The sequence below is a fragment of the Microbacterium sp. bgisy189 genome (assembly GCF_965345345.1).
Lineage (GTDB): Bacteria > Actinomycetota > Actinomycetes > Actinomycetales > Microbacteriaceae > Microbacterium.
On sequence record NZ_CBDRMZ010000001.1, the window covers coordinates 222,447 to 279,759 of the forward strand.

Annotated in this window: 49 protein-coding genes, 3 tRNA genes, 1 other RNA gene and 1 riboswitch (1 of these 54 running past the window's edge); of the genes, 35 read left to right on the plus strand and 18 right to left on the minus strand. The window is 69.4% G+C overall.

Features of this window, described 5'->3' with window-relative positions:
• The 3 genes in view from ACSF8R_RS01140 to ACSF8R_RS01150 are tightly spaced (at most 45 nt apart) and all read right to left on the minus strand, a layout consistent with a single transcriptional unit that may run on beyond the window.
• Positions 1-1,632 carry the 5' portion of a transglutaminaseTgpA domain-containing protein gene (locus ACSF8R_RS01140; RefSeq protein ID WP_434810008.1) on the minus strand. It extends 639 nt beyond the left edge of the window, so only the first 1,632 of its 2,271 coding nucleotides appear in the window; its start codon is at positions 1,630-1,632; its stop codon lies beyond the left edge, outside the window.
• A complete protein-coding gene (locus ACSF8R_RS01145; protein WP_434810009.1) occupies positions 1,622-2,869 on the minus strand; it encodes a DUF58 domain-containing protein in 1,248 nt (415 codons plus the stop codon). Before ACSF8R_RS01145 ends, ACSF8R_RS01140 begins: the two co-directional genes overlap by 11 nt.
• Before the next feature lie 45 nt (positions 2,870-2,914).
• A complete protein-coding gene (locus ACSF8R_RS01150; RefSeq protein ID WP_434810010.1) occupies positions 2,915-3,904 on the minus strand; it encodes an AAA family ATPase in 990 nt (329 codons plus the stop codon).
• 146 nt (positions 3,905-4,050) lie between these two features.
• On the opposite strand from ACSF8R_RS01150, the gene ffs reads away from it, so the two are divergent.
• From ffs to ACSF8R_RS01195, 9 genes are all read left to right on the plus strand, one after another.
• Positions 4,051-4,147: signal recognition particle sRNA small type (ffs, locus tag ACSF8R_RS01155), an RNA gene on the plus strand.
• Positions 4,148-4,235: 88 nt separating this feature from the next.
• Positions 4,236-4,988, plus strand: coding sequence for a DUF2520 domain-containing protein (locus ACSF8R_RS01160; RefSeq protein WP_434810011.1), 753 nt, complete (start codon positions 4,236-4,238; stop codon positions 4,986-4,988).
• A complete protein-coding gene (gene panC, locus ACSF8R_RS01165) occupies positions 4,985-5,833 on the plus strand; it encodes a pantoate--beta-alanine ligase (RefSeq protein WP_434810012.1) in 849 nt (282 codons plus the stop codon). Before ACSF8R_RS01160 ends, panC begins: the two co-directional genes overlap by 4 nt.
• Before the next feature lie 33 nt (positions 5,834-5,866).
• Positions 5,867-6,259 (plus strand): aspartate 1-decarboxylase, encoded by a 393-nt coding sequence (panD, locus tag ACSF8R_RS01170; protein ID WP_434810013.1) that lies wholly within the window; start codon positions 5,867-5,869, stop codon positions 6,257-6,259.
• Positions 6,256-7,119 carry a 3-methyl-2-oxobutanoate hydroxymethyltransferase gene (gene panB, locus ACSF8R_RS01175; RefSeq protein WP_434810014.1) on the plus strand — a complete coding sequence of 288 codons (864 nt, stop codon included), beginning with the start codon at positions 6,256-6,258 and terminating at the stop codon, positions 7,117-7,119. The genes panD and panB overlap by 4 nt, the downstream gene beginning before the upstream one ends.
• Before the next feature lie 40 nt (positions 7,120-7,159).
• Positions 7,160-9,274 (plus strand): phosphate acetyltransferase, encoded by a 2,115-nt coding sequence (pta, locus tag ACSF8R_RS01180; RefSeq protein WP_434810015.1) that lies wholly within the window; start codon positions 7,160-7,162, stop codon positions 9,272-9,274.
• Positions 9,271-10,515 carry an acetate/propionate family kinase gene (locus ACSF8R_RS01185; protein WP_434810016.1) on the plus strand — a complete coding sequence of 415 codons (1,245 nt, stop codon included), beginning with the start codon at positions 9,271-9,273 and terminating at the stop codon, positions 10,513-10,515. The genes pta and ACSF8R_RS01185 overlap by 4 nt, the downstream gene beginning before the upstream one ends.
• Positions 10,516-10,581: 66 nt before the next feature.
• Positions 10,582-11,319 carry an HAD family hydrolase gene (locus ACSF8R_RS01190; protein WP_434810017.1) on the plus strand — a complete coding sequence of 246 codons (738 nt, stop codon included), beginning with the start codon at positions 10,582-10,584 and terminating at the stop codon, positions 11,317-11,319.
• Between the two features lie 31 nt (positions 11,320-11,350).
• Positions 11,351-13,906 carry a glycoside hydrolase family 65 protein gene (locus ACSF8R_RS01195; RefSeq protein WP_434810018.1) on the plus strand — a complete coding sequence of 852 codons (2,556 nt, stop codon included), beginning with the start codon at positions 11,351-11,353 and terminating at the stop codon, positions 13,904-13,906.
• 12 nt (positions 13,907-13,918) lie between these two features.
• Here ACSF8R_RS01195 and thiD read toward each other — a convergent pair whose 3' ends face one another.
• The 3 genes from thiD to thiM form a co-directional block, all read right to left on the minus strand.
• Positions 13,919-15,364: a bifunctional hydroxymethylpyrimidine kinase/phosphomethylpyrimidine kinase gene (gene thiD / locus ACSF8R_RS01200; RefSeq protein ID WP_434810019.1), complete on the minus strand. Its 1,446-nt coding sequence runs from the start codon at positions 15,362-15,364 to the stop codon at positions 13,919-13,921.
• On the minus strand, positions 15,361-16,026 hold the full coding sequence (thiE, locus tag ACSF8R_RS01205; protein WP_434810020.1) for a thiamine phosphate synthase: 666 nt from the start codon (positions 16,024-16,026) through the stop codon (positions 15,361-15,363). Before thiE ends, thiD begins: the two co-directional genes overlap by 4 nt.
• Positions 16,023-16,838 carry a hydroxyethylthiazole kinase gene (gene thiM, locus ACSF8R_RS01210; protein WP_434810021.1) on the minus strand — a complete coding sequence of 272 codons (816 nt, stop codon included), beginning with the start codon at positions 16,836-16,838 and terminating at the stop codon, positions 16,023-16,025. The genes thiE and thiM overlap by 4 nt, the downstream gene beginning before the upstream one ends.
• Positions 16,830-16,924: riboswitch (TPP riboswitch) on the minus strand. It overlaps the preceding gene by 9 nt.
• An 87-nt stretch (positions 16,925-17,011) precedes the next feature.
• Between thiM and ACSF8R_RS01215 the strand changes: the two genes are divergently transcribed.
• From ACSF8R_RS01215 to ACSF8R_RS01225, 3 genes are read left to right on the plus strand one after another with little or no spacing between them, the layout of a single operon-like run.
• The gene (locus ACSF8R_RS01215) at positions 17,012-19,189 is read left to right on the plus strand and encodes a DNA polymerase III subunit gamma and tau (RefSeq protein WP_434810022.1); all 2,178 of its coding nucleotides are present in this window, start codon (positions 17,012-17,014) and stop codon (positions 19,187-19,189) included.
• Positions 19,190-19,192: 3 nt separating this feature from the next.
• Positions 19,193-19,786: a recombination mediator RecR gene (gene recR, locus ACSF8R_RS01220; RefSeq protein WP_434810023.1), complete on the plus strand. Its 594-nt coding sequence runs from the start codon at positions 19,193-19,195 to the stop codon at positions 19,784-19,786.
• 28 nt (positions 19,787-19,814) lie between these two features.
• A complete protein-coding gene (locus tag ACSF8R_RS01225) occupies positions 19,815-20,732 on the plus strand; it encodes a DMT family transporter (RefSeq protein ID WP_434810024.1) in 918 nt (305 codons plus the stop codon).
• 11 nt (positions 20,733-20,743) lie between these two features.
• On the opposite strand, the gene ACSF8R_RS01230 is transcribed toward ACSF8R_RS01225, so the two are convergent.
• Both ACSF8R_RS01230 and ACSF8R_RS01235 read right to left on the minus strand, forming a co-directional pair.
• Positions 20,744-22,138, minus strand: a complete 1,395-nt coding sequence (locus tag ACSF8R_RS01230; RefSeq protein WP_434810025.1) for a threonine/serine ThrE exporter family protein — start codon at positions 22,136-22,138, stop codon at positions 20,744-20,746.
• Positions 22,138-22,539, minus strand: coding sequence for a DMP19 family protein (locus ACSF8R_RS01235; protein ID WP_434810026.1), 402 nt, complete (start codon positions 22,537-22,539; stop codon positions 22,138-22,140). The genes ACSF8R_RS01230 and ACSF8R_RS01235 overlap by 1 nt, the downstream gene beginning before the upstream one ends.
• Positions 22,540-22,670: 131 nt before the next feature.
• Between ACSF8R_RS01235 and ACSF8R_RS01240 the strand changes: the two genes are divergently transcribed.
• The 7 genes from ACSF8R_RS01240 to ACSF8R_RS01270 all read left to right on the plus strand — a co-directional run bounded on the left by ACSF8R_RS01240 (position 22,671) and on the right by ACSF8R_RS01270 (position 31,425).
• The gene (locus tag ACSF8R_RS01240) at positions 22,671-23,957 is read left to right on the plus strand and encodes an aspartate kinase (protein WP_434810027.1); all 1,287 of its coding nucleotides are present in this window, start codon (positions 22,671-22,673) and stop codon (positions 23,955-23,957) included.
• 177 nt (positions 23,958-24,134) lie between these two features.
• Positions 24,135-25,208, plus strand: coding sequence for an aspartate-semialdehyde dehydrogenase (locus ACSF8R_RS01245; RefSeq protein ID WP_434810028.1), 1,074 nt, complete (start codon positions 24,135-24,137; stop codon positions 25,206-25,208).
• Positions 25,209-25,299: 91 nt separating this feature from the next.
• Positions 25,300-26,775, plus strand: a complete 1,476-nt coding sequence (locus tag ACSF8R_RS01250) for a malate:quinone oxidoreductase (protein WP_434810029.1) — start codon at positions 25,300-25,302, stop codon at positions 26,773-26,775.
• A 38-nt stretch (positions 26,776-26,813) separates the two neighbouring features.
• Positions 26,814-28,712 (plus strand): DUF2207 domain-containing protein, encoded by a 1,899-nt coding sequence (locus tag ACSF8R_RS01255; RefSeq protein ID WP_434810030.1) that lies wholly within the window; start codon positions 26,814-26,816, stop codon positions 28,710-28,712.
• A gap of 17 nt (positions 28,713-28,729) precedes the next feature.
• Positions 28,730-29,383 (plus strand): thymidine kinase, encoded by a 654-nt coding sequence (locus ACSF8R_RS01260; protein ID WP_434810031.1) that lies wholly within the window; start codon positions 28,730-28,732, stop codon positions 29,381-29,383.
• Positions 29,384-29,445: 62 nt separating this feature from the next.
• On the plus strand, positions 29,446-30,150 hold the full coding sequence (locus ACSF8R_RS01265) for a FadR/GntR family transcriptional regulator (RefSeq protein WP_434810032.1): 705 nt from the start codon (positions 29,446-29,448) through the stop codon (positions 30,148-30,150).
• A gap of 24 nt (positions 30,151-30,174) precedes the next feature.
• Positions 30,175-31,425, plus strand: coding sequence for an alpha-hydroxy acid oxidase (locus ACSF8R_RS01270; protein ID WP_434810033.1), 1,251 nt, complete (start codon positions 30,175-30,177; stop codon positions 31,423-31,425).
• A 107-nt stretch (positions 31,426-31,532) separates the two neighbouring features.
• Here ACSF8R_RS01270 and ACSF8R_RS01275 read toward each other — a convergent pair whose 3' ends face one another.
• The 4 genes from ACSF8R_RS01275 to ACSF8R_RS01290 all read right to left on the minus strand — a co-directional run bounded on the left by ACSF8R_RS01275 (position 31,533) and on the right by ACSF8R_RS01290 (position 36,018).
• Positions 31,533-32,297 (minus strand): HAD-IIB family hydrolase, encoded by a 765-nt coding sequence (locus tag ACSF8R_RS01275; protein WP_434810034.1) that lies wholly within the window; start codon positions 32,295-32,297, stop codon positions 31,533-31,535.
• A gap of 71 nt (positions 32,298-32,368) precedes the next feature.
• Positions 32,369-32,445, minus strand: a tRNA-Pro gene (locus tag ACSF8R_RS01280).
• 49 nt (positions 32,446-32,494) lie between these two features.
• Positions 32,495-33,421, minus strand: coding sequence for a metallophosphoesterase (locus ACSF8R_RS01285; RefSeq protein ID WP_434810035.1), 927 nt, complete (start codon positions 33,419-33,421; stop codon positions 32,495-32,497).
• A gap of 32 nt (positions 33,422-33,453) precedes the next feature.
• Positions 33,454-36,018, minus strand: coding sequence for a transglycosylase domain-containing protein (locus tag ACSF8R_RS01290; protein WP_434810036.1), 2,565 nt, complete (start codon positions 36,016-36,018; stop codon positions 33,454-33,456).
• Between the two features lie 78 nt (positions 36,019-36,096).
• Here ACSF8R_RS01290 and ACSF8R_RS01295 point away from each other — a divergent pair, with 78 nt between their 5' ends.
• Together ACSF8R_RS01295 and ACSF8R_RS01300 are read left to right on the plus strand one after the other, a co-directional pair.
• On the plus strand, positions 36,097-36,312 hold the full coding sequence (locus ACSF8R_RS01295; RefSeq protein WP_434810037.1) for a DUF4177 domain-containing protein: 216 nt from the start codon (positions 36,097-36,099) through the stop codon (positions 36,310-36,312).
• A complete protein-coding gene (locus ACSF8R_RS01300; protein WP_434810038.1) occupies positions 36,312-36,779 on the plus strand; it encodes a RidA family protein in 468 nt (155 codons plus the stop codon). The genes ACSF8R_RS01295 and ACSF8R_RS01300 overlap by 1 nt, the downstream gene beginning before the upstream one ends.
• Before the next feature lie 4 nt (positions 36,780-36,783).
• Here the strand turns inward: ACSF8R_RS01300 and acs are convergent, their stop codons facing one another.
• Entirely contained in the window at positions 36,784-38,748 is a 1,965-nt protein-coding gene (gene acs / locus ACSF8R_RS01305; RefSeq protein ID WP_434810039.1) for an acetate--CoA ligase, read from the minus strand.
• Positions 38,749-39,162: 414 nt separating this feature from the next.
• Here acs and ACSF8R_RS01310 point away from each other — a divergent pair, with 414 nt between their 5' ends.
• The 11 genes from ACSF8R_RS01310 (at position 39,163) to ACSF8R_RS01360 (ending at position 48,880) form a co-directional block, all read left to right on the plus strand.
• Positions 39,163-40,179 (plus strand): TadA family conjugal transfer-associated ATPase, encoded by a 1,017-nt coding sequence (locus ACSF8R_RS01310; RefSeq protein WP_434810040.1) that lies wholly within the window; start codon positions 39,163-39,165, stop codon positions 40,177-40,179.
• Positions 40,176-41,084: a type II secretion system F family protein gene (locus ACSF8R_RS01315; protein WP_434810041.1), complete on the plus strand. Its 909-nt coding sequence runs from the start codon at positions 40,176-40,178 to the stop codon at positions 41,082-41,084. The genes ACSF8R_RS01310 and ACSF8R_RS01315 overlap by 4 nt, the downstream gene beginning before the upstream one ends.
• 77 nt (positions 41,085-41,161) lie before the next feature.
• Positions 41,162-41,377 (plus strand): DUF4244 domain-containing protein, encoded by a 216-nt coding sequence (locus ACSF8R_RS01320; protein ID WP_434810042.1) that lies wholly within the window; start codon positions 41,162-41,164, stop codon positions 41,375-41,377.
• A 34-nt stretch (positions 41,378-41,411) separates the two neighbouring features.
• A complete protein-coding gene (locus ACSF8R_RS01325; RefSeq protein WP_434810043.1) occupies positions 41,412-41,765 on the plus strand; it encodes a TadE family type IV pilus minor pilin in 354 nt (117 codons plus the stop codon).
• Positions 41,765-42,082 (plus strand): Rv3654c family TadE-like protein, encoded by a 318-nt coding sequence (locus tag ACSF8R_RS01330; protein ID WP_434810044.1) that lies wholly within the window; start codon positions 41,765-41,767, stop codon positions 42,080-42,082. The genes ACSF8R_RS01325 and ACSF8R_RS01330 overlap by 1 nt, the downstream gene beginning before the upstream one ends.
• 75 nt (positions 42,083-42,157) lie before the next feature.
• Positions 42,158-44,848: a type I DNA topoisomerase gene (gene topA / locus ACSF8R_RS01335; RefSeq protein ID WP_434810045.1), complete on the plus strand. Its 2,691-nt coding sequence runs from the start codon at positions 42,158-42,160 to the stop codon at positions 44,846-44,848.
• Positions 44,845-45,465: a dTMP kinase gene (tmk, locus tag ACSF8R_RS01340; protein WP_434810046.1), complete on the plus strand. Its 621-nt coding sequence runs from the start codon at positions 44,845-44,847 to the stop codon at positions 45,463-45,465. The genes topA and tmk overlap by 4 nt, the downstream gene beginning before the upstream one ends.
• Positions 45,466-45,570: 105 nt before the next feature.
• Positions 45,571-46,722, plus strand: a complete 1,152-nt coding sequence (locus ACSF8R_RS01345) for a DNA polymerase III subunit delta' (RefSeq protein ID WP_434810047.1) — start codon at positions 45,571-45,573, stop codon at positions 46,720-46,722.
• A gap of 5 nt (positions 46,723-46,727) precedes the next feature.
• Positions 46,728-48,275 (plus strand): alpha/beta hydrolase, encoded by a 1,548-nt coding sequence (locus ACSF8R_RS01350; protein WP_434810048.1) that lies wholly within the window; start codon positions 46,728-46,730, stop codon positions 48,273-48,275.
• 74 nt (positions 48,276-48,349) lie between these two features.
• Positions 48,350-48,422, plus strand: a tRNA-Thr gene (locus ACSF8R_RS01355).
• Between the two features lie 62 nt (positions 48,423-48,484).
• Complete coding sequence (locus ACSF8R_RS01360) at positions 48,485-48,880, plus strand: hypothetical protein (protein WP_434810049.1); 396 nt, start codon at positions 48,485-48,487, stop codon at positions 48,878-48,880.
• A 4-nt stretch (positions 48,881-48,884) separates the two neighbouring features.
• Here the strand turns inward: ACSF8R_RS01360 and ACSF8R_RS01365 are convergent, their stop codons facing one another.
• On the minus strand, positions 48,885-49,850 hold the full coding sequence (locus ACSF8R_RS01365; protein WP_434810050.1) for an EamA family transporter: 966 nt from the start codon (positions 49,848-49,850) through the stop codon (positions 48,885-48,887).
• Between the two features lie 59 nt (positions 49,851-49,909).
• On the opposite strand from ACSF8R_RS01365, the gene ACSF8R_RS01370 reads away from it, so the two are divergent.
• Positions 49,910-52,159, plus strand: a complete 2,250-nt coding sequence (locus tag ACSF8R_RS01370) for an MMPL family transporter (RefSeq protein ID WP_434810051.1) — start codon at positions 49,910-49,912, stop codon at positions 52,157-52,159.
• Positions 52,156-52,731, plus strand: a complete 576-nt coding sequence (locus tag ACSF8R_RS01375) for an isochorismatase family protein (protein WP_434810052.1) — start codon at positions 52,156-52,158, stop codon at positions 52,729-52,731. The genes ACSF8R_RS01370 and ACSF8R_RS01375 overlap by 4 nt, the downstream gene beginning before the upstream one ends.
• On the opposite strand, the gene ACSF8R_RS01380 is transcribed toward ACSF8R_RS01375, so the two are convergent.
• Both ACSF8R_RS01380 and ACSF8R_RS01385 read right to left on the minus strand, forming a co-directional pair.
• Positions 52,640-54,160 (minus strand): protein kinase domain-containing protein, encoded by a 1,521-nt coding sequence (locus ACSF8R_RS01380; protein WP_434810053.1) that lies wholly within the window; start codon positions 54,158-54,160, stop codon positions 52,640-52,642. The genes ACSF8R_RS01375 and ACSF8R_RS01380 overlap by 92 nt on opposite strands.
• A 98-nt stretch (positions 54,161-54,258) precedes the next feature.
• Positions 54,259-55,542: a S1C family serine protease gene (locus ACSF8R_RS01385; RefSeq protein WP_434810054.1), complete on the minus strand. Its 1,284-nt coding sequence runs from the start codon at positions 55,540-55,542 to the stop codon at positions 54,259-54,261.
• Positions 55,543-55,655: 113 nt separating this feature from the next.
• Here ACSF8R_RS01385 and ACSF8R_RS01390 point away from each other — a divergent pair, with 113 nt between their 5' ends.
• Positions 55,656-56,405, plus strand: a complete 750-nt coding sequence (locus ACSF8R_RS01390) for an EI24 domain-containing protein (RefSeq protein WP_434810055.1) — start codon at positions 55,656-55,658, stop codon at positions 56,403-56,405.
• Positions 56,406-56,413: 8 nt separating this feature from the next.
• Here the strand turns inward: ACSF8R_RS01390 and ACSF8R_RS01395 are convergent.
• Together ACSF8R_RS01395 and ACSF8R_RS01400 are read right to left on the minus strand one after the other, a co-directional pair.
• A tRNA-Lys gene (locus ACSF8R_RS01395) sits at positions 56,414-56,486 on the minus strand.
• A gap of 114 nt (positions 56,487-56,600) precedes the next feature.
• Positions 56,601-57,260 (minus strand): fasciclin domain-containing protein, encoded by a 660-nt coding sequence (locus tag ACSF8R_RS01400; RefSeq protein WP_434810056.1) that lies wholly within the window; start codon positions 57,258-57,260, stop codon positions 56,601-56,603.
• Between the last annotated feature and the right edge of the window lie 53 nt (positions 57,261-57,313).

Consider the following 57,313-nt stretch of genomic DNA (forward strand, 5'->3'; position numbering starts at 1 on the left):
GTTGCCGAGGCTCTTCGTCGGCTCGAAGCCGACCCAGCCGATGCCCCGGAAGTGCACCTCGGGCCACGCGTGCAGCTGCGCGGTGGTCGCCTCGGCGACCCGCTGCCCCTCTTCGATCTCGCCGGTGTAGCCGCCGGGCAGGAAGCCGATGACCACGCGCGCCGGCATGTCGAGCGACCGTGCCATCGTCGCGAATGCCGCGGCGAAGTGCACGCAGTAGCCGGCCTTGACCTGCAGGAACGCTTCGAGCGCCTCGGCACCCGTGCCGTCGAATCCCTCCTGCACCGGGGCCGTGAGCGAGTAGGTGAACTCGGGTCCGCGGAACCACGATTGCAGTGCGCGCAGCCGGTCGTAGTCGTTCGTCGCGTCTGCGGTCACCTCGCGCGCGAGCTCTTCGATGATCGCCGGGGTGTCGCCGGGCAACTGGGTGAGGTCGAGGCGGGTCTCGGTGATGCCCGCCTCGCTGTCCTGGATCTGCTCGCGCGTGGGGCGCGGCACATGTGTCGTGACGGTGTAGGCCTGGCCGCGGATGTTGCCTTGCGAGGTCAGCACGGTGCGGTTGTAGGCCATCGTGCGCCAGAATCCCTCGAGGCCGTCGACGCTGACGGCCGGGAACGGCATCGGAGCCCACGCCGACGACAGTTGGGTGACTTCGATCGTCGTCTCGTATTCGGTGACCCGCACGCCTTCGTCGGCCGTCACCTCCTCGAACGCGCTGTCTTCGAGTTGGGCGGTGCGCTGACGATCGGGCTGCCACACCTCGCCGTCGAACGTCGACAGGGTGGCGATGCGCAGATACGGCAGGTCGGTCGCGTTGGTGCGGTAGCGCAGCACCGGCGTCTCGGCCGGCTGGCGCAGATCATCGCCCAGCTCGAGGGTCGGATCGATCGTGGTGAGGGTGCCGGGGCCGGTCGCGCTCAGCACGGGTTCGGGCAGGATCGGGGTCGTGATGAGCGATCCGGTGATGGCGACGACGCCGATGCCCGCCGCGAGCGCCGTGACACCGCCGCGGCCCGTTCCGGGTGCTTCCCTCGTGCGGGTCTCGGCCCGGATCGTGTAGAGCACGGCCGCCGACAACAGCGCGAACGACAGGACGTTCACGCCCGAGGGCACGGCGACGGCGGGAATCACCCACACCGCGATGAGGGCCACGGTCGCCAGCAGCGGCATCCGCGCGGTGATGACGACGTGGTCGAGCGCGATCGTGAGGATGCCGACGGCCGTCACGATGAGGGCCGTCATCGGTGCCGTCGGTTCGAGTGGGGCGGTGCCCATGATGATCTGCGTCGTGGCCACTTCGACCATCGTGGGCACTTCGCGGAGCGTGTCGACGGTGGGAACCAGACCGAACCAGGCGGTGTCGCGGAAGTACATGAACGTGATCGCGACGACCCACAGTGCCAGTTCGATGATCGTCACGGCCGCCGTCGGCACACGCAGGCGGCGCGCGACCCAGCCGGCCGCGAGCAGTCCGCCCGCGACGAAGACGGACTGCCACAGCCAGCCGGCGACCTCGATGACGCCGGTGAGCGGCACGATCGCGGCGGCCAGCGCTGCGAACAGGCCGATCGCGAGTCGCGTCGTGCCGCCACGGGTCGGTGCGCGGCGGTCGGGACTGCCGTCAGCGGACACGGGAGAACCTCCGGTCGAGGGCGGCATCCCAGGCGGCGGCGAGGTCGGCGCCGGCCGGGACGGATGCCGCGTGCCAGCCGCCTTCGTGCTGCCTGGCGATCTGTGCGTCGGCGGCGCCCACGGCCAGCATGATCGGCAGTGTGCTGTGGTGCGCGAGTGCGGGCAGGACGGCGGCGTCGCGGTCGTCGAGCGAGCCGGTGACGAGGACGAGCGGGCCCGTGATGGTGCCGGCGAACAGCCGGAGCAGGTCTTCTGCGGCTGTGTCACCGCGGCTGACGATCGTCGCGGCGGCGACGGCGAGCCCTTCGACTTCGATCGTGTCGCCGCTGTCGATCGCCGGGGCGAACTCGGTCCCGTCGGCGTCGATGACGGTCACGAGGTATCCCTCGTGGACGAGGCGCGAGACGGCCGAGACGAACGCCGAGACCGCCGTTTCGAAGGCGGGGTCCTCACCGGGGGTCTGCGCGGCGACCGGCGCGAATCGCCTGCGGCTGCGGTCGAAGACGACGATCGCCTCGGGTGTGGATTCCTGCTCCTCCTGCCGCACCATCAATTCGTCGCGGTGGGCGCTCGCGCGCCAGTGGATGCGGCGCATCGAGTCGCCCGACATGTACGCGCGGGGGATGAGGTTGTCAGATCCCTGGCCCAGCTCGTTGGTCTCGGAGTGCAGACTGCCCCCGGCTTCACCCGGCAGTTCGGTGAGCGGCCCGAGGTCGACGATGGCGGGCGCGACCGTCAGCGGCGTCGGCTCGCCGATCGTGTGGCGGCGGCGGGCGAATCCGAACGGGTCGGTCGCCGACACCGAAAGCGGGCCGACCATGCGCACGCCTCGGCGGACGGCGCGCATGCGGTAGCGCAGTTCGACGACACGATCCGATCCCATGCCCGACCCGATCGCGGGGAGGACGCCGGTCGCGTCACCGCTGAGTCCGGCATCGATGCGGTCTTCCCAGAGTCCCTGTGTCATGGGCAGCGCGGAGCGGATCTCGACCCGTGCGCGCACATCGACGTCTTCGCCCGTTGTGGCCACGTCGGGGTGGAACGCGCGGATGATCTTCTCGGTGCGCCGGATCAGATACAGCGTCGCGACGCTCGCCGCCGTCACCGCGAGCAGCAGCACCGCGACATAGAGCAGTTCGGTCACGTTGAACTCGTGGGCGAGCACGAACGCGGTGACGGCGAGCGCGACGGCGCCGGTGCCCCGAAGGGTCAGCGGCCACGACTTCAGCCATCTCATGCGTTCGTCCCCAGTCCTCGTCTGTGCTGGCCGCCGATCAGCGTGTCATCGCGTCGCCAGCGGCACCCGCACGCTCGAGGCGATCGATTCGAGCGCTGCGCGGATCGTGTCGGCCCCCGAACGGCCACGGCTGACACCCGCGCCGCGTGCGGCGATCATGCGGTGCGCCAGCACCGGTTCGAGCAGGTCTGCGAGATCGTCGGGAATGACGAACTCGCGTCCGTCGAGGGCCGCCCACACCTTCGCGGCACGCACGAGCTGCAGCGTCGCACGGGGGCTCGCGCCCAGGCGAAGGTCGGGATGCTGGCGCGTGGCGCGGGCGAGCGCGACGGCGTACTCCTCGACCGCGGGGGAGACGTGCACGCTGCGCGCGAAGGCGATCATCTCGCGAACCCGCGGCGACGTCGTGACGGGCGAGAGCTGCGAGAGCGGGTTGACGGTGTCGCGCTGGCGCAGCATGAGCGCTTCGTCGGCGGCATCCGGGTAGCCCATCGAGATGCGCATCATGAAGCGGTCGCGCTGTGCTTCGGGCAGGGCGTAGGTGCCCTCCATCTCGAGCGGGTTCTGCGTCGCGACGACGAGAAACGGCTCGGGCAGCACGTGGCTCGTGCCGTCGACGGTGACCTGCCGCTCTTCCATCGCCTCCAGCAGCGCCGACTGCGTCTTGGGGGAGGAGCGGTTGATCTCGTCGGCGATCACGATGTGCGCGAAGATCGCGCCCGCCTTGAACTCGAACTCGCGGTCGACGGGGTTGTAGACGCTCACGCCGGTGACATCGCCCGGCAGCAGGTCTGGCGTGAACTGGATGCGGCGCACGGTCGCTTCGACCGATGCGGCCAGTGCACGCGCGAGCATCGTCTTGCCGACGCCCGGCACGTCTTCGATGAGCAGGTGGCCCTCCGCGAGCAGACACACGAGCGCGGCCCGCACGGCATCCGGCTTGCCGTCGATCACCCGGGTGACGGATTCGACGATGGCGTCGGTCGCCTCGGCGAACGAGTCCCTCGTGATCGACGTTGCGGACGGGTCTGACATGCGTCCCCCTCGGGTCAGCCGTGCGTTCGGGTTGCGGCGCGTCGATGCCCCGCTGGCTCGATCGTAGCCCGGGGCCCGTGGCAGCGGGGTGTCGCCGGCTGGGTGATCGCCGGGAGGAGGAGGCCTCGAGATCTTGTTAGACTGGTCGCAGCTCTCCGCGAGGCGGCATCCAGGCCAACTCCCCCAGGACGGAAACGTAGCAAGGGTAACCGGGCTCTGCCGGGTTCGCGGAGAGTCTTCTTTTTGCCCCGAGTCCCGGATCGTGTCGTCACGGAGTTGCCTTCGTGGGCCGCAGGATCCAGACTCGGGGAGGCGTCGCCGCCACACCGCCATGAGCACCTCTTCGCCGCAGTCCACGAGCACCTCGACCGGAAGCATCGCCCTGGTCGGACCCGGCCGTCTCGGTCGGGTGCTGGCGCGCGCCCTGACCGCGTCCGGATGCGAGGTGCACGGGCCTGTCGGACGCACCGACGCGGTACCGGCTGCCGACGTCGTGCTCCTCTGTGTGCCGGACGAGCAGATCACGACAGCCGCGGCCAAGGCCCGGCAGGTGCCCGGCGCGCTGGTGGGGCACACCTCGGGCGCGACAGGACTCGACGATGTCGACTTCGGCATCCACCCGTTGCAGACGATCACCGGCGACGAGTCCGGTGACGCGTTCCCAGGTGCCGCGTGCGCCGTCGCCGGAAGAACCGATGCGGCCCTCCAGGCCGCCGTGCTCGTGGCGGGGATGATCGGCGCCCACCCGTTCGAGATCGCCGACGAGCAGCGCGCCGGGTATCACGCGGCCGCCTCGCTCGCGTCGAACGCGCTCGTCGCGCTGCTCGACGCCGCCGAGCGCGCGGCCGACGCGGCGGGTGTTCCGGATTCGCGGACGGCGCTCGCCCCGCTCGTGCGACGAACCGTCGAGAATTGGATCGCGACCGGCGCGGCCGCACTGACCGGCCCGGTCGTTCGTGGCGACGAGAGGACGGTGGCACGCCAGCGGGCCGCGCTGCAGGACTCGACCCCCGACCTCGTGCCGCTCTTCGACGAACTGACGACACGGATGCGAGTCCTTGCGGCTGAGAGGGACACACGATGAGGATCATCCGCACGGTGCACGAGGTGCGCGTCGCGGTCGCCGAGGCGCGCGCAGCGGGGCGCATCGTCGGCCTGGTCCCCACGATGGGTGCGTTCCATGCCGGACACCTGTCCCTCATGCAGGTCGCCCGAACGCAGACCGACCTCGTCGTGGTGTCGTTGTTCGTCAACCCGACGCAATTCGCCGCCGGTGAAGACCTGAGCGCATACCCGCGCGACGAGCAGCGTGACGCCGATATGGCGCGGGGTGAAGGCGTCGACATCCTCTTCGCGCCCGAACCCGCCGAGGTGTACCCCGACGGATTCTCGACGACGATCCACGTCTCGAGCATCACCGACGTGCTGTGCGGTGCGACCCGCGGACCGCAGCACTTCGACGGGGTGGCGACCGTGGTCGCCAAGATGCTGGGCATGGTGGCCCCCGATGTCGCCTTCTTCGGGCAGAAGGACGCACAGCAGGTGCTCGTGGTGCGCAGACTCGTGCGCGACCTCGACATCCCCGTGCGCATCGAGGCGTGCCCGATCGTGCGTGAGCCCGACGGACTCGCGATGAGCTCCCGCAACGTCTACCTCGACCCGGCTGCGCGTGTGCAGGCCACCGCGCTCCAGCGGGCGCTCGCCGCCGCAGACGCCGCAGCGAAGGCGGGGGAGCGGGATGCCGCAGTGCTCGTCGCCGCGGCCGCCGCTGTCCTGGCGGACGCCGGCATCGAGCCCGAATATCTCGAACTGCGTGCGACCGACGACCTGCGACTGCTGGATCGGGTCGAGGAAGAGGGGCTGCTGGCCGTCGCCGCTCGCGTCGGCGGCGCACGCCTCATCGACAACTGCGTGCTGCGGCCGAACTGACCGCCACAGACGACCACCTGAGAGGACCGCCCGATGCGACGCACCATGCTGAAGTCGAAGATCCACCGCGCCACGATCACGGCGAGCGACCTGAACTATGTCGGATCGATCACGATCGACCCCGACCTGCTCGAAGCCGCCGACATCCTGCCCCACGAGCAGGTGCACGTCGTCGACGTCGACAACGGCTCTCGCTTCGAGACGTACACGATCGAGGGCGTGCGGGGCTCGGGCGCCGTACAGGTCAACGGTGCGGCCGCACGCCTCGTGCACCCGGGGGACACCGTCATCGTCATCTCCTACGCCGACTACTCCGCCGAAGACCTCGAGGGCTACGAGCCTGTCGTGGTACACGTCGACCGCAACAACTGCATCGTGGCCGTCGACGATGCGGTCGCCGAGCTCGCCCTGGCGGGAGCGCGATGAGCACGCACGGGGCGCCGCAGCGCCGGTCGCTGGGCGATCTGGCGGCGCTGAAAGCGCGCGGCGAGCCGATCGTCATGGTGACCGCCTACGATCATCCGGGTGCGCGGGTCGCAGAGGCCGCCGGGGTCGATGTCGTCCTGGTGGGCGATTCCGCGGCCATGACTGTGCTCGGGTACGACAGCACCGTCCCGGTCACGGTCGACGAGATGATCATGCTGACCCGCGCAGCGCGGCGCGGTTTGTCCACGCCGCTGCTGGTGGCCGATCTGCCGTTCGGTTCGTACGAAGCCAGCGACGAGCAGGCGGTCGCGACGGCGCTGCGGTTCGCGAAGGAGACCGGCTGCGACGCCGTCAAGGTCGAACGCGGTGGTGCCACCGTCGACCGTGCCCGCGCGATCGTGCGGGCGGGTGTTCCCGTCGTCGGACACGTCGGGCTGACACCGCAGACGGCCGTCGCGCTCGGCGGCTACCGCGCGCAGGGTCGCACCGCCGAAGACGCGCGAGGAGTGCGCGACGATGCGCTCGCGCTGCAGGATGCCGGGTGCGTCGCGATCGTGTTCGAAGCGATCCCCGCAGAAGTCACCGAGGCGATCATGCCCGTCATGCGCGTGCCCGTGATCGGCATCGGCGCGGGCGCGGCGACCGACGGTCAGGTGCTCGTCTTCCACGACCTGCTGGGGCTCGGAGAAGGCCCGCAGGCGCGGTTCGTGCGCCGCTATGCCGACCTGCGCGCCGACATGATCGCCGGCGTCGCAGCGTACGCCGCGGACGTACGCGAGCGTCGCTATCCGGCATCCGAGCACACCTACGCGATGCGCCCGGGCGAAGCCGACCGGCTCGGCGAGGTGCTGGGCGAATAGTCCCGGGCGCGTCCCGATGAGGTCGCCCTAAACTGGAACCGTGGCACAGAGCATCTACCTCACGTCGGCAGAAGGTCACTCGGGAAAATCCACGATCGCGCTCGGCGTGCTCGACTCCCTCAGCCGCGCCACGCCCCGCGTCGGCGTGTTCCGGGCGATCGCCCGCTCGACCGAGGAGCGCGACTACGTGCTCGAGATGCTCCTCGACCACGACGGTGTCGACCTCGCGTACGACGACTGCATCGGTGCCACCTATGACGAAGTGCGGGCAGACCCCGACGCGGCGCTCGCCCGCATCGTCGAGCGCTACAAGGCCGTCGAGGCGCAGTGCGACGCGGTCGTCATCGTCGGCAGCGACTACACCGATGTCGGCAGTCCCGCAGAGCTCGGCTACAACGCGCGCATCGCCGCGAACCTCGGCGCACCGGTATTGCTGGTGCTCAGCGGGCAGCGCTCCGAGGGCGAGGGTGCGCGCACGCCCGCACAGATGGGGCACCTCACGTCGCTCGCACTCGGCGAGATCGCGCATGAGCGGGCCGGCCTGTTCGCCGTCATCGTCAATCGGGCGGCGCCCGACGAAACGGATGCCGTCGTCGCCGCCGTCCGCGCGGTCGTCGATGCCGATGCCGCCGACCGCGGCGTCGGCGTGTGGGCGGTGCCCGAAGACGACTACCTCGTCGCGCCGTCGGTGCGCGACGTCATGCGTTCGCTCGATGCCCGACTGCTGAAGGGTGATGAGGCGCTGCTCTCACGTGAGGTGCTGCACGTCGTCGTCGCAGGCATGGGCATGGACAATGTGCTGCCGCGACTGTCGGAGAGCGCGATCGTGACGATCGCCGCCGACCGCACCGATGTGCTCGTGGCGACCGTGCTCGCGCACGCGTCGGGAACCTTCCCGGCGCTGTCCGGCATCGTGCTCAACGGACCATTCGCCCTCCCCGAACCCGTCGACCGTCTGATCGACGGATTCACTTCGTCGCTGCCCATCCTCGCGTGCGACCTCGACACCTACGAGACGGCCCGACGCATCGTCCACACGCGGGGAAGGCTCGCCGCCGATTCGCAACGCCGGTACGACACCGCGTTGAGCCTGTTCGAGCAGCACGTCGACACCGACGAGCTCGTGCGATCGATCGGCGTCGCGACGAGCGACGTCGTCACGCCGCTCATGTTCCAGTACCAGTTGGTCGAGCGCGCCCGCGGTGACCGCAAGCGCATCGTGCTGCCCGAGGGCGGCGATGACCGTGTGCTGCGCGCCGCGGCGACCGTGCTCGCACGTGGTGTGGCCGACATCACGATCCTCGGCGAAGAGATCGAGGTGCGAAACCGCGCACTCGAACTCGGCCTCGACCTGCGTGCTGCGCAGGTGCTGAGCCCGTTCGACGCGGTCCACGTGCACAAGTTCGCCGAAGAGTATGCCCGGCTCCGGGCACACAAGGGGGTGACGCTCGGCCAGGCCGCCGACACCGTCACCGACGTGTCGTACTTCGGCACGATGATGGTGCACCTGGGCTTGGCTGACGGCATGGTCTCGGGGGCGGCGCACACGACGGCGCACACGATTCGGCCGTCGTTCGAGATCATCAAGACCCGGCCCGGTGTCTCGGTCGTCTCGAGTGTCTTCCTCATGGCGCTCGCCGACCGCGTGCTTGTCTACGGCGACTGTGCTGTGATCCCCGATCCCACCTCGACGCAGCTCGCCGACATCGCGATCTCATCCGCGGCGACCGCGACGCAGTTCGGCATCGATCCGCGCATCGCCATGCTGTCGTACTCGACGGGCGAGTCCGGGTCGGGTGCCGACGTCGACAAGGTTCGCGAGGCGACCGCGTTCGTCCGCGAACGTGCGCCCGAACTGCTCGTGGAGGGCCCCATCCAGTACGACGCCGCGGCGGACGCCGCCGTCGCGAAGGCGAAGATGCCGGGGTCGCAGGTCGCTGGACGGGCGACGGTGTTCGTCTTCCCCGATCTGAACACCGGCAACAACACCTACAAGGCGGTGCAGCGTTCTGCCGGCGCCGTCGCGATGGGACCGGTGCTGCAGGGCCTCAACAAGCCCATCAACGACCTCTCCCGCGGTGCGCTGGTGGAAGACATCGTCAACACGATCGCGATCACCGCGATCCAGGCGCAGACCTCGGCGGGTGCCGCATGAGCATCGTCCTGGTCGTCAACAGCGGTTCGTCGTCGTTCAAGTACCGTCTGCTCGACATGGCGACCGAGCAGGTGCTCGCGTCGGGCCTCGTCGAACGCATCGGGCAGCGACACGGTGCCGCCCATCACACGGTGCACGCCGCAGCCTTCGCCAGTGAGGGCTCGACCGGCGAGGGCCCCGCGCCGACGGTGACCGATGCCGAGTATTCGTGGGACGAGCCGATCGCCGACCATACGGCGGGCTTCGCGCTCATGCTCCGCGCCTTCGACGAGGCAGGGCCGTCGCTCGCAGACCATGCGCCGGTCGCCGTCGGGCACCGTGTCGTCCACGGTGGCGTGCGCTTCTTCGAACCGACGCTCGTCGACGACGGCGTCGAGATCAACATCGAAGACCTCGCCCGTCTTGCGCCGCTGCACAATCCGGGTGCCGTGCAGGGCATGCGCGCCGCGCGCGCCGCGTTCCCCGATGTGCCGCACGTCGCCGTGTTCGACACCGCCTTCCACCAGACCATGCCGCCCGAGGCATACACCTACGCGATCGACCGCGAACTGGCCGCGGCGCACCGCATCCGCAAGTACGGGTTCCACGGCACGAGCCACAAGTTCGTCAGCGAAGCCGCCGCGGCGCATCTCGGTCGCCCGCTCGAGAGCCTCCGGCAGATCGTGCTGCACCTGGGCAACGGTGCGTCGATGACGGCGATCGACGGCGGCCGCTCGATCGACACGTCGATGGGGCTCACGCCCCTCGAGGGCCTCGTCATGGGCACCCGTTCGGGTGACCTCGATCCGGCGGTCGTGATCCAGCTCGCCCGCCGCGCACGGATGTCGATCGACGATCTCGACGCGCTGCTGAACAAGAACAGCGGTCTGCAGGGGCTCGCCGGCGTCTCCGACATGCGCGACATCGTGCAGCGGCGCGGCGACATGGAGCCGTTCGCGACGCTCGCCTTCGACGTCTACATCCACCGCATCCGCGCGTACCTCGGTGCCTACCTCGCCCAGCTCGGCGGCGTCGACGTCGTCTCGTTCACCGCGGGAGTGGGAGAGAACTCCGCTCCCGTGCGCGCAGCGGCGCTCGAGACGTTCGGATTCGCCGGCATCCACCTCGACCGGGCCCGCAACGATGAGCGCGGTCGGGGCATCCGCGTCATCTCGACCGACGACTCGCCCGTCACGGTGCTCGTCGTACCCACCGACGAAGAGCTCGAGATCGCCCGCCAGACCCTCGAGGTGGCCGGCTGAGCCCGCGACGCGCCCGGGGAACAGCACGCTCACACACACGAAACACCACACGGCTACAGTGGCCAGGTGTCTTCAGATCCGACCGACCTGCCTGACCTCCTGACCTTCGACGGCGTGCTGTTCGACCTCGACGGCGTACTCACCCCAACGGCCGACGTGCACATGCACGCGTGGCAGACGATGTTCACCGAACTGTTCACTGCGTGGGACGTCTCGCCGCCCTACACCGAACGCGACTACTTCGAGTACCTCGACGGCAAGAAGCGCTACGACGGGGTCGCGAGCCTGCTGCGCTCCCGCGACATCGAGGTGCCGTGGGGCGACCCGTCCGACGCGCCCGCCGAAGACACGGTGTGCGGCATCGGCAACCGCAAGAACGAGGTCTTCACGCGAGTGCTGCGCAGCGAAGGCATCCAGCCCTACCCGGGGTCGTTGGCGCTCCTCGACATGCTCCAGCGTGCCGGCATGCCGGTCGGTGTCGTCTCCAGCTCGAAGAACGCCGAAGAGGTGCTCCGGGCAGCCGGCATCCGCGAAAGGTTCCCGGTGGTCGTCGACGGTGCGGTCGCCGAGCGCGACGGCCTCGCCTCCAAGCCCGCCGCCGACATGTTCGCCGCGGGCGCCCGCGGACTGGGGCTCGACCCTGCCCGCGTCGCGGCCTTCGAGGACGCCCATTCCGGTGTGCAGTCGGCCGCCGCCGCAGGCTGCGGTCTCGTCGTCGGTGTCGATCGTGGCGCCGGTGCCGATACGCTCATCGCCAGTGGCGCGCATGTCGTGATCGACGACCTGTCCGCCTACGTGGCGTGACCCGCCCCCGTCACCACTCGAGAGGCCTGTGATGATCGATCGCGATCGCTTCCCCGTCGACCCGTGGCGTCTGGTCGAGACCGAGTTCTCGCTCGACGACGTCGGTGTGACCGAAACCATCTTCGCCGTCGGCAACGGCTACCTCGGTCTGCGCGGCAATCACCCCGAAGGTCGCCATGCCCTCGAGCACGGCACCTTCATCAACGGGTTCCACGAGGTGTTCCCGATCCGCCACGCCGAGCAGGCGTTCGGGTTCGCCGAGACCGGCCAGACGATCGTCAATGCGCCGGATGCCAAGGTCATGCGCGTCTACGTCGACGACGAACCGCTCGCCTTCGACGTCGCCGATGTGCGCGAGTACGAGCGCGTGCTCGACTTCCGCACCGGCGTGCTCACCCGGCACGTGCGGTGGATGACCCCCAGCGGCAAGGACGTCGTCATCGACTTCGACCGCATGGTGTCGTTCGAAGAGAAGCACCTCGCCGTCATGCGCGTGACCGTCACGGTGCTCAACGCCGACGCGCCGGTGACCGTCAACTGTCAGCTCATCAACCGTCAGGACGGCGAAGACGTCTACGGCGGCACGCCCAAGCCGCATGCGGCGGCGGGTTTCGACCCCCGCAAGACCGAGAAGTTCCACGAGCGGGTGCTGCAACCGCAGGAGTACTGGCAAGACGGCCTGCGCTCCGCGCTCGCGTACCGCGTCGCCGAGTCGGGCATGACCCTCGCGCTCGTCGCCGACCACGTCATCGAGACCGAGAACGAGTACTCGGCCCGCACCCTCGTCGAACCCGACATCGCCAAGAACGTGTTCCGCGTGCAGGCGAAGGCGGGCGTGCCGGTCACCGTCACGAAGCTCGTGAGCTATCACACGTCGCGCGGCGTGCCCGCACGCGAACTGGTCGACCGGGGGCGCCGCACGCTCGACCGCGTGCTCGGCGAGGGCGTGCACACGCCGTTCGAGCGGCAGGCCGCCTGGTGTGAAGCGTTCTGGCAGCGTTCCGACGTGCAGATCGGTGGTCGCGACGATCTGCAGCAGGCGACCCGCTGGTGCCTGTTCCAGCTTGCGCAGGCTGCCGCGCGCGCCGACAGCCTGGGTGTGTCCGCCAAGGGTGTGTCCGGCTCGGGCTACAGCGGGCACTACTTCTGGGACACCGAGATCTATGTCCTCCCGTTCCTCGCGTACACGACGCCGCAGTGGGCGCGCAACGCGCTGCGCATGCGGTACCTCATGCTGCCTGCCGCCCGCCGCCGCGCGGCGATGCTGAACGAGGCCGGTGCGCTGTTCCCGTGGCGCACGATCAACGGCGAGGAGGCGTCGGCCTATTACGCCGCCGGCACCGCGCAGTACCACATCAACGCCGACGTCAGCTTCGCGCTCGCGAAGTACGTGCGGGCGACGGACGACACCGAGTTCCTGTACCGGGAGGGCGTCGACATCGCCGTCGAGACCGCCCGCCTGTGGGCCACGCTCGGCTTCTGGCGCTTCACCGAGAACGGCGACCCCGAGACGTTCCACATCCACGGCGTCACCGGCCCCGACGAGTACACGACGGTCGTCAACGACAACCTCTTCACGAATGTGATGGCTCGCTTCAACCTGCGGTTCGCAGCGCGCACGGTGCGCGAGATGGCGGCGGACGCGCCCGACGAGTACGTCGCCATGCTCGACCGGCTCTCGCTCGACCCCGCTGAAGCGGATGCGTGGGATGCTGCGGCAGAGGCGATGCACATCCCGTACAGCGAGGCCCTCGGCATCCACCCCCAGGATGCGGTGTTCCTCGAGCGCGAAGTGTGGGATCTCGAGAACACGCCGCGTTCGCAGCGCCCGCTGCTGCTGAACTTCCACCCGCTGGTGATCTATCGCTACCAGGTGCTCAAGCAGGCGGACGTCGTGCTGGCGCTGTTCCTGCAGGGCAACCACTTCACGCCCATCGAGAAGCTCAACGACTTCGAGTACTACGACCCGCTGACCACGGGGGATTCGACGCTGTCGGCGGTCGTGCAGGCGATCCTCGCGGCGGAGGTGGGCTATCAGGAGCTCGCGGAGCACTACTTCGAGCAGTCGATCTTCGTCGACCTCGGCGACCTGCACCACAACGCGTCCGACGGTGTGCACGTCGCGAGTGCGGGCGGGGTGTGGACGGCGCTCGTGAGTGGTTTCGGCGGCATGCGCGACCACTACGGCGAGCTGTCGTTCGACCCGCGTCTGCCTGCCGGATGGGACTCGCTCGCCTACACGCTGCACTGGCGCGGCACCCAGCTGAAGGTATCGCTCACAGCCGACGAGCTGTCGATCGCGGCGGGTGAGGGCGAAGACGTCGAGCTCAGCGTGCGCGGCACCGCCTACACCGCGGTCGCCGGTCAGACCCTGACCGTCCCGCTCGACGGCCAGGGCCCGGTGATCGCGGGGCGTCCGACGCTCGGCATGCTCGCCGAGTCGCGTCGTGATGACGGCTCCCGCCTGTCGGCGTCGGTGCCAACGAGCACCGCGACGACGGCGATCCCGACGATCGACGACGGACTCAGCCCGGTCGAGACGGTCGCCGACGTCCGTGCGCCCGACGACCACGACTCCGGCAGGTGAGACCGCGGAGCATCACCCCGTCAGCACGTCGACGCGGTCCTGCAACGGGGCCGTGAAGAACGCCAGTTCGAGTCGCATCGATCTGGCGAAGGCGGCATCCATCCGTGCCCGACCGGCAGCCGACGACGCGCGGGCGGCGGCGTCGGCGAATTCGATCGCGCGCCGCGTGCTCACGTCGAACGCCGGATCGCCGTAGGCGTCGAGCCAGTCCGCGAAGGCGTGCCCGTCGCGGGGGATCTCGCGCCAACGCCGCCCCAGGTCCTGGTACAGCCAGAAGCAGGGCAGGACGGCGGCGAGCAGTTCGGCGTGGTCGCCGCGGGCGGCGACGGCGAGCAGGTGGTCGGTGTAGGCCGTTGTCGCGGGGGCTGCAGCCGGCAGGTCGCCGTCGATGTGGTGTGCGTGCAGCCGGTCGACCTCGGCGAGTGCGCCGCGCGCCGACTCCGCCCAGAACGCCTGTGAATCGCGGGTCGGTGCGGTCGCGGACAGCTGCGCGAGCACCCGCGAGTACTCGTGCAGGTAGAGCGCGTCTTGCGCGAGGTACCAGTCGAACGCGTCGCGGTCGAGTGTGCCCTCGCGCAAGCCGCGCACGAACCGGCAGCGGTCGGTTGCGGCGCGCACCGGTTCTGCCGCCCGCCACGCGCGGTCTGCCCACCCCGCGGCGGGCACCGCTTCGTGGAAGTGGTCGACGGGGCCGTTGCCGCCGCCGACCTCGAGCGCGTCGGCCGCGAGCAGCGCGCCGGTGAGCCAGGCCTTCGCCCGCGTCAACGCCTCGGGCCAGGCGAGCTCCTGGGCGCGCAGCACCGCCATCGCCGACGACAGCGAGCAGCCCGTGCCGTGCGTGTTGCTGGTCGCGACGCGGGTGCCGGCGACGGTGTGCACGGAGTTTGCGTCGACGACGGCATCCGGGCTCTCACCGCCAGCGAGGTGCCCGCCTTTGAGCAGTACCGTCGCGCCGGTGTCGACGGCCAGCCTGCGTGCCTGCTCCACCGCCTCGTCCCAGGTCGTCGCCCAGGTGCGATCGGTCAGCACGCCGAGCTCGGGCAGGTTCGGCGTGACGAGGTCGGCGCGTCGGCACAGCTCGCGCAGTGCCGTGACGGCTTCTTCGTCGAGCAGCCGGTCACCGCTGGTGGCGACCATGACCGGGTCCAGCACGACGATCGGCGGGTCGACGCGGTCGAGCCACTCGCGCACGGTGTCGATCAGCGGTGCCGAGTGCAGCATGCCGAGCTTGACGGCGTCGATGCGCACGTCGTCGGAGACCGCGTCGAGCTGTGCGCGCAAGAACGAGACCGGTGGCACGTGCACCTCTCGCACGCCCCGGGTGTTCTGTGCGACGAGTGCGGTCGCGACGGCCATGCCGTAGCCGCCGAGTGCGCCGATCGTCTTCAGGTCGGCCTGCAGCCCTGCACCGCCCGTCGGGTCGGTGCCGGCGATGCTGAGCACGCGTGCCCGGCTCATGCCGCCACCTCCGATCGGGCGTCGTCCCATGCCGCACGCAGCGCGGCGGCAGCCCCACGCGGATCGCTCGCGCCACTGACCGCGGTGACGACGGCGACGCCGGCGGCGCCGACCGCGCGCAGCGGTGCGACATCGTCGACCCCGATGCCGCCGATCGCGACGCAGGGCAGCGTCGTCGCGGATGCCAGTCGCGCGAACCCGTCGTGGCCGAGTGGTGTCGGATGATCGGCCTTGGTCAACGTGGGGCGGATGACGCCGACGCCGAGATAGTCGATCGTGCCGGCCGGCATCGCGTCGGCGGCTGTGAGGTGCTCCGGCCGGTTCGCCGTCCAGCCGACGATCGATTCGGCACCGAGCAGTCGACGCGCCGTCAGCGGCGGCACGTCACTCTGTCCCAGGTGCACGCCGTCGACTCGCGCACCGGCGTCGCGGGCTGCGAGCGCGACATCGACGCGATCGTCGATCAGCAACAGCGCCCTGCCTGCGATCGCGAGATCGAGCCGGCGTGCCTGCTCGATCTGTTCGCGGGCCGAAGCGGTCTTCGCGCGCAATTGCACGATGCGCACCCCGCCGTCGACGGCCGCCTCGACGACCTCCACGAGCCGGTCGACCTCGAGGCGGTGATCGGTGACCAGGTGCAGGCTCGGGTCGAACGCGCTCACGAGGCCGCCCCGATCAGGCCGGCGATGCGCACGCGGTCGCCGGCGAGGTCGTCGGGCGTCAGCGCGTCGAGTGCGTCGAGGAACGCGACCGCGAACGAGCCGGGCCGGCGCGAGTGCGACGCTGCACGTTCGGATGCCGCGGCATGCACGGCGCAGGCCGCGACGGCCGCTTCGAACGGCGCAGCAACGGCCAGGAATGCGGCCGTCGTCGCGCCCAGCGTGCAGCCGCCGCCGGTCACGCGGGTCAGCAGCGCATCGCCGCCGTGGATCCACGCGTCGCGCTCGCCGTCGGTCACGAGGTCGACCTCGCCGCTGACCGCGACGGTGCCGCCGGTGCGCCGCGCGAGATCGCGCGCCGCGTTCGCCGCATCCTCGGGGCGGTCGAGCGCGTCGACGCCCCGGCCGCCCGCCGAGCGCCCCGCGAGCGCGAGGATCTCGGATGCGTTCCCCCGGATCACTGCGGGGGAATGCTCGAGCAGTTCGTGCGCGAGCGCCGTGCGCACCGGCAGCGAGCCGACCGCGACGGGGTCGAGCACCCACGGCGTGCCGACGGTGACCGCCTCGCGGGCGCCGTCGCGCTGTTCGGCGCGCGGACTGCCGAGATTGACGAGCAGGCCGTCTGCGACACGGGCGAACATGCCGGCCTCGCCGGGCAGATCGCACATCGCGGGCGATGCGCCGAGGGCGAGCAGCGCGTTCGCGGTGAAGCCGGTGACGACCGCGTTCGTGATGCACTGCACGAGCGGGTGTGCGGCACGCAGCGCATCGAGCGCCGCGCCGGGGGACGGATGGACAGGCGTGCGAACACTCATTCGCGACATCCCTTCGCTAGTACGAACTAGATCAGGTTCGACGGGTGTGGTCTCAGCCCGCCGTGCGGGCACCCCGTGTCACTGTGCTCGACCGTAGCGTCATCGCGGACGTGCGTCCAACCGCGTCGCGCATCGGCACCCCCGATGTCGGGCCCACACCATAGGCTGTTCGGGTGACCACCGCCCTGTACCGCCGCTACCGTCCGGAGACCTTCGGCGAGATGATCGGTCAGTCGCAGGTGACCGAGCCCCTGATGACGGCACTGCGCGGTGATCGGGTCGGTCATGCCTACCTGTTCTCCGGGCCCCGCGGATGCGGCAAGACGACGTCTGCGCGCATCCTGGCGCGCTGCCTCAATTGCGCCCAGGGCCCCACCGACACCCCGTGCGGGCAGTGCGACAGCTGCGTCGAACTCAGCCGCGGCGGCGGCGGATCGCTCGATGTCGTCGAGATCGACGCAGCGAGCCACAACGGCGTCGACGATGCCCGAGACCTGCGCGAGCGCGCGATCTTCGCGCCCGCGCGCGACCGCTTCAAGATCTTCATCCTCGACGAAGCGCACATGGTCACCGCGCAGGGCTTCAACGCCCTGCTCAAGCTCGTCGAAGAACCGCCCGCGCACGTCAAGTTCATCTTCGCGACGACTGAGCCCGAAAAGGTCATCGGCACGATCCGTTCGCGCACCCACCACTACCCGTTCCGGTTGGTGGCGCCGGCCGCCATGCTCGAATACGTCGAGCAGCTCTGCGGTGCCGAGGGTGTGCAGGTCGAGACCGGTGTCCTGCCGCTCGTCGTCCGCGCGGGTGGCGGATCGCCCCGTGACACGCTCTCGCTGCTCGATCAGTTGATCGCCGGGTCCGACGACTCCGCCGAGGGAACGGTCGTCCGCTACGAGCGCGCCGTCGCGTTGCTCGGCTACACGCATGGGGCGCTCCTCGACGAGGTCGTCGATGCGTTCGCGGGCGGCGACGCGGGTGCGGCGTTCGGCGCCGTCGACCGCGTCGTGCAGACCGGTCAGGACCCGCGTCGCTTCGTCGACGACCTGCTCGAGCGTCTGCGCGACCTCATCATCGTCGCGGCGACGGGCGAGGGCGCGACCGCCGTGCTGCGCGGCGTGCCCGCCGACGAACTCGAACGCATGGGCCGGCAGGCCGCCGCCTTCGGCACCGACCGGCTCTCGCGCATCGCCGACCTCGTCGTGACCACGCTCGACGAGATGAACGGCGCCACCTCGCCCCGCCTGCAGCTCGAACTCCTCGTCGCGCGCGTCCTCGCCGGTGGCGCTGCCGTTGCCGTTGCCGCGACCGCGCAGCCGCTGGCACAGGCCCCGGCGCAGGCCCCGGTCGTTGAGCGAGCGCAGCCCCCGGTCGTTGAGCGAGCGCAGCGAGACGAAACGCCCGCACCACCCGCACCGCCGACGCCGACCGGCCCCGTCACGCTCGAGCAGGTGCGTGCGGCCTGGCCCGAAATCCTGAAACAGCTCGAACCGATCAGCCGGTCGTCGTGGATGCTCGCGACCGGTGCGCGGGCGGTCGCGTACTCCGATGACGACGTGCTCACGCTCGCGTTCGGCACGCAGAGCGACGTCGCGGCGTTCAAGAAGCTCGCCGCTGGCAAGGGGCCGAGCGAAGACCTGCGCGGCGCCATCCGATCGGTCCTCGGCGTCCGCGTGAAGTACGTTGCGCGTCACGAGCCGAGCGATGCCGCGTCCACGCGCGAGCCCGGCGGCACCGCAGCACCTTCGGACGACGTGCCGCCCGACCCCGACCCGGCGCCGTACGAGCCGTCTGATTCCGACCCGTACGATCCGGGGCCGTCCGAGCCCGCTCCCGAGCGCCCCGCATCCGGTCCGGCCGGCGGTGCACCGGCGCGGCCCGCGGCTCCCCAGCGCGGCCCGGCACCGACAGCCCAGCCCACCTCCCAACGCGAAAGCGCACCTGCACAGACCGCGCCGGTCACCGAGTGGGCCGTCGCCGCGATTCCCGCCGACGAGCCGGGAGCGTCGGCGCAGTTCGCGGTCGATGACGAACCGGAGGAGGCGGCGACCGTGCCGGTGCGCACGCTCACGGCGCCCCGCGACGGCGATGTCATCACGGGCCCTGCCGCCGTTGCCGATCATCGCCCCGACGATGACGGCGACGAAGAGGAAGACGAGATTCCTCCGGTCGACGGCGACGCCCCGCTGCCGCCCACTGCACCCGTCGCCGTCGAACGTGCCGTCTCAACACCGAGTGGCCGCACAGCACGGCCGGGTGGCATCGAGCGGGTCGGTGAAGCGGTCGTTCGGCAGGTGCTCGACGCGCGATTCGTCCGCGAAGAGCCCCATACCCCGCCCACGAGGTTCAACTAGCCCATGTACGACGGCATCGTCCAAGACCTGATCGACGAGTTCGGGCGTCTCCCCGGCATCGGGCCCAAGTCCGCTCAGCGCATCGCATTCCACATTCTGCAGACGCCCACCTTCGACGTGTCGCGCCTGTCGCACCTCCTCGGCGAGCTGCGCGAGCGCGTGCGGTTCTGCGAGGTGTGCGGCAACGTGTCCGAGCAGGAGCGCTGCGGCATCTGCCGCGACCCGCGCCGCGACCAGACCTTCATCTGCGTCGTCGAAGACGCGAAGGACGTCGCCGCGATCGAGCGCACCCGCGAGTTCCGAGGGCTGTACCACGTGCTCGGCGGCGCGATCAGTCCCATCGCCGGTATCGGCCCCGACGACCTCCGCATCGCGCAGCTCATGCAACGGCTCGCCGACGGCACGGTGCAGGAAGTCATCATCGCGACCAACCCGAATCTCGAGGGCGAGGCGACGGCGACCTACCTCAGCAGACTCCTCCATACGCTCGAGATCTCGGTGACCCGCCTCGCATCCGGCCTGCCCGTCGGCGGTGACCTCGAATACGCCGACGAGGTCACCCTCGGCCGCGCTTTCGAGGGCCGCCGGAGCGTGTGATGTCGGCATCCGCCCGCACGAGTGCGCCATGAGCACCGGCGGGGTGTCTGCCCGCGGGTGGGTGCTGTACGCCGCGATGGCGCTGCTGTGGGGCATGCCCTACCTGTTCATCAAAGAGGCGGTCGACACGATCTCGCCGCCGGCGATCGTGGCCGGGCGCACGCTGCTGGGTGCGCTCATTCTGCTGCCGCTCGCCCTGCGTCGACGCGCCCTGAGGCCGGCGCTTCGCGTGTGGCCGTGGGTGCTCGCGTTCGGCGCGATCGAGATGGCCGGGCCGTTCCTGCTGCTGGGGCACGCCGAGCAGACGCTTCCGTCGGGTACGACCGGGCTGCTGGTGGCGACCGTGCCGCTGTTCGCTGCGGTCATCGCGCTGCTGCGAGGTGATCGTTCGGCGCTGTCGCCGGTGCGCGCCATCGGCCTGCTGATCGGGTTCGCCGGTGTTGCCGTCATCGTCTCGGGTCCCGGGCTCGCAGTCGGATCCGACCCCGCAGCCCTGCTCGCGGTCGGTGAGGTGCTGCTGGTCGCGCTGCTCTACGCCATCGCCCCGTTCATCATCGCGACCAAACTCAAGCACGTACCGTCCCTGGGCACCATCACCCTCTCGCTGCTGGTGGTCGGCATCGTCTACCTGCCGATCGGACTGCTGACTCAGCACGAGGTGCCGAGCCTCCGCAGCGCCGGTTCGCTGGTGGCGCTCGGCATCCTGTGCACCGCCGTCGCCTTCATCGCGTTCTTCGCGCTCATCCGTGAGGTCGGCCCGGTTCGCGCGCCACTGTTCACCTACGTGAACCCGATCGTCGCGATCCTGCTCGGTGTCGTCGTGCTCGGCGAGCACCTCACCGGCGGACTGCTCGCCGGGTTCCCGCTCGTGATCGTGGGATGCTGGCTCGCCGCGACCGGCGGCCGCCTGCGACCGCGACGTCCGGTCGGCATCCCCGCCCCCTGATCCGGTCGGGGTCAGGTGCGAACGCGTGCCCGCGACCGGTCGAACGAGCCGAGCGACGCGCGCAGCGGCTGGCCCACGTAGATGCCGAGCGACGCGCCGACCGCCAGGCTGATGCCGATCGTCGCGGCTCCGGCGAGCGTCGCGAAGCCGGCGAGCATCACGGCGGTGCCGTCACCCGATTCGACGACGCCCAGCAGTCCGCGGAACACCGCTGCCCCCGGCACCATCGGCAGGATCGCGGCGGTGGTGATCGCGACCGACGGCACGTGCAGGCGGTACGCCGCGATGATGCCGACCAGGCTGCCGGCGAAGGCGCCGGCGCCGCTCGCGGCGGCGACTTCGAGGCCCGCCGCCGACGTCGCGACGTAGACGGCCCACGCGACGACGCTCAGCACGATGCTGACGACCACGATGCGCAGACCCGCGCCGTTGAAGACGGCGACGGCCACGGCGATGAGCGCGGCGCCGACGAACTGCAGCGGCACGGGGCCGAAGGGGAGCGCTTCGCTCGGCGGCGTCATGCCGAGCCCCACCAGGCGTGCCGTTTCGAGTCCGGCGAGAATGCCGACCACGGCGCCGACGGTCTGCGTGACGAGCTCGAGGATGCGCCCGCCCGCGGTCAGCGCGAACCCGTCGATGGCATCTTGTGCGGCCCCGACGACCGTGAGGCCGGCGAGCATGATGACGATGCCGGCCGCGACGATCACCGAGGGTTTGATGCCCTCGGCCGCCGGCCAACCGGTCGCCGACAGCAGGGATGCCGCGGCTGCTGCGAGCGTGAGCACGAACGCGCCGGCGATCTGGCTGAAGAAGAACGGCACGTGCGCCCGCCCGAGCAGCAGTTGGGTTGTCGCGGCGAGGGCTGCGGCCACGAACGACAGCGCGAGCACGAGCCAGTTGCCGCCGAACATGATCGCCACGCCGACCGCGAGCATCGCCTGCGCGAGCACGACCACCGGTGGCGCGTAGCGGAACGGTGCGCGACGGATCGCGCGTGCCTGCTCGACGGCGTCGTCGACGGGGAGCCCCGCGCGCACGGCGGTCACGAGCGACTGCAGCCGCTGCAGCCGTGTGTGGTCGGGCACGGCACCGCGCACGACGCGCATGAGGGTAATGGGGCGGTCGGCGCCGCTGCGGTGATGGGCCACAGTGATGGAGTTGTACGTGACGTCGACGTGCACGGGGTCGAGGCCGTACGCGGCGGCGACACGCACGATCGTGAGCGTCACTTCGCTCGCGGGGGCGCCGGCGACGAGCATCGTCTCGCCGATGCGGATGGCGAGGTCGAGCACCCGGACGGTCAGCCGGTCATCGATCACCGGCAGCAGTTCGGTCGCCGGAGCGGCCGTATCGGACGGCTGCACGAGGCCGCGCAGCGACCGCAGCACCTTGTCGCGGCGTCCCATCAGGTCAGCGGAGCGAACGCGCCCGGCGACTCACGCAGCTGCGCGGCCAGCGCCGACTCGATGGTGGCTTCATCGACCGTGTAGGTGGCGTCGATGCGACGTTCGGCGTCGCGTCGTGCCTCGTCGTCGTCATCGTCGATGTCGCGCTCTTCGAGGGCGGCGTTGTCGATCGCGCCCGCGGCGTCTTCCAGGCCGAGCGCGTGGTAGGCCTCGACGACCGCGTCGATGGGATACACATCGTCGTGACCGTGGAGTTCGACGGCATTGAACAGGCCGCCGTTGGTGACGAGACCATGGAACGTCAGCACGATGAGCAGGGCGGCGTCACCGGGATGCGAGGCCGCTGCCGGCGTCGGCAGCTCGAGGGCCCGGTTCCACACGGCTTCGGCGGGGGAGCGCATGGCATCAACGGTACGCGGGGCGCGGTCATATGGCATCCGGGTGTTGAGCGCGTCCCTAAGATGGACGGTGGGCTGCGGCATCCGCCCGCCCGCCGGCCACCGGTCGCCGGCTGTCTCCCGGGAGTTCCACTGTGGCGCTGATCGTCCAGAAGTACGGCGGTTCGTCCGTCGCCGACGCCGAGAGCATCAAGCGCGTCGCGAAGCGCATCGTCGATGCCCGTCGCGCGGGGCACGATGTCGTGGTCGCCGTCAGTGCCATGGGTGACACGACCGACGAGCTGATCGATCTCGCGTCGCAGGTCGCGCCGATTCCGGCCCCTCGCGAGATGGACATGCTGCTCTCCAGCGGTGAGCGCATCTCGATGGCGCTGCTGGCGATGGCGATCCACTCGATGGGCTTCGAGGCCCGTTCGTTCACCGGCAGCCAGGCCGGCATGATCACCGACGCGACCCACGGCGCGGCCCGCATCGTCGACGTCACCCCGATCCGTCTGCGCGAAGCGCTCGACGAGGGTGCGATCGTCATCGTCGCGGGGTTCCAGGGCTTCAACCGCGACACCCGCGACATCACGACGCTTGGCCGCGGCGGCTCCGACACGACCGCGGTGGCGTTGGCCGCCGCGCTCGAGGCCGACGTGTGCGAGATCTACAGCGATGTCGACGGCATCTACACCGCCGACCCGCGGGTCGTGCCCAAGGCCCGCAAGCTCGATGTCATCAGCGCAGAAGAGATGCTCGAGCTTGCCGCCAACGGCGCGAAGGTGCTCTACATCCGCGCCGTCGAGTACGCCCGCCGCCACGGTGTCATGATCAACTCCCGCTCGACGTTCAGCTCGTCGCAGGGCACGTTCGTGCTCGGCCCGGGCATGACGCCGCCGGCGGGGATCGAAGGAGGACAGATGGAAGAGCCGATCGTCGCAGGGGTCGCCACCGATCTCAGCCAGGCCAAGATCACGATGATCGGCGTCCCCGACGTGCCGGGCAAGGCCGCCGAGATCTTCAAGATCGTGGCGAAGTCGGGCGCGAACGTCGACATGATCGTCCAGAACGTCTCGGCCGCCTCGACGGGCCGCACCGACATCTCCTTCACGCTCCCCAAGGGCGACGCCGCCACGGCGCTGCGTGCGCTCACCGCCGAGCAGCAGGAGGTCGGGTTCCACAACCTCGTGCACGACGACCAGATCGGCAAGCTGTCGGTCGTCGGTGCCGGCATGCGCACCCATTCGGGTGTCTCGGCGACCCTGTTCGAGGCGCTGTCGACGACCGGCATCAACATCGAGATGATCTCGACGTCCGAGATCCGCATCTCGGTCGTCGTCCGCGGCGACGACCTGGCCGAGGCTGCTCGCGTCGTGCACACCGCGTACGGCCTCGACGGTGACGCCGACGCCGTTGTGCACGCCGGCACCGGTCGCTGACCGCATCTGGCAGGATTCCTGCGACCACCGGCGGTCGCGCAGCGCAACACGGCGGATGCCGCGGCACGCGCGCGGGTAGAATCGCGGCAACCGCCCGTCCGGGCATCCGCGCACCGTAGCGCTCCACATCACTCGTGCGAGCCTCTGGCCGCGCGTCGAACCACCCGAGGTACCGCCATGACTCGCATCTCCGATTCCGGACTCTCCGTCGCCGTCGTCGGCGCCACCGGCCAGGTCGGCACGGTCATGCGCGAGATTCTCGCCGAGCGCGGGTTCCCGATCCGCGAACTGCGCCTGTTCGCCACCGCACGTTCGGCGGGCACGGCGGTCGAGTTCGCCGGCGAGACGATCGTGATCGAAGACGTCGCGACCGCCGACCCCGCCGGCATCGACATCGCGCTGTTCTCTGCCGGTGCCACCGGCTCGCGCGCACACGCGCCGCGTTTCGCGGAGGCGGGCGCCGTCGTCATCGACAACTCCAGCGCGTGGCGCATGGACCCCGACGTGCCGCTCGTGGTCAGCGAGGTGAACCCCCACGCGACGCTGAATCCGCCCAAGGGCATCATCGCGAACCCGAACTGCACCACGATGGCGGCCATGCCGGTGCTGAAGCCCCTCGACGCAGAGGCGGGCCTGGAGCGGCTCATCGTCAGCACCTACCAGGCCGTCTCCGGCTCGGGCCTCGCCGGGGCACAGGAACTGCTCGGCCAGGTCGAAGGCGTGCTCGCGCAGGGCAACACCCTCGACCTCGTGCACGACGGTTCGGCGGTCGACTTTCCGCAGCCCGAAAAGTACGTCGCGCCGATCGCATTCGACGTCATCCCGCTGGCGGGGTCGATCGTCGATGACGGTCAGAACGAGACCGACGAGGAGAAGAAGCTCCGCAACGAGAGCCGCAAGATCCTCGAACTGCCTGACCTCCGCGTCGCGGGTACCTGCGTGCGCGTGCCGGTCTTCACGGGTCACTCGCTGTCGATCCACGCCGAGTTCGCCCGCGACATCACGCCCGACCGCGCCCGCGAGATCCTCGCGTCGGCACCCGGTGTGAGCCTCGAAGAGGTGCCGACGCCGCTGCAGGCCGCGGGCAACGACCCGAGCTACGTCGGCCGCATCCGTGAAGACCAGTCGGCGCCGGCGGGCAAGGGGCTCGTGCTGTTCATCAGCAACGACAACCTGCGCAAGGGTGCGGCGCTGAACGCGGTGCAGATCGCCGAGGTCGTGGCCGAGCGCCTCGCGACCGCCGCCGTCTGAGTTTCGCGGGCGGCAAGAAGCCCGGTCTTTGCCGGTTGGGCATGGCTCGAGCGGCGGGACTGCCCGGACGGCGGGGATAAACTGGGTGATTGTGACTACCCAGACCTATGACGCCGTGCTGATCGGCGGTGGCATCATGAGTGCCACCCTGGGCACGCTCCTGAAGCAGCTGCAGCCCGACTGGAAGATCCTCGTCGCCGAGCGCCTGTCGGAGGTCGCGCAGGAGTCCTCCAACGCGTGGAACAACGCCGGTACCGGCCACGCCGCGCTGTGCGAACTGAACTACATGCCTGAGGCGGGCGACGGTTCGGTCGATCCGGCCAAGGCCGTCTCGATCAACGAACAGTTCCAGCAGAGCCGCCAGTTGTGGGCGAGCTGGGTGGACGCCGGCATCCTCGACGGTCCGTCGACGTTCATCAATGCAACGCCGCACATGACCTTTGTGCGCGGCGAGAAGGATGTCGCCTACCTCAAGAAGCGCTATGAGGCGCTGCGTGAGCAGCCGCTGTTCGCCGGGATCGAGTACTCCGAGGATTCCCGCGTCATCAACCAGTGGGCGCCGTTGCTCATGCAGCAGCGTCGCAAGGGCGAGCCGTTCGCGGCGACCCGTGTGCCCGCCGGCACCGACGTCGACTTCGGCGCGCTGACGCGACAGCTGTTCGCCCACCTCGAGACCCAGGGCGTGGAGGTGCGCACCAACATGGAGGTGCGCAATCTCACGAAGCAGCGGGACGGCAGCTGGAAGGTCGCCTACCGCAACGCGCTCGGGCGCACCCCCGGTTCGGTCTCGGCGCGCTTCGTGTTCGTCGGTGCCGGCGGATGGGCCATCAAGCTGCTGCAGCGCTCCGGCATCCCCGAGATCAACGGGTACGGGGTGTTCCCGATCGGCGGGCAGTTCCTGAAGACCACGAACCCCGCCGTCGTCGCCCAGCACAAGGCGAAGGTGTACTCGCAGGCCTCGGTCGGCGCGCCGCCGATGTCGGTGCCGCACCTCGACACGCGCGTCGTCGACGGCGAAGCGTCGCTCATGTTCGGTCCGTTCGCGACGTTCAGCCCCAAGTTCCTCAAGCAGGGCAAGATCACCGACATCGTCGCGCAGGTGCGCCCCGGCAACATCCTGCCGATGCTCAAGGTCGCCATCGACAACCCGAGCCTCATCACGTACCTCGTCGGCGAACTCATGAAGAACCACCGGAAGAAGGTCGATTCGCTGCGCGTGTTCATGCCGACTGCGAAGGACGAGGACTGGGAGCTCATCCAGGCCGGTCAGCGCGCGCAGGTCATGAAAAAGGATCCTGAGAAGGGCGGCGTGCTGCAGTTCGGCACCGAAGTCGTCACCTCGGCCGATGGAACGATCGCAGGGCTCCTCGGTGCCTCCCCGGGTGCATCGACCGCCGCATCCATCATGCTCGGCCTGCTGCGCACGTGCTTCCCCGATCGCATCGAGCAGTGGCAGCCGACGCTGAAGAAGCTGATCCCGAGCTACGGTCAGACGCTCAACCCGCGCCCCGACGCGGCGAAGGCGTCGCTGGCGGCGACCGCAGAGGCCCTGCAGATCAACGTCTGAGACGCATCGACGCAGGGGGAGCGATGGGACGACGACGGATGCCGCGGCGTGCAGCCTCGGTCGTCGGTGTCGTCGTCGCCTTTCTGTTCGCGCTCGCACCGTTCGCACCCGCACCGGCGGCACAGGCCGACGTCGACGACTTCGAGTTCTCGTCGTTCACCGGCGATTACTACCTGGCCCGTGACGACGACGGGGTCGCCCAGTTGTACGTGCAGGAGACGTTCGTCGCGCTGTTCCCCGAGTTCGACCAGAACCGCGGCATGGTGCGCGCACTGCCGCAGCATCAGGACGGCATCGACTTCGACACGCTGGTGTACGACGTCCGCGACGCCGACGGCGCCCGCATCCCGTGGTGGACCGAAGAGGACGACGAATACGTCTTCGTGCTGACCGGGAGCGACGACTTCGTGCACGGCGAGCAGACCTACACGATCACGTATCGCATGAGCGATGTCGTCATCTCGTACGACGACACCGATGTCGACGAGTTCTTCTGGGACACGATCGGCACCGACCACGCCCAACCGTTCGGCGCTGTCGACGTCACGGTGCACGTCGCGGGTGATCTCGCCGCCGAGCTGCTCACCGAGGGCGTCAGCTGCTATCAGGGCGTGCAGGGCTCGACCGACACCTGCGACCTGATCGGGCCGCAGCCGGACGGCGCATGGCCGATCGCCGCCGACGAACCGGGGGAGGGTGCTGTCGCACTGTCGGTCTCGGCCGGCGCACAGGGCGCCTACGAGAACGTGACCGTCGCCGTCCCCTTCCGCCGAGGGGCGTTCGTGGCGCCGTCGCTGCCGCCGGGCGGCGTGAGCTGGGGCGGTTGGATCCTCGGCGGCGCCGGCCTGCTCGTCGGACTCGCCGGCATCCCGACGCTCGCGGTGATCGGCAGTCGCCTTCGTCGCAACCCCGATCGCACGCCCGTGATCGCCCACTACACGCCGCTGAAGATCTCGCTCACCCGGTCGGCCGGCGTGCTCGATCGACCGCGGCGCGCGCTCGCCGCGCACATCGTCGACCTCGCAGTGCGCGACCGCATCGAGATCCACGGCAGCGGGGAACGCGCCCAGGCGCGTGACTTCGCGCTCGTGCTGACCGACCGCGAAGGCCTCGACGGCGATGACCTTGCGCTCGTGAACGCGCTGTTCGGCAGCAAGGCGTCTGCCGGTGCGCGACGCGAACTCGCGGTGCTCCGGTACAAGCCGACCAAGAAGCTGCAGCAGTACGTGCGGCGCATCGACCCGGAGACCGTGAAGGCCGGGCTGCGCCGTATCCGGCCCGGATGGGTGGGAGTCGCGCGCCTCGCGGTGGGTGCCGCATCGCTCGTGGTGGCGGGTGCCCTGTGGTTCAACGCCGAGGATCTCTTGGCGCACGCCGAAGGCCCGGCGGGTGGAGTGCTGTTCGGCGCGGGTGTCATCCTCTGTCTGGTCGGTCTCGTCGCCTCGTGGGCGTGGCCGTTGCCGAACACGGTGCTCACCGACCAGGGCGGCGCGCACGCGCGCGAGCTCGAGGGGATCGAGCTGTATCTCCGTGTCGCCGAGCGGGAGCGTCTCGCGGCCGCGCAGGCTCCCGCGACGGCAGAGCTCGTGACCTCGGGTCGTCGCGCGTTCGGCGATGACGCACCGGGCGACGTCGTCAACGTCTACGAGCGACTCCTGCCGTATGCGGTGCTGTGGGGGCTGGAGCGTGAGTGGGCCGAGGTCATCCGATCGGTTGCACCGGCCGGCGCCGACCTCCACGTCGACGTGTATCCGTTGCTGCGCACCCGCGTGCTGGTGGCGGCGTCGAACAGCGTCGGCCGCGCCGCCGCCGCGCCGGTGTCGTCGGGGCGGGGGAGCGGGTCGTCTTCCTCGGGCGGCTGGTCGTCTTCGGGCGGGTCGTTCGGTGGCGGCTTCTCGGGTGGCGGAGGGGGCGGCGGCGGGATCGGTGGGCGCTGAATCGCTAGGATCCTCTGGTGGCCAAACTGTACTTCCGCTTCGGCGCGATGAACTCCGGCAAGTCCACCGCGCTGCTGCAGGCGGCCTACAACTACGAGGAGCGCGGGCAGCACATTCTGCTCGCAAAGCCCGAGATCGACACGAAGGGCGCTGATCAGATCTCCAGCCGCCTCGGCGTGGCGCGGCAGGTCGATTTCCTCATCCGGCCCGGTGACGACCTTCGCGTGCTGTTCGGGCAGCATCGCGCCCGCGTGAAGGAACTCGCCGAGGAGGCGCTCATCCCGGAGTCTGCCGCGACAGGTGCTCGGCCTGACGTCGCGTGCCTCCTCGTCGACGAGGCGCAGTTCCTCACCCCCGAACAGGTCGACGACCTGTTGCGGATCGTCGTGGAGGACGACGTGCCCGTGCTCGCCTACGGCATCCGCACCGACTTCCAGACGCGCGCCTTTCCCGGTTCGGCGCGACTGCTGGAACTGGCGCACAGCCTCGAAGAGCTGAAGACCATCTGCCGGTGCGGACGCAAAGCGCTGTTCAACGCACGCCTGGTCGGCGGCCGGTTCGTCTTCGACGGCGACCAGGTCGCGATCGACGAGTTGAGCGCCGACCGCGTGACATACGAGTCGATGTGCGCCGAGTGCTATCTGCGCGAGTCGGGCGGGCGCCTGCGCTGACCCGGCCGACTTGCATGGTCTGACCACACAGGCGTACTGTGGTCAGACCAAAGGAGGTCCGGATGCCGGAAACCACGCGCGCGTGGCGCGTCGTGCTCGAGAAGATCGAGCGTGACCTGCTGGACGGCACCCTGAAACCCGGCGACCGGCTCGCGCCCGAGCGCGAACTCGCCGCGACGCTCTCGGTCGGCCGCTCCAGCGTCCGCGAAGCCCTGCGCGTGCTCGAGGTCATGGGCCTCATCCGCACCGGAACGGGCTCAGGGCCCACTTCAGGGGCGATCATCATCGCCACGCCTCGCGGGGGCCTTTCGCAACTGTTGCGCCTGCAGGTCGCCGCACACGGCTTTCCGATCGCGGATGTCGTGCAGACCCGACTCATCCTCGAGGACTGGACGGCCGGTCAGCTCGCGCAAGCGGATGGGCTGGACCTCGCCGACGTGCACACGACGCTCGAGGCGATGGCAGACCCCGCCCTGTCGATCGAGGAGTTCCTCGCGCTCGACGCCCGATTCCATCTGGGGCTCAGCGAAGCGACCGGCAACGTCATCGTTGCAGCGACCATGGGTGGGCTGCGGACCGCGATCGAGGGCTACGTCCGTGAGGGATCGCACCGCATCCCCGACTGGCCCGTGACCGCCGCCCACCTCGTGCAGGAGCACACCGACATCCTCGCGGCGATCGAAGCGGGCGACGCCGAACGCGCCCGCGCACTCGTCGCCTCCCACATCACCGGCTACTACGCCGCCGCCGGCTTCGGCGACGCCTGACCGCAACCCAGGAAGAAGTCCACCATGGTCCAGCGACAACTCCCCGATGTGCGCGAGCTGCTCCAGCTCATGCAGTTCAAGAAGCCCGAGCTCGACGGCACCAAGCGGCGCCTCGGCGCGGCACTCACGATCGACGACCTGCGCACGATCGCCAAGCGCCGCACCCCGAAGGCGGCGTTCGACTACACCGACGGCGCAGCCGAGGGTGAACTGTCGCTGGCGCGCGCCCGGCACGCGTTCGAAGACATCGAGTTCCACCCCGACATCCTGCGTCCGGCCGAACGTGTCGACACGTCGTGCGAGATCCTCGGCGGCCGCTCGGCGCTGCCGTTCGGTATCGCACCCACGGGCTTCACACGGCTCATGCAGACTGAGGGCGAGATCGCCGGTGCCGGGGCGGCGGGGGCCGCCGGCATCCCCTTCACTCTTTCCACGCTCGGCACGACCTCGATCGAGAACGTGCGCGCCGCCAACCCGCACGGGCGCAACTGGTTCCAGCTGTACGTCATGCGCGAGCGCGAGATCTCCTACGGCCTCGTCAAGCGTGCCGCGGACGCCGGGTTCGACACGCTCATGTTCACCGTGGACACCCCGGTTGCGGGTGCGCGTTTGCGCGACAAGCGTAACGGGTTCTCGATCCCGCCGCAGCTGACCCTCGGCACGATCATCAACGCGATCCCGCGGCCGTGGTGGTGGATCGACTTCCTCACCACGCCGTCGCTCGAGTTCGCGTCGCTGACGACGACCGGCGGCACCGTCGGAGAGCTGCTGAACTCCGCCATGGACCCGACGATCAGCTATGAGGACTTGCAGGTCATCCGCGACCTGTGGCCCGGCAAGATCGTCGTCAAGGGTGTGCAGAACGTGCCCGACTCGAAGAAGCTCGTCGATCTGGGCGTCGACGGCGTCGTGCTCTCCAACCACGGCGGTCGCCAGCTCGACCGCGCGCCCGTGCCGTTCCACCTGCTGCCGCAGGTCGTGCGTGAAGTGGGTCAGGATGCCACGATCATGGTCGACACTGGCATCATGAACGGCGCCGACATCGTCGCCTCCGTCGCGCTCGGCGCGAAGTTCACCCTTATCGGCCGCGCGTACCTGTATGGCCTGATGGCGGGCGGCCGGCGCGGCGTGGACCGCGCGATCGAGATCCTCCGCACCGAGATCGAGCGCACGATGCAGCTGCTCGGTGTCTCGTCGCTGGCAGAGCTGGAACCGCGCCACGTCACGCAGCTGCAGCGACTCACGCCCGTCGCCGCGGATCGCGCACGGGTCTAGGGATCTCGATACACCGCGGCGTCGCCGCGGCACTCGATCACCGGGTCGACTCCGGTGTATCACTCCGGTGGTCGAGTGCCGGCGCGTAGCGCCGGTGTATCGAGACCTCAGCGCCGCGGGAGCGTCGGGATGAGTTCGTCGAGGAACGCGGCGGTGTCCTCCCAGCCGTCGACGGCGTGACAGGTGACGCCCATCGCGAGCACCGGGTAGTCGTTGCCGTGTTCGTCGAGCCGGTCGCCGACGAAGAGCATGTCGTCGAGGGCGATGCCGGTCTCCTGCTCAAGCTGACGCATCCCGTACGCCTTGTCGATGCCCCGGTGGGTGATGTCGACCGACGTCGATCCGCCCGAGCGAACCTCGAGGTCGGGAATGCGGGCGGCGACGGCGTCACGCAGCGTGTTCTTCTTCTCGCCGGTCGGGTCCCAGGCGGTCTTCGCGTCGAGCGGTGCCCGCTGGCCGAGCGCGGAGAAGGTGATCTGCGAGCCGCGGTCTTCGAGGATGTCGCCCCACGGCTCGGCCTCCCACAGGCCCAGCCGTTCAGCTTCTTCGCGGACGGCGGTGAGCGCACGTTCCTTCTCGTCGTCGGTCAGCTTGTGCGCATAGACGGTGGAGACGCCATCGGGGGAGAGCCGGTAGTACTGCGTGCCGCATGTGGGCATGAGGTGGAACTGCGCGAGGGTCTCGGCATCGGTCTGGGGGAGGCGTTCGACGACCTGGGTCTGGAACTGCTGCAGCTGTCCGCCGGAGATGATCGCGACCTCGACCCGCTCGGCGAGCGCGAGCAGCAGGTCGCCGATGCGGGGATCGATCGCAGTCTTCGACGGGGCCAGCGTGTCGTCGAGGTCGAACGCGACCAGGCGAGGAATGGTCATTCGAAGGTGGTCCTCTCGTGTGTGATACAGAAAGGCTCCGCCCGATTCGTCATCGTGGCGGAGCCTTTCTCTGGTCGGGGTGACAGGATTTGAACCTGCGGCCTCTTCGTCCCGAACGAAGCGCGCTACCAAGCTGCGCCACACCCCGGTGGCAACCCTCCGAGTCTACCCGTTGAGGGGCGCTCCCGCGAATCGGGTCACGGCGCGGCACGCAGGGTGAGTACCGACAGTTCGGGGCGGCACGCGAACCGAACCGGGGTGTAGATGTTGTGGCCGAGTCCGGCGCTCACGTTGAGCGGCACGTGCCGCCCCGCGTGGGTCCAGCGGCTGAGGCCGCGCGCCTGATCGAGCGGGATGTCGCAGTTCGCGACGAGCGCCTTCTTCGAGAACGGGATGCGCACCTGCCCGCCGTGCGTGTGTCCCGCCAGGATCGCGTCGGCGCCGAGTTCGACGAAGCGGTCGAGCACACGCGTGTATGGCGCATGCGTGACGCCGAGCGTCAGATCGGTGTGTCGTCGACGGGGACGGAGTCGCGCGATGGCCGGTGGCAGCGCGTCGAGGTCATCCCAATCGCGGTGGGCGTCGTCAACGCCGAACGCGTCGATGCGCAGGCTATCCACCACGAGACGTGCCGCGGTGTTGTTGAGGTCGGTCCAGCCGATCTCGTCCGTGAACCAGTCGTCCATCGCCTGCGTGTCGAGGCGTTCGGCGCGCATGTGTCCGCTCGAGGGGCCGGAGAAGTACTTCAACGGGTTGCGCATCTTCGGGCCCACGACATCGTTCGATCCGTGCACGAACAGGCCGGGCACACCTCGCAACGGCGCGAAGGCGGCGCGGATGCCGATGAGGCCGTCGGCGTGGCCGAGGTTGTCGCCGGTGTTGATCACGAAGTCGGGCTGCACCTGCTCCGCGGTCTCCGCGATCCAGCGCTGCTTGCGGTGTTGCCACGGAGCCATGTGCGCGTCAGAGATGTGCAACACCGTCAATGACGGGCTGCCGGCGGGCAAGACGCGTATGTCGTGGCGTCGGACGGTGAACAGTTGACGCTCGATGCCGACACCCCACACCGCCCCGGCTGCGCACGCGCCGAGGGTGCCCAGCGCGGCGACGGCCCAGGGGTTCACCTGGGCCGTCGCTCGCCGATCAGCTTCGCAGGTCAATCGTCGTCGCCCCGGCCGTTGCCGTTGCCGTTGCCGTCGCAGTTTTTCGCCTGGTACTGGATGGTGATCTTCTGATCGCGACTCACCGTCTGGCCCGCGGCCGGGTCGGTGCCCGTGACCGCGCCTTGTTGTGGGGCGCCGTCGCTCTCGGAACAGGAGGAGTCGATGTTGGTGAACCCGGCGGACCGCAGTTGGTTCGCCGCGTCCTGCGGTGAACCGCTCACCGCAGGGACGGTCGAGCCCTTGCCGTTCGACGGCCGGATCGTCACGCTCGTGCCGGCCGCGACACGCCCGGCGCCCGGGCTCTGCTCGACGATTGTGCCGGCGCTCTCGGTGGCATCCACTGCCGCGCCGACGTTCACGCTGAATCCGGCGTTCTCGAGCGTGCGCTCGGCATCCTCGGTCGACATGCCAATGACACTCGGCAGCGTGACGTAGGTGCGCTTGGTGAGCGTCGCGTCGGGCTCGGGGAAGCTGTCGCCGCCGTACTTGGCGTTGGCGGCGCGCTGCATGTCGGGCCAGATGGCGTTACGGATGCGAGAGAGCGTCCAGCCAGCCTCGTAGTAGTTGTTGAGCTTCTTGGTGCCGATGACGTTGCCGACCCACACGACCGTCGTGACCTCGGTCGATGATCCGTCCATCCAGGTATGGATGTACTCGTGGATGCCGGTCTTGCCGAAGATCGGGGTGCCGTCGTACGTCTTGGCGCCGACAGCCGTGCCGTTCATGACGTCTTCGAGCACGAAGGCCGCGGTGTTCGCGACGGCTTCGCTCAGCACGCGCTCGCACTTCGTCTCAGGGATCGCCTGCTCTTCGCCCTGCGCGTTGACGACCCGGTCGATCGACTTCGGCTCGCAGTAGATGCCGCCTGAAGCGACCGTCGCATAGGCCTGCGCCATGTCGAGCGGGGCGACCGCCTGGTCACCGAGCACGTTGAACGGATAGTTGTTCTGGTCGAGTGCTCCACCGTTGTCGAGCCTGACTCCGAGCTTCATCGCGAGCTGATTCGTGGTGCAGACGGAGATCTGCTCGGCCATCGCGAAGAAGCCCGAGTTGAGTGAGTCCTTCGTGAAGCGGGCGACCGTGCCGGTGTAGCCGGGGTTCCTCTCGAAGTTGCCGATGCCGCCGTTGTTGTTCGCCTCGACGGTGGCGGTCGCGCCGTCGCAGGTCTCGACGGTCTTCGTGCCGACGCGGCCGTTCACGAACTCGTTGACCGAGTGTCCCTGCTCCATCCAGTTCAGCAGGCTGAAGAGCTTGTACGTCGACCCGGCCGAGTGGCCACCGCCGTTGCTCTGCCGGCGGACGTTGTAATTGACAGCCGTCGTCTTGCCGTCATCCTCCGTTGCCGCAGCCTCGTACGGCCGGTTCTGCACCATCGACAGGATGCGGCCGGTGCCGACCTCGACCTGGATGCCGGAGGCGCCGAGGTTGATGTCGTCGCGGTTGGCGGGGACGATGTCGATCGCCTCGTTCGCGGTCTTCTGCAGGTCGTAATCGAGCGTCGTGTAGATCTTCAGGCCGCCACGACGGAGGGCCGCCTTGCGGTCGTCGTCTGTCTCGCCGAAGGCAGTGTCGCTGGCGATGATCGACGTGACGTAGTCGCAGAAGAACTTCGCGCCGTCGGCCTGGTCACACCCCTGCTCGCGCTCGGTGATCTTCGGGGTGATCTCGCTCGCTCGAGCCTCGTCGTGCTCTTCCTGCGTGATCTTTCCGTCTTCGAGCATGCGCCGCAGCACGTAGTCGCGACGATCCGTGGTCAGCGCATAGCCGTTCTCAGCGCCGTTGGTTTCGCTGTCCTCGATGTCGATGCGGAACTTGTTCGGCTCCTGCACCATGCCCGCGATCGTGGCCGCTTCGGCGATCGTCAGGTTCTTCGCGCTCTTGCTGAAGTAGTACTGGGCCGCCGCGCCGATGCCGTAGACGCTGCCGCCGAACGATGCGATGTTGAGGTACCCGATGAGGATCTCGTCCTTCGAGTACTCCTTCTCGAGTTGGATCGCGTAGCGCATCTCCTGCAGCTTGCGCTTGTAGCCGTCGGCGCCCACCGAGACGGTCGTCTGCGCGAAGCAGGCGTCGACCTCGTCCTGGTTCACCGCCTGGAACTCGCAGTTCTGCTGCAGCACGTTCTTCACGTACTGCTGCGTGATAGACGAACCACCGCGACCTTCGCCCTCGGCAAGCGCGCCGAGGGTGCCGACGAGGTCGACGCCGCCGTGCGAGTAGAAGTTCTTGTCCTCACTGGAGAGGATCGCGTCGTACATGACCGGGTTGACCTGGTCGAACGTGACGGGGATGCGGTTCTGGTCGTAGAACTCGGTGAGCTTGACGTACTCATCGTCTTCGTCCAGCACGTAGATCTCGGTCGGCAGCATGAGCTTGTCGATCTCGAGGTAGCTCGGCATCTTGTCGAACATCGTGATGGCGCTGGATGCCGCGTAGCCCGAGACGGCCAGGGCGGGGGTGACCGTTGCGGTGACGAGGACACCGGCGATCGCGCTGAGCGCGGTCAGACCGAGTAGACCTCCGAGCACACCGCTGGCCGTCCGTTTCTTGTGGGGCATAGGCTTGATGGTAGGGGAGATTGCTGGGCGAAGCCTGGTGCGCTCCCGCATGCCGCGACAGAGAAAACAGGAGCCGCGATGACCACGTGGGAGTACATGACCACGCCTCTGCTGATCCACAACACCGCCGCGATCCTCAACAATTGGGGCAAGCAAGGGTGGGAACTCGTGCAGGTGGTGCCCGGCCCGGAAGGCGGCCTCGTCGGCTACTTCAAGCGCCCGTCCGGCGCCGGTGCCGCCAACGCCGGCCTCGGTGCCGCCGCGCAGGCCGCGCAGCAGTTCGGGGAGGCGTGATGCTCGCCTCGCAGCGCCTGGCCGAACTCGGCATCGAACTTCCGGCGGTGGTTCCCCCGGTCGCGGCCTACATTCCCGCCATCTCCCACGGCGATCTCGTCTACACCTCCGGGCAGCTGCCCATGATCGCCGGCGCCCTGCCCGCGACCGGCAAGGTCGGTGAGGGCGAGGGGCTCGTCACGCCCGCCGATGCGAAGACGTACGCACGCCAGTGCGCGCTGAACGCGATCGCCGCTGCCGCCGACATTGCGGGGAGCGTCGACAACCTCATCGGCGTCGTCAAGGTCACCGGCTTCGTCTCATCCGTTCCCGAGTTCACCGGGCAGCCCGGCGTCATCAACGGTGCCAGCGAAGTGCTCGGCGAGATCTTCGGCGAAGCGGGACGCCACGCCCGCTCCGCCGTCGGTGTGCCGGTGCTGCCGCTGGACAGCCCGGTCGAGGTCGAGGTCGTCTTCGCGACCCGTTGACGCCCTACTTCACCTGGGTGCTGATGATGCTCATGACGGCGGTGTCGGCCAGGGTCGTCGTGTCGCCGACCTCGCGGCCCTCGGCGACGTCGCGCAGCAGACGGCGCATGATCTTGCCCGAGCGGGTCTTGGGCAGCTCTCCCACGATGTAGACGTCGCGGGGGCGCGCGATCGGTCCGATCTGCTCGCCCACCCACGTGCGCAGTGCGTCGGCGAGGCCTTCGGGGGAGTGCGCGTCGAGGAAGCTCTGCTTCAAGATGACGAACGCCACCACGGCCTGACCGGTCGTCTCGTCCGATGCGCCGACGACGGCCGCCTCGGCCGTCGCCTCGTGCGCGACGAGGGCGGACTCGATCTCGGTGGTCGACAGTCGGTGTCCTGAGACGTTCATGACGTCGTCGACGCGACCGAGGAACCAGACGTCGCCGTCGTCGTCGAGGCGGGCACCGTCCCCGGCGAAGTAGTAGCCCTGCTTCTCGAACTTCTCCCAGTACGTCTCCTTGAAGCGCTCCGGGTCGCCCCAGATGCCCCGCAGCATGCTCGGCCACGGCTGGGTGAGCACGAGCAGGCCGCCGTTGCCGTTGCCGACGTGCTCGCCGGATTCGTCCACCACGTCGACGCCGATGCCGGGCAGCGGTACCTGCGCCGATCCGGGCTTGGTCTCGGTGACGCCGGGGAGGGCGGAGACCATGATCGAGCCGGTCTCGGTCTGCCACCACGTGTCCACGATCGGTGCCACACCGGCCCCGATGATCTCGCGGTACCAGATCCAGGCTTCGGGGTTGATGGGTTCGCCGACAGAACCGAGCAGGCGGAGCGACGACAAGTCGAACTTCTTCGGGATGGCGCGACCCTGCTTCATGAACGAACGGATCGCGGTCGGCGCCGTGTACAGGACGGTCACACCGTACTTCTCGACGATCTCCCACCAGCGCCCCGGGTGGGGGGTGTCGGGCGTGCCTTCGTACAGCACCTGCGTCGCACCGTTCGCGAGCGGGCCGTACGTGACATAGGAGTGGCCCGTGATCCAGCCGATGTCGGCGGTGCACCAGAACACGTCGGTTTCGGGGTGGATGTCGTGGACGACCTTGTTCGTGAAGGCCGCCTGTGTGAGGTAGCCGCCCGACGTGTGCAGGATGCCCTTGGGCTTTCCTGTCGTGCCGGAGGTGTACAGGATGAACAGCGGGTTCTCCGCGGGGAACGGCTGCGCTTCGTGGTCGGCCGACGCGGCGGGAACGACGTCGTGCCACCAGTGGTCGCGACCCTCTGTCCAGGCGACCTCGTTCTCTCCCCGGCGCACCACGAGGACGTGCTCGACGCTTTCCTGCGGGCCGTTGCCGCGGTCTGCGAGCGCCTGGTCGACGGCGGTCTTCAGCGGCGAGACCTTGCCCTTGCGGTAGCCGCCGTCGGCAGTGATGACGAGCTTGGCGCCGGCGTCGTCGATGCGCGAGCGCAGGCTGTCTGCGGAGAAGCCGCCGAAGATGACGGAGTGGATGGCGCCGATCCGCGCCACGGCGAGCATCGCGGCGATCGCTTCGGGGATCATCGGCATGTAGATCGCGACGCGGTCTCCCGCCTCGACGCCCAGATCGGTGAGGACGTTGGCGGCGCGCTTGACCTCGTCGGTGAGTTCGGCATACGTGACGCGGCGCTCGTCGCCGGGCTCGCCTTCCCACAGCAGCGCGACGCGATCGCCGTTGCCGGCCTCGACGTGACGATCGAGGCAGTTGTATGCGACGTTGAGCTCGCCGTCGGCGAACCATTCGGCGAACGGCGGGTTGGACCAGTCGAGCACCTTCGTGAACGGCGTGTGCCAGTGCAGCGCCCGAGCCTGCTCGCCCCAGAACGCCTCACGGTCTTCGGTCGCCTGCGCGTAGAGCGAGGCGTCGGCGACGGCATTTGCGGCGAAGTCGGCTGACGGTGCGAATCGGCGGTCTTCGTTCAGCAGGTGGTCGATCTGGCTGCTCATCGTGGCGCTCCCTTGCGTCGGTCGCCGGCTGCGACGGCGCAGACGGCGTGAGGATGCGGGCAAATCTAGCCGTGGGCATCGCCCGGCACCACCGCCGATAGTGGGGAGTCCATTGGTTTCCGTGACTCGATATATCTGTTCGACACAGCCGTATTCGTTTGGATGCGTTCCCACCGGAACGTACACTCGTTCCGGCCGAACATCGATTCTGGCATCGCGGCACCTCCGTCACCCCCAGACACGGAGTGCTGCGTGAGGCGGCATCCCATTCCCCCCCATGGGATGCCGCCCTTCTCTTTCTCCGGCGCAGTCCCACGGTCGCCGCCTCCTCCACGGAACGCTTCCGCGGGCAGTTGTCCACCGATCGCCCTGCGGCGCGGTCCCGACCGGATCCGGCCACCTACCTTCGAGGCCATGTCCGAAGCGTTCGTCGCCCTGCCCCGCATCACCGCCACTGGCCTACGCCGCCGAGCCGGCGTCGCCGGCATTCCGCGCAGCCTGCCCGATCATCCGGCGATCGCGCCGCTGCGTGCGCACTTGATCGACCCAGAGGTGACCGACGTCTTCGTCAACGGCACCGATGGCCTCTATGTCGATCGCGGGCGCGGTGCCGAAGCGGTCGAAGGGTGGCGGTGCGAGCCAGACGAGGTGCGGGCGCTCGCCGTCGCGCTCGTGGGTATCGGCGGCAGACACCTGGACGATGCCACGCCCTGCGTCGACGTGCGTTGGGAACACGGCGCGCGGGTGCATGCGGTGCTTCCACCGGTCGCACGTTCGGGTACCGTCATCTCGATCCGGTTGCCGTCGCCGCAGGTGCTGAGCCTCGACGATCTCGAGCGTCGAGGCAGCATCGACCCCCGGATGCGCGCGCAGCTCGAGCGTCTGATCGCTGATCGGGTGAACGTGCTCGTGTCCGGATCGACCGGCGCCGGAAAGACGACGCTGCTGGGGGCGATGCTCTCGCGCGTACCGGGCGGGGAACGCATCGTCACGATCGAAGACGTCGCCGAGCTGCGACTGGAGCATCCGCATCACGTGTCGCTCGAGGCGCGCCAGGCGAATCTCGAGGGCGCCGGTGAAATCGCGCTGCCGCGACTCGTGCGTGAAGCGCTCCGCATGCGCCCGGATCGACTCGTGGTCGGGGAGTGCCGTGGCGCGGAAGTGCGCGAACTCCTCACCGCGCTCAACACCGGTCACGACGGCGGCGCCGGCACCGTGCATGCCAGCGGTGTCGCCGACGTTCCCGCCCGACTGGAGGCCCTCGGCGCGCTCGCGGGCTGGGACGACCGGGTCGTCGCGCGACAGGTCGCCAGCGCGATCGGCGCGATCGTCCATGTTGCACGGCGATCCGACGGCACGCGTGTCGTGACAGATCTCGCGCGCCCCGTCATCGTGGGCGACCGCCTCGGCATCGAGGAGGTGGCGGTGTGAGCATTGCGCTGCCGAGGCGACACCGCGACCGCGTCGAACCCGACCGGACGCCGCAGGCGGACTCCGTCGCGAGCACCGTCCGCGCACTCGCCGTCCTCCTCGAAGCGGGCGTGGCACCGGTCCAGGCGTGGCGACACCTCGCCGCCGGCGGTGACGAGGCCGCGGCGTCCGTCCTCGCGGCGCCCACGGGGCGGGGTGTGGCTGACGCGCTCGCCGAGGTCGGCGGAGATTGGCGCCCGGTCGCACAGGCATGGCGCATCGCCGAGGTCGTCGGCGCGCCGATGGCCCCGAGCCTCAGGGCGATCGCGGCCGCGCATGGTGACGCCGTCGCCGCGCGCGACGACGTGAGGGTCGCGCTCGCCGAACCGGCAGCCACCGCGCGACTCGTGTCGTGGCTCCCGCTGATCGCCGTGGCCCTCGGGTTTGCGTTCGGGTTCGACATCGTCGCGACGCTCACGCACCCGCTCGGGCTGGCGTGCCTCGTCGGTGGTGGTGCGCTCATGCTCGTCGCGCATCGATGGACGCGGCGCCTCGTCGCGGCCGCGCAACCCGTCGAACAACTTCCGGGGCTGCGCGCCGAACTCCTGGCGATCGCGCTGTCCGGCGGCGCGTCGATCGGCCGCGCGTGCGATGTGCTCGCCGCGAGCGATGCGGGGGAGCCCGACGAAGCGAGCCGGCGCGTCCTCGCGCTCTCGGAGACCGCGGGTGCGCCCGCCGTCGAGCTGTTGCGCGCGTCGGCTGCCGAGGCGCGCGCCGATGCGAGGACGGCAGGCAAGCTGCGGGCGGCGAAACTCTCGAGCACGCTGCTCATCCCGCTCGGGGTGTGCACGTTGCCGGCGTTCCTGCTGCTCGGCGTCGGCCCGATGCTCCTATCGGTGCTTTCCGGTTCCGCCCCCGCGTTCTGATGACGACCCCACCAGCCGTGCCCACCAACACCGCGTCGCCGCCCTCGTGCGGTCGGCGCCGACCAGAAGGAGACGACATGACCACCAACGACCTGCCACGCCTGACCGCGCGTCGCGCCGCCCGGCTCTTCCGCGACGAACTGGCCGACGACACCGGAGCGGCGACCGCGGAATACGCGATCGCCACCATGGCCGCCGTGGCCTTCGCCGGGCTCCTCGTCATCATCATGCGCAGCGATGAGGTGCGCGGCATCCTCACCGACCTCGTCCGACGCGCACTGTCGGTGCCCTAGACCGATGTGCACAGGGCCGATGTACACGTCGCTGATGCGCACGCGACCGACGCGCGAGCACGAGACCGATCGAGGCTCGGTGACCGCGGAGTTCGCGATCGCGCTCCCGGTGGTCGTGCTGCTCATCGCGTTGGCCGCATCGGCCCTCGGGGCGGGCGGGCTGCAGGTGCGGCTCGAGCACGCCGCCGCGCAGGGTGCCCGGGCAGCGGCGCGGGGTGAGTCGGGTGCTCGCGTTGACGAGATCGTCTCGCACGTCGCAGGCGCGGCATCCGTGCACATCGGCGAGCGTGGCGATCTCGTCTGCGTGACCACGAGTGCCGACCCCGGTCTCGCGCTGCCGCTGCCGCCGCTGCGCGCCACATCGTGCGCCCTCGGTGAGGGGCGCTGATGGCCGGGTCGGTCCTCAGCGTCGGGGTCGTCGCCGTGACGGCGGCACTCGCGATCGGCTACGGCGCGGCCGGCGTGGTCGCAGGGCGAGCAGCGCACGCGGCGGGGGTGGCCGATGCCGCTGCCCTCGCCGCAGCCGATGCCGCGTCGGGGTATCTGCCCGGCGTCCCGTGCGAGAGGGCAGCCGACGTCGCTGCGGCAGGAGGAGCCGCGCTCGGGGACTGCGTGCTCGAAGGACACGACGCGATCGTCGAAGTGAGCGTGTCGGCTGGAGCGTTCACCGTCCGCGCCCGGGCACGGGCGGGGCCACCACGCTGATCGCGAACGGTGCGGGTTCCCAGCATCCTCCCCCTCCAGCGGTGTGTATGGTGTGCATCGAAGAAGGGACGCCACGTGGCAGACGGCAAGAAGCTCGTCATCGTCGAGTCGCCGACGAAGATGAAGTCGATCCAGGGGTATCTGGGCGACGGGTACGAAGTACTCAGCTCGGTGGGGCACATCCGTGACCTCGCGAGCAAGCAGGACATTCCCGCCGACCTGAAGAAGACCTCGGTCGGCAAGTACTCGATCGACATCGAGAACGACTTCACTCCTCTGTATGTGGAGAGCGACCGCGGCAAGAAGACCGTCGCCGAACTCAAGCGCGCCCTCAAGAACGCCGACGAGCTCCTGCTCGCCACCGATGAAGACCGCGAAGGCGAAGCCATCGCGTGGCACCTGCTCGAAGCCCTCAAGCCAAAGGTGCCCGTCAAGCGCATGGTGTTCCACGAGATCACCAAGGACGCCATCCGCGCCGCGGTCGACAAGACCCGTGACCTCGACCTTGCGCTCGTCGACGCGCAGGAGACCCGACGCATCCTCGACCGTCTGTACGGGTGGGATGTCTCCGACGTGACCCGTCGCAAGGTCGGTCAGGGCACCTCTGCGGGTCGCGTGCAGTCCGCCGCGACGCGCCTCGTCGTCGACCGTGAGCGCGAGCGCATGGCGTTCGTGTCCGCCTCGTACTGGGACATCGAAGCGCTCGCAGCGAAGGCCGAGTCCTCGTTCGCGACCCGACTCGCCCGGCTCGACGGCGCTCCGCTTGCTCGCGGCACCGACTTCGACGACAAGGGCACGCTGAAAAAGGCCGTCGTCGTCCTCACCGAGCAGCAGGCCGCGGCACTGGCGACCGCGATCGAACAGGCCGGTACCGCCTCGGTCGTCTCGGTCGAAGCGAAGCCCGGAACCCGGAGCCCCAAGCCCCCGTTCACCACCTCCACGATGCAGCAGGAGGCGGGACGCAAGCTCTCGATGAGCGCCAAGCACGCCATGAGCGTCGCGCAGCGACTCTACGAGAAGGGGTACATCACCTATATGCGCACCGACTCGACCGCCCTGTCGACGCAGGCGGTCGCAGCGGCGCGCACGCAGGCGGTCGCCCTCTACGGCGACAAGGCCGTCCCGCCGAACCCGCGCAGCTACCGCAACAACAGCAAGAACGCGCAAGAAGCGCACGAGGCGATCCGTCCCTCGGGTGAGGATTTCCGCACCCCCGCGTCGGTGTCCTCCGATCTCGATCGCGACGAGCAGCGCCTGTACGACCTCATCTGGAAGCGCACCATCGCCAGCCAGATGGCCGACGCGAAGTACGAAACCACGACGGTCATCCTCGACGTGGATGCCGCCGGCCAGACCGCCTCGTTCACGGCATCCGGCACCGTCTACACCTTCAAGGGCTTCCTCGAGGCGTATGAAGAGGGGCGCGACGAGAAGCGCGGCGACGCCGACAAGGCCGAAGACCAGTCACTGCCCGCGCTCGCCGTCGGCGACACGCTCGACCTGCGTGAGATCGAGGCCAAGGGACACGCCACGAGCCCGAAGCCCCGCTACACCGAAGCGTCGCTCGTCAAGGCGCTCGAGGAGAAGGGCATCGGCCGGCCGTCGACGTTCGCGAGCATCATCGACGTCATCCTCGACCGCGGGTACGTCACCAAGCGCGGTCAGGCCCTCGTGCCCAGCTGGCTCGCGTTCAGCATCGTGCGACTGCTCGAGCAGCACTTCTCCGACCTCGTCGACTACGACTTCACCGCAGCCCTCGAGGATGACCTCGACGCAATCGCGCGCGGCGAGCAGCAGCGGGTGGCGTGGCTCAAGGACTTCTACTTCGGCTCCGAGGGGCAGGTCGGCTTGCGCAACATCGTCGACAACCTCGGCGAGATCGACGCCCGCGAACTCAACGCCACGAAGATCGGCGAGGTCGCGACGCTGCGGTTCGGCAAGTACGGTCCCTACCTTGATGTGCCGAACGAAGACGGCACATCACGCATCGTCAACGTTCCCGACGATCTCGCGCCCGACGAGCTGACCCCCGCCAAGGCGCAGGAACTCATCGACGCGCCGATCGCGGGCGACCGCGTGCTCGGCGAGAACCCCGAAAACGGCAAGCTCATCGTCGTCAAGGACGGCCGGTTCGGTCCGTACATCCAAGAGGTCGAGCCGACCTCCGACGAGGACGCCGTCGACGAGTCGACCGGCGAGGTCACCGCCGCGAAGAAGGCGACGAAGAAGAAGGCCGCCGCGCCCAAGCCGCGCACCGCGTCGCTGTTCAAGAGCATGAGCGTCGACACCGTCGACCTCGAGCAGGCGTTGCAGTTGCTGTCGCTTCCGCGCGTCGTCGGCGCCGACCCCGAAACGGGCGTCGAGATCACGGCCCAGAACGGCCGCTACGGGCCCTACTTGAAGAAGGGCACAGACTCGCGCACGCTGCAGAGCGAGCAGCAGCTGCTCGACATCACGCTCGACGAAGCACTCGAGGTGTACAAGCAGCCCAAGTACGGCGCACGCGGCGCCTCCAGCGCCCTGAAGGAGTTCGAGGCCGACCCGGTCAGCGGCAAGGCCATCAAGCTGAAGGACGGCCGATTCGGGCCGTACGTCACCGACGGTGAGACGAACGCGACGATTCCGCGGGGCGAGAGCGTCGACGACGTGGACTTCGAGCGGGCCGTGCAGCTGCTGGCCGACAAGCGTGCCAAGGGGCCCGTCAAGAAGCGCACGACGACCCGCAAGACGACGACGACCCGCAAGCCTGCGGCGAAGAAGAAGTGAGCGGTCTGTGGATCACGTTCGAGGGCGGTGACGGCTCGGGCAAGACCACGCAGGCCTCGCTCCTGGAGGAATGGCTCCGCGCGTCCGGGCGCACCGTCGTGCGCACGCGTGAGCCGGGCGGCACCGAGGTGGGAATGCTCGTGCGCGACATCGTGCTGCACCATCGTGGTGACATCGCGCCGCGGGCCGAGGCGCTGCTCTACGCGGCAGACCGGGCACACCACGTCGCGACGCTCGTCCGCCCGGCGCTCGCGCGTGGCGAGGTCGTGATCCAGGATCGCTACCTCGACTCGTCGGTCGCCTACCAGGGTGAAGGCCGTGTGCTCGATGCCGACGAAATCCGTAACCTTTCGCTGTGGGCGACGGAAGGCGCCTTGCCCGATGTGACGGTGCTGCTCGACCTCGATCCCGCAGCGGCTCGCGCCCGGCTGGATGCCGACGACAAGCCGTTCGACCGCCTCGAGGCCGAGAAGGCGGACTTCCACGGACGGGTGCGCACCGCGTTCCTCGCGCTCGCGGCGGCCGAACCCGATCGATTCCTCGTGCTCGACGCCACGCTGCCCCCGGCGGAGCTCGCCGCGGCCGTGCGCGAACGGGTCGCAGGCCGCCTCGCCTGACGCGCGTTCATCGCACCACCGGTCGTTGAGCGAGCGCAGCGAGACGAAACGCGCCCTGGGGATGCCGAAGACGGCGGTGTCGGCATCCCGCCGTAGGCTGGGGGCATGACCGTCGCCGCACCCGCCCTGCCGTGGGATGAGGTGTGGGGGCAAGACGATGCGGTCGCGCAGTTGCGTCGTGCGGCGACCGACGCCGACCACCTCGCGCACGCGTGGCTCATCACGGGTCCGCCCGGCTCGGGCCGCTCGACGCTCGCCTATGCGTTCGCGGCTGCGCTCATCGCAGAACCGGGCGACGAGGCTGCGATGCGGCAGGTGATCGCCCGGACCCATCCTGACCTCACGGCGCTGCGCACCGAGGGCGTCATCATCTCGATCAAAGATGCCCGTGCACTGGTCGAGCGTTCGTACTTCAGTCCCTCGCTGGGCCGGTATCGCGTGATCGTGATGGAAGACGCCGATCGCATGGTCGAGCGCACCAGCAACGTGCTCCTGAAGGCGCTCGAAGAACCTCCCGAGAAGACCGTGTGGGTGCTGTGCGCACCGAGTGAGGCCGACCTGCTGCCGACGATCCGATCGCGCGTGCGCACGCTGCGGCTCCGCGAGCCCGATGTCGCCGACGTCGCACGCCTCATCGCGCAGCGAACCGGGGTCGATGATGCCGTGGCGGAACAGTCCGCGCGGCACGCGCAGCGCCACATCGGCATGGCGCAGCGGCTTGCGACCGATGCTGCATCCCGGGAACGTCGTGATGAGACCCTTCGGTCCGTGCTGCGGGTGCGCAACGTCGGAGACGCCGTTGAGGTCGCTGCGCGCATCGTGCAGCTCGCCACCGATGACGCCAAGGCACTCACCGCCGAACGCGACGAGTCCGAGCGCGAGGCGCTACTGCGCACGCTCGGCGTCGCCCCGGGCACCGCCGTGCCGCCGGCCGTCCGCGGTCAGGTGAACGCCCTCGAAGACGACCAGAAGCGCCGCGCGACGCGCAGCCTGAGAGACGGGGTCGACCGCGTGCTGACCGACCTGGAGTCGCTGTACCGCGACACCCTGATGCTGCAGTTCGACCGCGACGTCGACCTCATCAACCGTGAGCTCGATGCGGACCTTCGTGCCCTCGCGCAGGCGTGGGAGGCCCCACGCACGCTGACGGTGCTCGACCGCATCTCGGCGACGCGAGAGAACCTGGAGCAGAACGCGGCGCCCGCCCTCGCCCTCGAAAGCCTGCTGATCACTGTCGCGAGCGGACGCACACCGTGACGGGCGTGCTGCAACGCCGCGCGCGGTCGTTCTCGGTGGTCGCGATCCTCGTGGCGGCCGCCGTCGCGCTGACGGGGTGCCTGTCGGCGGCGATCCCGGCTCCGCGTGCGAGCAAGGCGCCCGACACATCCGGCGTGTCCGACGAGCTGCTGCCGTTCTACTCACAGGATCTCGAGTGGGAATACTGCCGTGGCTTCGAAGAGGGCTTGTACGACTGCACGACGGTCACCGCGCCGCTCGACTGGGAGGACCCCGGTGCAGGCGAGATCGAACTCGCCCTGGTCCGCAGACTCTCCGACGCGCGATCGCCGATCGGTTCGCTGCTCATCAATCCGGGTGGTCCCGGTGCGAGCGGGTTCGACCTCGTCGCAGAATCCGCGTCGTACGCGGTGACCGATCCGCTTGCCGAGCAGTTCGACGTCATCGGGTTCGATCCGCGCGGCGTGGGGCGCTCCTCGGCGGTCACGTGTCTCGACGCGGCAGAAATGGACGCGTACCTCTTCGACATTCCGCCGGGGGAGCGGGGATCGGACGAGTGGGACGATGACCTCATCGCCCGCAACGACCGTTTCGCCGAGGCGTGCGAGGCCGGCAGCGACGGCATCCTGCCCCACATCACGACCGTCAACGCGGCACGCGATCTCGATCTTCTGCGCGCCGTGCTCGGCGACACCCAGCTCAACTACATCGGCTACTCCTACGGCACGTTCCTCGGCGCGATGTTCGCCGATCTGTACCCCGATCGCGCCGGGCGACTCGTGTTGGACGGCGGCATCGATCCGGCGGTGCCGGGTGTGCAGGTCGGGACGACCCAGGCGCTCGGCTTCGAATCCGCGTTGCGCGCGTTCGCCGAAGACTGCCTGCTGTACAGTGACTGCCCGTTCCGGGGCACGGTCGACGACGCGATGGCCGACCTGAGCACCATGCTCGAGACGGTCGATGCACAGCCGTTGCAAAGCGGCGACGGGCGGATGCTGGGGGCTGACTCGCTGATGACCGCGATCGTCGCGGCCCTGTACTCCGAAGACAGCTGGTCCTACCTGTCAGCCGCGTTGACGGCCGTGCTCGAGGGAGACGCGAGCATCGCGTTCGAGCTGGTCGATTTCTACTACGCGCGCGAACCGGACGGGGGCTACGGTGACAACTCCACCGAGGCGTTCACGGCGTACAACTGCATGGACTACCCGGAGGAGTACGACCCCGCGGCAGAGACGGCGGCGGAGCAGCTCATTGAAGCGAAAGCCCCGACGGTCGCGCCGTACTGGTACGGCGTCGACGTGTGCGCATCGTGGCCGTACCCGCCGTCCGGCACGCGCGGCGAACTCACCGCCGACGGGGCCGATCCGATCGTCGTGCTCGGGACGACCAACGACCCTGCAACCCCCTATGAGTGGTCGGTTTCGCTTGCCGAGCAGCTGACGTCGGGCGTGCTCGTCACGCGTGAGGGCGAAGGCCACACCGGCTTCAACAAGGGCAACGACTGTGTCGACGAGGCCATCGAGGACTACCTCATCGACGGTGTCGTTCCTGAAGACGGACTCACCTGTCGCTGACGCGGTGCGATGGTTCGCGACACCGTTCACGACCCTGTAAGATCGTTCATCGTGCACGCCCCCGGCGAGCATGCGCCACCTTAGCTCAGACGGCAGAGCGATTCACTCGTAATGAATAGGTCAAGGGTTCGATTCCCTTAGGTGGCTCTTTTCGACTGGCGGCTCCTTCGATCGGGGGTCCGCGAATCGCATCCCGAGAGTGAGGGTCCATGGACGGCCCCCTCGACGCGGTCCTCGAGATCTTCACGTGGGTCGGCCTGGGGGCCGCGCTCCTGCTCGCGGTGATCGCGCTGATCGTGTGGGCCGTCGACGGCACGTGGCTTCGCGCTGAGGCGCTCGTCGACCACGAAGAAGACGCCACCTGGGTGCGCTGGTTCGACGCAGACGGCGATGCGAACAGTGCGGTCGCGAGTGACCACGACGCGGCGCGGCTCGCCGGCCTCGATCGCGCCGACATCTACTACCGGCTCGGGTGGCGGGGCAAGATGCGGTTGACGCGGCGGCATCCGGCACTGCGCGCGGCGACGTGGATGGCGCTCGGGTTCGCTGCGATGTCGATGTTGAGCTTCGCCGCGTCGCTCGTCGTGATGTTCGTCCGGGGCTGACGGGTCACCCCAGCGCGAGCATCGCCCCGGCGACGAGCGCGAGTGCGAGGCCGGCCCACTGCACGGAGGCGATGCGCTCGCGCAGCACGATCGCCGCGAGCAGGACCGTGCCGGCCGGATAGAGCGCGGTCAGCGCCGACACGATGGCGAGGTCGCCGTCTGAGCGCAGCGCGAGCAGCAGCACGATGTTCGCGACGGCGTCGACGACCCCGCACGCGATCGCCAGCGTCCACCCGGCACGCAGCGTCGCCGATCGCGTCTCGGCCACGACCGTCACCGTGTGCGTCTCGAGATCGGCGTGCCCCGAGGGGCTGGCGGCGACGGGACTGTCGTCCGCCGTCAGTGCGGTGGTGCCGCGTTCTCCGCGACGCATCGCCGAGATGACCAACAGGCCGACGATCGAGCCGGTGATGAGCGCGTTGACGGCGCGGTTCATCAGCAGCGGCACGATCCCGCTCTCCGCCGAGGTCTGATCGATCAGGATGAAGAAGGCGCCGATCGCGAGCCCCGATCCGACGGCCATCGCAAGGCCCCGACCCGATGGGCGGCTGACCTTCTCGCCGGGGAGGAATGCCACGAGCACGATCGCGACGAGCGCGACCGGCAGTCCGAGGTAGCCGACGAGCGAGAGTCGCTCGCCCGACACGAACAGGCCCCACACGATCGGCGCGATCGCCGAGACGACCGCGGTGACAGGCGACAGGACGCTCATCGGGCCGAGTGCGAGGCAGGCGTAGAGCAGGCCGATCGCGATGGCACCCGTGACCCCTGACAGCGCGCCCCACCACACGTCCGCCGCGATCCAGCTGCCGCCGAGCACAGGGAAGAGCAGGGCGAGCAGCACGAGGCCGCTCGCGGCGGCGGTCGCGGTCACGACGATCGCCCGCAGCCTGCGAGCGGCGAGGCCGCCGAGAAAATCGGCGGCCCCGTACGCGAATGCGCCGAAGAGCGCCAGTGCGGCAGCGAGCATGGTGATCACAGCATAGGGCGGGGTTGGCCGATGCCGATATTGCTAGATAAGCTAGCGATATGACCACCCCTCGCACACCGTCCCGGTGGCTCCGTCTCGGAATCCCGATCCTGCTCATCGCCGTCTGGTTCGTCGGCGGTGCGATCGGCGGTCCGTACTTCGGCAAGGTCGACGAAGTCGCCACCAACGACCAGTCCACCTTCTTGCCGTCGACCGCCGAATCCACACAGGTGCAGGAGCGGCTGACCGACTTCACCGGCGGCGACACGATCCCCGCGGTGGTCGTCGTGACGGCCGAGGGCAAGATGGATGCCGATGCCCTCCAGGAGGTGCAGGCAGCCGTGGACGCACTGGCCGACCTCGACGGTGTCGGGGAGCTTTCGCCTGCGATCGCATCGGAGGACGGCGAGGCGGCGCAGGTCTTCGTGCCGATCGACTCCGACGGAGAGGTGCGCGACACCGTCGAGGAACTGCGGACGACCCTCGCCGACGAACTGCCCGAGGGGTACTCGTCGTGGGTGACGGGGCCAGCGGGCTTCACGGCCGACCTCGTGAAGGGCTTCCTCGGCATCGACGGGCTGCTGCTGGCCGTCGCGCTCGGCGCCGTCTTCATCATCCTCGTGATCGTGTACCGCTCGCCGCTGTTGCCGATCCTCGTGCTCATGACCTCGACGTTCGCGCTGTGCGTTGCGCTGCTCACGGTGTGGTGGCTCGCCAAGGCGGAGATCTTCGTCCTCAACGGGCAGGTGCAGGGGATCCTCTTCATCCTCGTGATCGGTGCGGCGACCGACTACGCGTTGCTGTACGTCGCGAGGTTCCGAGAGGCGATCGGTGCGGGCGAGAGCCGGTGGCGGGCCACGACGACCGCCTGGCGCGGCGCGTTCGAGCCGATCCTCGCTTCCGGCGGCACGGTCATCGCCGGGCTGCTGTGCCTGCTGCTGAGCGATCTCGCGAGCAACCGGGCGCTCGGGCCGATCGCATCCATCGGCATCGCCTTCTCGGTGCTTTCGGCACTCACCTTCCTTCCCGCGCTGCTGGCGGTCTTCGGCAGGGCCGCGTTCTGGCCGTTCATGCCGAAGGAGGGCCAGGGCGCGCTGCCCGCCGACTTCACGGGCGCATCGGTGAAGGGGTTCTGGCCGAGGCAGGCGCGACTCGTCGCACGTCACGCACGGCCGGTGTGGATCGTGTCGACGATCGTGCTGCTGATCGCCACCGTCGGCGCGCTGCAGTTGAAGGCCGACGGGGTCGCCTCCAGCGATCTCGTCCTGGGCGCGTCGGAGGCCCGCGACGGGCAGGAGGTGCTCGCCGAGCACTTTCCAGCCGGTTCCGGCAGTCCCGCATACGTGATCATCGCCGAACAAGATGTCGCGGCGGCGGTGACGGGGCTGACCGGTGCGGACGGCATCGATTCGGTCGCCGCGGTGTCGCAGGACTCCGCGACGGGACAGGTCGGTGTCGAGGTGGAGGGCGGGGAGCCCGTCTACACCGTCGCAGGGCCGCCTGGTGCGGCGGCGCCCGTGCCGACCGTCGTCGATGGTGACGTCATGCTCGTGGCGACGCTGGCCGACGCCGCGGACTCCCTCGAAGCAGAGGAGACGATTTCGAGCCTGCGCGAGACCTTCGCGGGCGACGGCATCGACGCGCAGGTGGGCGGGTCGACCGCGATCGATCTCGACACGAACACGACATCCATCCGCGACCGCACCGTGATCATCCCGGTCATCCTGGCGGTGATCCTGCTGATCCTCATGCTGCTGCTGCGGGCCGTCCTGGCACCCGTCCTGCTCATCGTGAGCGTCATCGTCTCGTTCGGTGCGGCACTGGGCGTGAGCGCGCTCGTCTTCAACGGCATCTTCGACTTTCCGGGCGCAGACCCGGCCGTGCCGCTGTACGGCTTCGTCTTCCTGGTGGCGCTCGGCGTCGACTACAACATCTTCCTGATGTCGCGGGTGCGTGAGGAGTCGCTGCGCCACGGCACACGCTCCGGCATCCTCCGAGGGCTCGTGGCGACCGGGGGAGTGATCACCTCGGCGGGGCTCGTGCTCGCTGCGACCTTCGCCGCGCTCGGTGTCATCCCGATCCTGTTCCTCGCGCAGTTGGCGTTCATCGTCGCGTTCGGTGTGCTGCTCGACACGTTCGTCGTGCGCTCGCTCCTCGTGCCTGCGGTCGCGTACGACATCGGGCGTGCGATCTGGTGGCCGTCCAAGCTGTGGCGCAACGACACCGCGGTGGCGCATGCCGAACACGCCCACACCGAGGACGTCGAGGAGATGACCCGCGCCGAGTACCGGCGTACGCTCGAGGAATGACCCGCGCGCTGTTCATCGTCGACGTCCAGAACGACTTCACCGAGGGCGGTGCGCTCGGGGTCGACGGCGGTGACGCGGTCGCCGAAGCGATCACGGCGCACCTGGCCGCCCACGCGTCGGAGTATGCGATCATCGTCGCGTCGCGTGACTGGCATGACGCCGACGGCGACAACGGCGGCCACTTCGCCGCCGGTGAGCCCGACTTCGTCGACACCTGGCCGGTCCACTGCGTCGCGGGGACTCCCGGGGCCGAGTACGACCCGGGTCTGGATGTGTCCGCCGTGACGCACCACGTGAAGAAGGGGCAGGGGATTCCCGCCTACTCGCTGTTCGAGGGCACGACGGATGCCGGGGAGTCGGTGGCCGATCTGCTCACGGCCCACGGTGTCGTCGACGTCGATGTGACCGGCATCGCCACCGACTACTGTGTTCGCGCGTCGGCGCTCGACGCGATCGAACACGGTCGTCGCGTCCGGGTGCTCACGTCCCTCGTTGCCGGGGTCGCTCCCGCTTCCAGCGAAGCAGCCCTCGCCGAACTCGCACACGCAGGTGCGGAGCTCGTCGAGGGCTGATGCTCATCGACGGCTGATCGGCTGAGCCGACGGTGCGGCTCAGCCGCCGTTCCCGTTCCCGTTCCCTCCCTCCGCCGTTCCCGTTCCCGTTACCGTTTCCGTTTCCGTTTCCGTTTCCGTTTCCGTTTCCGTTTCCGTTTCCGTTTCCGTTTCCGTTGCCGTTGCCGTTGCCGTTGCCGTTGCCGTTGCCGCCGGTGTCGGTGTCGGTGTCGGTGTCGGTGTCGGTGTCGACGGTCGGCTCGCGTGGTGTCGTCGCGGTTGTCGGCGTGTCGCTCGGGGTGGCGGCGGGAGTCGTTGCACTCGGGCGGGGGGTCGAGGAGCCCGACCACGCCGTCTGGTCGGTCGCTGCCCACACACTGGCCGCGACGACGACCGCGAGGATGGCCGCCGAGGCAAGCATGACGGTGCGTCGTCGCGGTGCACCGACCGTGGCGCGCCGCGCGCGCGTTTGCGCTGCAAGAGCGGCGTCGATCGGCGGCAGCGGCGGTGGCAAGACAGCTGTCGCAACGGTCTCACCGGGGACGATCGCCGTCGTGGCGGTCGTCGGGAGGTCGTCCTGGCCCGCCTGGAGCGGCGCGGCGGAATGCTTGGTCGAGAGTGTGGCCGTCGCCGCGACGACCTCCAGCGCGGTGGGTCGCGCTTCCGGCTCAGTCGCGGTCATCGACGTGAGCAACGCGCGCCAACCGGTGTCCAGATCTTCGGGGAGCGTAGGTGCGTGTTCGAGGCGTGCGAACAACTGGGCGTTGCCTTCGGCCTCGGGGAAGGCGCGGATGCCGAGGAGTGCCTCACGCAGCACGAGGCCGAGCCCGTAGATATCGGCCGCCTGTGTCGGCGGGAGACCTCGTACCTGTTCGGGTGCGATGTAGGCGGCGGTGCCGACGACCGTCCCGGGTTGTGTGACGCGCTCTGATTCGAGAAGGTGTGCGATGCCGAAGTCGGCGAGCTTCGCATGGTGTGCGCGCCCGGGGACCACGGCGGGACGCATGAGGATGTTCGACGGTTTGATGTCGCGATGCACGACACCGGCGGCGTGGACGACATGCAGTCCCTCCGCGATCTCCGCGGCGATGCGTGCCAGTTCGTCTCCATTGATGCGGCCTGAGCGGATGAGGTCGGCGAGCGTTGGACCCTCGACATACTCCATCACCAGATAGTCCGCGCCGCCTGCGGCGACGTGGGCATCGAACAGCGTCACCAACGAGGGGTGGCTCAGCGTGGCCAGTAGCGACGTCTCGATTCGCACCCGGTCGGCCGCGCTCAGTTCGGCGTCGACGTGCATGACTTTGACGGCGACCGTGCGCCCGAGTGCGAGGTCGTCTGCCCTGTACACCCGAGCCATCCCGCCCGCACCGATGCGTTCGACGAGCCGGTACCGGTCATCGAGAACCGTGCCGGTGGTGATGTCGTCGTCGCCGGGCGCGTCGGACATCATCGGTGACGGCGTGCGTTCGTGGGCATCCCGCCACGATACCCGTCACAGCTGCGCGGGACCGGTCTCCGATCCCGCGCAGCTGCAGGAGATCCCGCTCAGGCGGGGCCGACCATGAGGGTCACATCCGCGGTGTGGGTCTCGCCGGCGGTGTCGGTCCAGGTGATCGTGACGGTGTCGCCGGGGTCGTAGCCAGCGACGAGGGTCGAGAGCGCGTCCCCGTCGGTGACGCTCGTGCCGTCGACGGCCGTGATGACATCGCCTGCTTCGAGCCCTGCGTCGGCGGCGGGTGTGCCGTCGATGACGCCCCCGATCTCGGCGCCGCTCGACTCGGTGCTCTGCTGGTCCGACGATGGTCCGCGTCCGTATCCCGGCCCCGCGGTGGCCTGCTCGGCGATCTGCACGCCGAGGAAGGCGGGCGCGCCGATCGTGACGGTGCCCGATTCGTCGCCGGCGAGGATCTGCTCGACGATGCTCAGGGCGTCTTCGATCGGGACGGCATAGGCGACGGTCGTCGCGCTGCCGACGGATGCCGCCGTGGTCATGCCGATGACCTCGCCGTCGCTGTCGAGCAGCGCGCCGCCGGAGTCGCCCGAGACGACGTCCGCGACGATTTCGATCATCCCGTCGAGCGACTCGCCCTCGGTCGTGGCAGGGGAAGAGGTCGTGACGGTCGATTCGAGATCGGTGATCTCGCCGTCCGCGGCCATCAGCACACCGCCCCCGTCGGCGTTTCCGACGGCGGTCACGGCGTCGCCGATCGACTCGGCGTCGGTGTCGAGTGTCACGGTCTCAAGTCCGGACGCATCGTCGATTTGCAGCAACGCGACGTCGTTCTCGGCGTCTGCGCCGACGAGCGTCGCCGTGTACGTCTCGCCCGTGCTGGCGATGGTCACCGTGATCTCGGTGGAGTCGTCGATGACGTGGTTGTTGGTGAGGATGAGGCCGTCGCTCGTGAGGACCATGCCGGTGCCCGCCGCTTCGGCCTCCTGATAGCCGAGGACGGTCTCGATGATGACCACGCCGACCGACTCCTCGGCATCCGCTGCGGTCGCCTCGGTCGTGGTCGATCCGCTGGTGCCACCCTGCTGCGATCCGGGTCCACCGGATCCGGGCAATGCGCGCTGGTCGTCGAACGACGGCACCTCTTCCGCCGTCGTGCTGTCCTCGACAGCAGACGGCACAGCGACGGCCGAACTCGTGCTCGATCCCGACGACGCACTGGCGGTGAGCGGAATCGCGATCGCCGCCCCCGCGATCACGAGGGCGCCTGCGGCACACGCGAAGGGGAGCCGCCGGCGGTACCACGGCTGGGGCGTCGGCTTCGTCGATGCTCCGGTGCCGGCGGCGACGTCGGTGGCTTCGGGGGTGATGTTCGACATTGCGGGTCCTCTCCTGCGATGTCCCCATGTCACCATCGGGGCTGGTGCGCCCGACCTGCGTCGGCTATGCGGTGTCCATGAGGCCGGCGTTCACGTCGATCTACGCTGGAGCGATGCGTGAGTTCTTGCGAGGTGCAGGCCTGCTGTTGCGCGGGTTCGGGCATCGGCGGCATCGCCCGGGCCTTATGGCGTTCGGGCTGATCCCCGCGTTCATCGTGGGGCTTGTGCTGCTCGCCGGGCTCGTCACGCTCGTGATCTCGCTGCCCGGCATCACCGAGGCGTTCACCGCGTCCACGTCGGCGTGGCCGGAGTTCTGGGCCGGCGCACTGCGCGTCGCGATCGGCGCGGCGCTGCTGGGGGTGGCGATCGTGCTCGGCGTCGTGCTGTTCACCACCGTCACGCTCATGGTCGGTGAGCCGTTCTACGAGCGCATCTGGCGGTCGGTCGAGGCCGAGCACGGCGACCGGGAGTTCGAGGTCGAGTACGGGTTCTGGCGTGCCGGCGCCGATGCGCTGTCGTTGTTCCTGCGGGGCATCCTCGTCGCCGTCCTCGCCGTGCTGGTCGGCCTCGTGCCGGTCGTCGGTGGCCTGCTCAGCACGGTGTTCGCGGTCGCCTTCACCGGTTGGCTGCTTGCCGACGAACTCACCTCGCGGGCGTTCACGGCGCGGGGACTGGGCGGTGCCGAGCGCCGAGCGCTGCGCCGCCGGCACCGTGCGCGCGTGCTCGGATTCGGGGTTGCGACGCAGCTGTGCGTTCTGGTGCCGTTCGGCGCCGTCGCGTCGATGCCGGCCGCTGTTGCCGGGTCGACTCTCCTGGCGCGCTCGCTGCTGGCGGAGGGCAGAATCGGTCACCCGGGAAGGTGACGATGCGGTGGGCCCCGTGGGGCTCGAACCCACGACCCGCGGATTAAAAGTCCGATGCTCTACCGACTGAGCTAGAGGCCCGCGGCATCCAGCCTACCGGCGTGCGGACCCCGGAACGCGACGAGGCCGCCGACGCTCATGCACGTCGGCGGCCTCGTCGTCCCCACATCCCGGGCACCCAGCCCGGGCCGTCTGTCACTCTGCCGGCGGCATCAGCACCGTGTCGATGAGGTAGACGGTCGCGTTGGCGGTCTGCACGCCACCGCAGATGACGTTGGCGTCGTTGACCATCCACTCGTCGCCAGAACCGGACACCTCAACGTCGGCGCCGTTGAGCGTCGTCTGCATCCCGGCGATGTCGGCGGGAGCGATCTGGCCCTCGACAACGTGATACGTGAGCACCGAGGTCAGCAGGTCGGCGTCGGTCGAGACCGCTTCGATCGTCGCCTCGTCGAGCTTCGCGAAGGCGTCGTCGACCGGTGCGAAGACCGTGAACTCGCCGCCGTTGAGCGTGTCGACCAGGTCGACGTCGGGGTTGAGCTGGCCGCTCACCGCCGCGACGAGGGTCGTGAGCAGCGGGTTGTTCGACGCGGCCGTCGCGACCGGGTCCATCGCCATGCCTTCGACCGATCCGGCACCGTCCGGCACCGCTTCGGCGTAGTCGGCGCAACCGGGGCCGACGAGGTTCGCCATCGGGTCCATCGTGTCGGGTTCGGTGGTCTCTTCCATCGAGGGAGCGCTGGGCTCGGTCGACTCCTCGGGAGTCGTGGACGTTCCCGACGAGCATGCCGAGAAGGCGAAGGCGCCTGCCAGCATCAGCGTCAGTGCGGCTGTGGTCTTGCGGGTCGTGAGCATGATGTCCTCCTGGGTGACGTGCCGCGGTTGCGGCCTCGACACGTACTTCGGAG

Coding starts and splice junctions, on each gene's coding strand:
- ACSF8R_RS01145 (WP_434810009.1), bottom strand. CDS start 2,869: ATGAGATGGCTGAAGTCGTGGCCGCTGACCCTTCGGGGCACCGGCGCC.
- ACSF8R_RS01150 (WP_434810010.1), bottom strand. CDS start 3,904: ATGTCAGACCCGTCCGCAACGTCGATCACGAGGGACTCGTTCGCCGAG.
- ACSF8R_RS01160 (WP_434810011.1), top strand. CDS start 4,236: ATGAGCACCTCTTCGCCGCAGTCCACGAGCACCTCGACCGGAAGCATC.
- panC (WP_434810012.1), top strand. CDS start 4,985: ATGAGGATCATCCGCACGGTGCACGAGGTGCGCGTCGCGGTCGCCGAG.
- panD (WP_434810013.1), top strand. CDS start 5,867: ATGCGACGCACCATGCTGAAGTCGAAGATCCACCGCGCCACGATCACG.
- panB (WP_434810014.1), top strand. CDS start 6,256: ATGAGCACGCACGGGGCGCCGCAGCGCCGGTCGCTGGGCGATCTGGCG.
- ACSF8R_RS01185 (WP_434810016.1), top strand. CDS start 9,271: ATGAGCATCGTCCTGGTCGTCAACAGCGGTTCGTCGTCGTTCAAGTAC.
- ACSF8R_RS01195 (WP_434810018.1), top strand. CDS start 11,351: ATGATCGATCGCGATCGCTTCCCCGTCGACCCGTGGCGTCTGGTCGAG.
- thiD (WP_434810019.1), bottom strand. CDS start 15,364: ATGAGCCGGGCACGCGTGCTCAGCATCGCCGGCACCGACCCGACGGGC.
- thiM (WP_434810021.1), bottom strand. CDS start 16,838: ATGAGTGTTCGCACGCCTGTCCATCCGTCCCCCGGCGCGGCGCTCGAT.
- recR (WP_434810023.1), top strand. CDS start 19,193: ATGTACGACGGCATCGTCCAAGACCTGATCGACGAGTTCGGGCGTCTC.
- ACSF8R_RS01225 (WP_434810024.1), top strand. CDS start 19,815: ATGAGCACCGGCGGGGTGTCTGCCCGCGGGTGGGTGCTGTACGCCGCG.
- ACSF8R_RS01230 (WP_434810025.1), bottom strand. CDS start 22,138: ATGGGACGCCGCGACAAGGTGCTGCGGTCGCTGCGCGGCCTCGTGCAG.
- ACSF8R_RS01235 (WP_434810026.1), bottom strand. CDS start 22,539: ATGCGCTCCCCCGCCGAAGCCGTGTGGAACCGGGCCCTCGAGCTGCCG.
- ACSF8R_RS01245 (WP_434810028.1), top strand. CDS start 24,135: ATGACTCGCATCTCCGATTCCGGACTCTCCGTCGCCGTCGTCGGCGCC.
- ACSF8R_RS01255 (WP_434810030.1), top strand. CDS start 26,814: ATGCCGCGGCGTGCAGCCTCGGTCGTCGGTGTCGTCGTCGCCTTTCTG.
- ACSF8R_RS01265 (WP_434810032.1), top strand. CDS start 29,446: ATGCCGGAAACCACGCGCGCGTGGCGCGTCGTGCTCGAGAAGATCGAG.
- ACSF8R_RS01270 (WP_434810033.1), top strand. CDS start 30,175: ATGGTCCAGCGACAACTCCCCGATGTGCGCGAGCTGCTCCAGCTCATG.
- ACSF8R_RS01275 (WP_434810034.1), bottom strand. CDS start 32,297: ATGACCATTCCTCGCCTGGTCGCGTTCGACCTCGACGACACGCTGGCC.
- ACSF8R_RS01290 (WP_434810036.1), bottom strand. CDS start 36,018: ATGCCCCACAAGAAACGGACGGCCAGCGGTGTGCTCGGAGGTCTACTC.
- ACSF8R_RS01295 (WP_434810037.1), top strand. CDS start 36,097: ATGACCACGTGGGAGTACATGACCACGCCTCTGCTGATCCACAACACC.
- ACSF8R_RS01300 (WP_434810038.1), top strand. CDS start 36,312: ATGCTCGCCTCGCAGCGCCTGGCCGAACTCGGCATCGAACTTCCGGCG.
- acs (WP_434810039.1), bottom strand. CDS start 38,748: ATGAGCAGCCAGATCGACCACCTGCTGAACGAAGACCGCCGATTCGCA.
- ACSF8R_RS01310 (WP_434810040.1), top strand. CDS start 39,163: ATGTCCGAAGCGTTCGTCGCCCTGCCCCGCATCACCGCCACTGGCCTA.
- ACSF8R_RS01320 (WP_434810042.1), top strand. CDS start 41,162: ATGACCACCAACGACCTGCCACGCCTGACCGCGCGTCGCGCCGCCCGG.
- ACSF8R_RS01325 (WP_434810043.1), top strand. CDS start 41,412: ATGCGCACGCGACCGACGCGCGAGCACGAGACCGATCGAGGCTCGGTG.
- ACSF8R_RS01330 (WP_434810044.1), top strand. CDS start 41,765: ATGGCCGGGTCGGTCCTCAGCGTCGGGGTCGTCGCCGTGACGGCGGCA.
- ACSF8R_RS01345 (WP_434810047.1), top strand. CDS start 45,571: ATGACCGTCGCCGCACCCGCCCTGCCGTGGGATGAGGTGTGGGGGCAA.
- ACSF8R_RS01360 (WP_434810049.1), top strand. CDS start 48,485: ATGGACGGCCCCCTCGACGCGGTCCTCGAGATCTTCACGTGGGTCGGC.
- ACSF8R_RS01365 (WP_434810050.1), bottom strand. CDS start 49,850: ATGCTCGCTGCCGCACTGGCGCTCTTCGGCGCATTCGCGTACGGGGCC.
- ACSF8R_RS01370 (WP_434810051.1), top strand. CDS start 49,910: ATGACCACCCCTCGCACACCGTCCCGGTGGCTCCGTCTCGGAATCCCG.
- ACSF8R_RS01375 (WP_434810052.1), top strand. CDS start 52,156: ATGACCCGCGCGCTGTTCATCGTCGACGTCCAGAACGACTTCACCGAG.
- ACSF8R_RS01380 (WP_434810053.1), bottom strand. CDS start 54,160: ATGTCCGACGCGCCCGGCGACGACGACATCACCACCGGCACGGTTCTC.
- ACSF8R_RS01385 (WP_434810054.1), bottom strand. CDS start 55,542: ATGTCGAACATCACCCCCGAAGCCACCGACGTCGCCGCCGGCACCGGA.
- ACSF8R_RS01390 (WP_434810055.1), top strand. CDS start 55,656: ATGCGTGAGTTCTTGCGAGGTGCAGGCCTGCTGTTGCGCGGGTTCGGG.
- ACSF8R_RS01400 (WP_434810056.1), bottom strand. CDS start 57,260: ATGCTCACGACCCGCAAGACCACAGCCGCACTGACGCTGATGCTGGCA.